Genomic DNA, 56,069 nt, shown 5'->3' on the forward strand with positions numbered 1-56,069 from the left:
GTGATGGTCGTTTCGCGCACATGATCTTTATCAAAATCTTTTCGTTGCTCTAATTTTACGATGCGACGGTCTTTATAGCCGGTCATTTTTTCACTGACCGGCCAACTAATATCGATTATGTTCATTACTTAACCTTCTTCACGTCGTGACCACCAAAACCTTTACGCAGCATGGCAATAACTTTGGTTGCATAATTGCCACCCGATTCACGTGACCAGCGGCGAATTTCAAGCGACTCTTCGATTAATGGCACGGGCACATTAGTTTTGTGAGCATCTTCCACAGTCCATTTGCCCGTGCCGCCTTCAGCGATTTCGCCTGACACATGTGTAAGTTCTTGATCTTCTTTAAACACATCGTGTGCAAGATCAAGCAGCCATGAACGAATAACCGAACCATGCATCCACACATTGGAAATTTTTTCTAAATCTAAATGCGCATCTTTAAAGCTGCCATCTTTAATTAAATGGAATCCTTCGGCATAGCCTTGCAACAATGCATATTCGATGCCGTTATGCACCATTTTAACATAGTGACCCGCTCCCGATGGACCAACTAATGCACAGCCGTTGGGCGCTGCAATAGCACTCAACAAAGGATTAATGGAATCATACGCAGTTTTATCGCCACCAATCATGAGGCAATACCCTTGCGTGCGACCAAGCAATCCGCCTGATGTGCCACAATCTAAATATGAAATAGCATGCGTTGCCAACATCTGTGCGCGACGCATAGAATCGAGATAATTACTATTGCCACCATCAATCAAGATGCTATTTGCTTGCATATGCGGTAACAATTCTTGAATCACTTTGTCAACAATCGGACCTTGCGGAACCATAAGCCACACAACAGGACTCAACGTTGCAACTTCAGCCAGCGAAGCAACAACCTGAACACCCAAAGCGCTCGCTGCATCTTTATTAGTTTGATCTAAATCGAAACCAATAACTTCGTGTCCTGCTTTGAGCACACGCTCTGCAACGCCTGCGCCCATTCTTCCTAAACCAATAATTCCTAATTTCATATTATCGCCACCTCATGCCATGTTTTTTTGCAAATAATTCCGCTGCTTCAGGACCAGAGCTCCCCGGTGTGTAGCTGGATAGCGGCACCTCTTTTTGTTTGGCAGTATCAATAACGCGCCATGCTGCTTCTATTTCATCACAACGTACAGAAACCGATTGTTCCCCACGCATTATTTCTTCAATCAAGGTCTCATACCCAGAAAATTTTTCTGCGCCAAAAATACAGCTGTGACAATATTGCATGCTCATCGGCATTAATTCTTGTGATGTTCCTGGTTTTTTAGCATTGAGCGTAAGAATAAACGATTCATCGGGCGCAAGTCGAATCGTCAAATAATTTGATTCGCTTGGGCAATATTTGGTTAACAAACAATCAACTTGCTTAAATTTAATGTGAATAACCGTCTCTTTTTTATCTAAAAACTTACCCGTCTTGAGATAGAACGGAACACCAGCCCACCGAGGGTTGTCGATCATCAAAAATAACGCTGCAAATGTTTCGGTGGTAGAATCTTTTGGTACCCACTCTTCTTGTGTGTACCCTTCGTATTGCCCAGCAATGGCATCAACAACACGAACCTTTTGTAATGCTTTGACGCGCTCGTTACGGATAAAGTCGCCCGTCAACTTTTCTGGTGCTTCCATTGCTATAATCGCCAACAGTTCAAGCATGTGATTTTGTACCACATCACGCAATGCGCCGTAGGCATCGTAATAGCCACCACGTTTGCCGACGCCAACTGTTTCGCTCAATATAATTTGCACACTGTCGATATAACGATTATTCCACAACGGCTCAAAAACACAGTTGGTAAACCGTATTAACGCAATATTGCTTACTAGTTCTTTGGTTAAATAATGGTCGATGCGATAGGCTTGATGCTCGTATAATGATGCAGCAATGCATTCGTTAATCTCATGTGCCGATTGCGCATCACGACCAAAAGGTTTTTCGTACACAATGCGATGCCACATCGGCTCATTCGTTGCAAGTTTTTTCACGACACCAGAAGCGGCCAATTGTAGTGTCACCTCACAAAAAAATGATGCTGAAACCGCTAAATAAACCAGACGATTGCCCGTCATGCCATGTTTTTTTTCTAAACCTTCTACCACTTTGTCAAGCAGCACAAAGTCAGCCGGAACGGTGACATTCAAGGATTGATAATAACTGTTATCAACTATTTTTTGCCAAATAACAGGGTCAATATCACCCTCGATAAATTCTTTGGCTGAGTCTAATATCTGTCCGATAGTCGTCGCTTCAAGCGCCGCTCCAACAATAATAAATTTTTCTAACTTCTTATGCGTAATCAGGCGATAGATAGCAGGCAACAACTTACGCCGCGTTAAATCTCCTGTCGCGCCTATAATAATAAAGGTACATTCACTCATGGCTTAACCTTTTACGAGTTTCTTGTTTATATAATTCGACATTTGGTTGGTCAAAAGGATTGACGTCAAGGATATATCCAAGATACATGATTTCTAACATTTTACACTGTAAAAATTGCCCTAAAAAAAACGGCGACAATGCCGTCAGTTTAAACGAAACATAGGGTAACGATCCTTTTGTATACGCAATCTGCACACCATCAATAATAGCATCCATAATAGTCGAAAGCGATCGACCTTGAATGTCTTCCACCAATTGATTGTACCCTTGCATATACGGCACCGATAATGATGCAGAACTGCACACGGTCACAAAGGTTGTAACCTTATCTTTTGGCCCACCCAAATAGAGTTGTCCTACCGAATGCAAATCGGTAGAACCAACAGACACCGTCGGCGTCATACCGACACATACACGTTCGCTGTTGCGATTGAATTCTTTGCCAATACTTTCGCCCATTAATTGACGATACCATTTGCCAACAGATTCCAATTGATTAGCAAATAAAAATGTGTCGTGAATATGCAAGCCTTTTTTGTAGTGCGTCGCCAATATCGCAGCACTCAAAGCTGCAGGATTATTGGTGATATCAGTGTCGGTAAATTCCGGCATCATCGACCGTGCTCCCTCAAGCAGCTCTTTAATATCAACACCAAGCATACCTAATGGGAAAAGCCCTACCGCAGAAAATACTGAATAACGGCCGCCGACTTTTTTAGGGATCTCAAGGCAGACAAATTTTTCCTGCTGAGCAACATGCCACAATGCAGAATCTTTGTCGGTCGTTGCTACCACGTAACGAAAATAATCTTCAGGTCTGTGATTTTTGAGAATAGGCAATAAAACCTGAAAGTTAGCTATAGTCTCGGTGGTAGCGCCTGATTTGCTCACCACATTCAAGAGCACTTGACCACCACGTTGCAATTCCTGCTCAAGCAACCCGCACAAAGCGCCAATATAATCAGCATCCACTGAATCTGCCCAATACACTTTGAGTGCGGGATGCTGCTCATTATAGAACTTCCCCTGAATCGCTTCGTGTACCGCCATGGTTCCCAAGTTGGAACCACCAATCCCAATAACCACCAACATCATTGGTTTCAACGCCTTTTTTTCTTGGATTACCGCTTGGACAGTATTAAGCAAATGCGTATCGGTTGAAAGGTTAATGGATGCATAATCAGAGTCATAACCAGTGGTCAATGCCTGCCGCGCCACTTTTATTTCCGGCTCTAATTGTTTGCCTATCGTTTTCAGCTCATCCTGCGACATTAAACAACTATCTTTGTAGTGAAATTCAATTACTTTCATGGAGGGCCTCATAGTACAAGGTTCTATCTTTTTTTACTTGCCTACTATAACAAAGAATTACATAAGGAATAAAAAAACATTTTTTGTTGATTAAAACAGTAAATAAATAGTATAGAAGAGTATGGGGTAAAATAAAAAGTCTTCATCAAAAAATAACTATGTATAAGTCGTAACCATTGTTAATCTCTTACTCAAAGGATGAGTCACATGAAACAAAGAATCTTCAAACTATTTTTTATGATTTCCCTACTGGTATCATTGCCAGCTCTTGCAATGATGTCACAAGAAGAGTCAGCACTCTATGCTCTTAATAAAGAGTTGAACAACTCGCTCGTTTACATCAACAGCCGCACACAAGCAAGTATTCTTGAATTAGAAAATCTATTACCGCATCACCAGTGGTCAACAGAATTTAAAGACTTATGCCAAGACATCAAAGACGAAGGCAACGTGGCACAAGATAAACATGTTGCATACGTAATCAATGAATGTCTTGAAGCATGCAAGAATCTTTCATGCGATCAAGAGCAGATCTTACAAACTACAAACAAAGATTAGAAGATGGCACAGCATATATCAGCAACGAAAAACATGACACTGATGATCAAGCAACAAGAAGAAAAAAAACTAAAAAAATCTGCAAGCTATGTGTTAAATGCTTAAACGTAAACGGTCGCCTTTTTGTTAACGGCCTTGAGTTTAGCAATTTAACCGCTCTTGCCGCAGCATTAAGTGACGTTGGCTTAGTCGGCTCAACCGGCGCAACAGGACCATGCTGCACTGGCGCTACAGGCCCCGTAGGACCTTCAGGCGGCGTTACTGGCGCAACTGGAGAAACGGGTGCAACCGGCCCAGCTGGCGCAACTGGAGCAGCTGGCGCTACCGGCCAAGCAGGCGCAACAGGAGCAGCCGGCACAGGATTCTTGACAACATTTGGTAATTTCTTTGCTCTTATGCCTGGAGATAACTCTGCTACTGTCGCAGCAGGCTCTGCAGTTCAATTTCCTCAAGATGGCCCAATAAGCGGCGTCACTCGCACAAGTGCTTCTCAATTTAATTTGCCAAATATTGGTACCTATGAAGTTACTTGGCAAGTAAGCGTTACTGAAGCAGGACAACTCGTTTTAGGACTTGATTCTGGTGCAGGCGTTTTAGAATTAGCACAAACTGTTGTTGGTCGCGCAACCGGCACCAGCCAAATAGTAGGCAGCACATTGATCACTACTACGGTTATAAATTCTGTACTCAGCGTTCTCAATCCAGCTGGCAGTTCAACAGCGCTTACCATTACCCCACTAGCTGGTGGAATAGATCCTGTTTCTGCAACACTGACTATTAAACAAATCGCTTAATAATTTATCTCGAACAAATCGTTATTAAATCATGGCGTCAGGAATCCCTGGCGCCATGAGCGCTTTTAAATCTTTAGCCATGATGCCTAATGCACATTCAACTTCCTTTAATAAGCCCTGATGTTAAAAACCGTTGACGCGCAAAACAAAAAATTCTACTGTGCTTAGGTTAGTAATGTTGAATGATAAAAAAGGAAAATAATGCACACATCAATCATCAATCAAGACTGGGCGATATTAATTATCCGTTTAATTTTAGGAAGCGTATTTATTCTTCATGGCGGCCAAAAAATGTTTGGCTGGCTTGGCGGATCGGGCCTGCAAGGCTGGTTAGGCTACATGGCTTCATTACAAATTCCCACGCTCATTGCGTACCTTCCTCCCTTCATTGAATTTTTTGGTGGCTTGTGCATATTACTTGGCATTGCAGCAGAAGTTGGTGCTTTTGGATTATTAGCGGTTATGCTTGTTGGCATTTACTTAGTGCATTGGGACAAAGGATATTTTTCTCAGAATGGCGGTTATGAATACGCATTAAATCTAGCCTTGCTCTGCTTGGCAATCATTCTTGCCGGCTCAGGACCATTATCCCTATGGAACTTGAGGTAAAAACCAAACAAGACCCGCTCATTGCTCATTTCAGATTGAAATAATCAAACTGTATTATTTCAAAATATTGTATTTATTTATTAGGCAAACTATAGAATTTATATTATTCTTATGGTGTCTATTAACAACAATCTTATCTTTAAAAATGGGGCCTTTTTTATGATGTCTTTTTTAAAAAAATTATTACTCACCACCACTGCATTTACGCTTATTTTCACTCAAGTCACTCGAGTTTATGCACACGATATTCCAGGAACAATTTCACAAAATATTCATAACACAATGTTGACGACCCGCGTAATACCAACCAAAGAATATGAAAGACGTTTTGGAACAAGATTAGACAGCTCGTTCCTTCGTGGCATTTACATTGTGGAACTCTCTATAAAGAATAATAGTTCCCAATCTTTGGTGTTCTCCGTCAACGACACACTTATTCACAAAGCAACACCACTTTTTACAAAAAAAGCACTCCAAAACCACTTAACATCAAGCCTAGGCATTGGTGTTATGACCATACTGTGTTTCCCTATAGGCTTTTTTATGGCATACCAAAATATAGCAATGGAAACATTAGCTCCACTCATTCACTTATTTGGTCCTGGGCAAGAAGACATTACTATTAAACCATATGACGAATTCAAAACTATGTTGTTTATTGAAGCAGAACAAGAAGAAAAAAAAGGCGCTACTGAAGAAGAAACCGAAAAAGCAGATCCACTTTATTTTGATATGACGATACAACTAAAAGATGCATCAAAATTTGATCTGCCGCTTTATAAAAGATATGCACGAACCTTTGACATACGAATTCCGAACACAAAATAATCAACCACACATGCCTTCAAGCCGCATGTATTCAGCTGCGGCCCTCTTCGCTCTAGGATAAAACTTCGAAGTATAATTAAGCTACGCCGGGCTTGCTTTTCTTGCATGTACAGTAGAACTAATACCGTAAGCATAACTTAACCACATAATCCTTCTAATCTCATATACTCCGCGGCGCCGTATAAACTCACGTTATAGTCGGTAATAACATAAATAGGGATATTTTTTAAAAGATCTTTTTGTTTACCACAATTAATAAACTCATTCAAAAAACTTTCTTGCTGAAACAATTGCAAATTTTTTGCAGCTATGCCACCAGCAATGTAAATGCCGCCACGAGATAATGAATCAAGCGCAAAGTTCTTTGCACAACGAGCATAAAAGTGAGCGTAAAAATCAAAGGTATGCCAGGCATGTTCGTCAATAGTGCGTGAGTTAAAGATTTCATCCGGATGCAAACCGCCTTTTGCCAAAAAATCATTTGGCTTTACCGCGCCATTGTATTGGCAGAAAAACTTATACATATTCTTAATACCAGTGCCCGACAGCACATCTTCCCACGAAATATTACAATCGCAGTTGTTAGTTTTTTTCAAAAAATTAACTAACGCAAACTCAATTTCTGACTGCGCAGCAAAATCGGCATGACCACCTTCAGAAGCCACCGGAACATACATCTTCCGGTCCTTCTCCCAAAACATGATGCATTTGCCAAGGCCGGTACCAGCACCCAAAATTGCTTTATTAGTTTTACCATGAGCAACCGCATGATTAACCGACACTAAATCCTTTGCATTAATACAAGACAAACCATAACCAATGACTTCAAAATCATTGGTTAAAAATACACACGAGAGCCCTGTTTGTTTTACAATCTCTTGAGTGTCGATAATAAAATCTAAATTGGTTGGTTTGCTATAATCACGATCAGCAGAAACAACACCCGCAGCAGCAAAACAGGCATGGTGAACCGTAATGCTGTACCTATCTTTTATATGCAGTAGCACTTGATTGACCAGATCACTAAAGCTTACAATTTCCTGGCTTTTGGCATGCAGGGACAAAAGAAGGCTTAAGCCATCATCAGGATGTTGGAAAATACCAAAGTTACTATTAGTACCCCCAATATCGCCTACCAAAATAGCCCGAACATTGCGCGGAACCTCTTGTACATAAATAACTTCGCGTAATGTAAGCATTCATTTTCTCCTGTTACGATACTCATACTGTATACATATCGTGTGTCCACGTCTTGATTGACAACACGCATTTTCATTATAGTCTGTAGGATATATAAAAACCTTTTTTACACGCAACAATTAATTAAGGAGAAAGAGTCATGAAGAAACTACATGCATTAGCATTAGCTACCACTATCTTACCAATCATACTGATTACACAAGCTGGATTCACCTGCTCGTCAAACAAACCAGCTGAAGAACAAACACCACAACAAAAATCAGTCGAGAGCCAATCTCCTCAAAAATCATCGTCTGAAACCACAAGCAAAACCGGTGGATCGGTATATTCATTAACGCCAGGAGATGATTTTGACCAATTAATAAAACAAGGCAACGTTGTCGTAGATTTTTATGGCACCTGGTGCCCACCTTGCCAACGACTAGCCCCTATTTTAAATCAACTTGCACAAGAATACTCGCATATAACCTTCATCAAAGTTGATACTGATAAATTTGAAGACTTAAGTAGCAAATACAACATTAGAAGCCTCCCAACACTCATATTCTTTAAAGATGGCAAAAAAATACAGCAAGGTGGCAGTCAAACAGACAAAAATGCATACAAAAAAACACTCGATGCATTCTATCCACAACAATAAAATCGACAGGCAGTACATTTTTTAAGGAAGAAAATGAAAAACATAATCATATGCATGGCTTTAGTAAGCCTTGTTAGTTCTATATCAATAAAGTCTATGGCAGAAACAGCCCCCCTAGAAACCACACGAGGAGCACAAGGAGTTCGATCTGTAACATCTAAAAGCCAGCTAGACCAATTAATCAAAGAAGGCTATATTGCCGTTGATTTTTATGCAGATTGGTGCAAACCATGCCAACGCCTTGCTCCTATTATTGCTCAACTTGCACAAGAATATTCCAATGTACAATTTGCTAAAGTAAATGTGAGTACACTCAAAGAAATCAGCGATGCTTATAATATTCAAAGCATTCCCGTAGTTATATTCTTTAAGAATGGCAAACAAGCAGCTAAACTTGGTGGCCTACGAGATAAAAACGAATACAAACGAACACTCGATGCATTATATCCAAAACAATAAGATTGATGAGTAGTACATTTTAAGGAAGAGAATGAAAAAAATAATCGCCTGCATGGCTTTAGTAAGCTTTGCGGGTAGCACTTCAACAAAATCTATGACACCAGGACTCAGTAAGACGTCAACAAAATCCATGACGCCAGAACCAGGAGGAAGTCCTACTCAGTCACCAAAAACACCACAAATGCGTAGATGTGCCGTAGCGATTATTATGCAACGACGCCCCAGCATTACACAAAACACACAACCTTCGTCACCAAAGCTCAATAACAAAAAAACTGCTGCAAAACAAATTGGCCGCTCGCAATCAACACCTTTAAAAGGTTGCTATCTCCTGGCAGGACGCAGCAGTTTTCATACACCGTATAATTCATTACAAAGTCCAGAGATTATCGAAGAACAAAAAAATTAATTAACTTTTTTGTTACGCTATATATCGAAAAAAAGCCGCATAGTTTTTTGCTATGCGGCTTTTTTTATAACCAAAATATTTATCTAAAGTAGGCGTCTACCATTCTACCCTTCGATACAGTTTGTATCACACACGTGATACAAACCACTCAGGGCGATCGGGCAGTATTTGCTCTGTTCCCTTAGTAGGCGTCTACCATTCTAATGAGCCGGCTGTTTGATATTCAATAACCCGTGTCTCAAAGAAATTCTTTTCCTTGTTCAAATCAGTTGCCTGACCCATCCAAGGTAATGGATTCTTCTTGCCATAGACTTTTGGCAAATCAATACGCTCTAAACGACGGTCAGCAATATATTCAACATAGGTGCAGAATTGGTCAGGGTTGATGCCAAGCACGCCTTGTGGACATGCATCAAAAGCATAGGTCTTTTCAAGAATCACTGATTGCTTAATAAGTTCAACAATCTCAGCTTGAAAGCTCTCAGTCCATGCTTCAGGGTTTTCAACCTTGATAGTATTAATCAAATCGCAACCAAATGCTAAATGAATGCTTTCATCGCGCATAATGTAATCAAATTGCTCGCCAATACCAACCATCTTGCCTTGACGCTTTAATGCAAGCATCATGGCAAAACCAGCATAGAAGAAAATGCCTTCCATAATTACATAAAACCCAATAAGGTCATGTAAAAACTTCTGAACATTTTCAATGGTATCAGTTTGGAAGTTCGGATCAAGAATAGATGATGTCAACTTAACAACAAAGTCATCTTTTGCTTTAATCGATGGCACTGTTTCATACATGGTGTAAATGTCATCAGGATTTAATCCTAATGTATCACAACAATAAATAAAGGTGTCAGTATGCACTGCTTCTTCATATGCCTGACGCAATAAATATTGACGGCATTCAGGATTAGTCACGTGCTTATACACCGTGAGAACCAAATTGTTTGCTGTTAATGATTCTGCGGTGGAAAAAAAACCTAGATTCCACAAAATCATACGCCGCTCTGTATCGCTCAAGAATGTTGTTGACTTCCATTGCTCAACATCTTTTTGCATCGAAATTTCTTCTGGAGTCCAGTTATTTGCTACGCCATCTACATAATGTTGGCGCGCCCACAAATAACGCATAGGCAAAATCTTGTTAGGATTAATCGTGGAATTATTTAGAATTCCTTGTACTTGTGACGACATAATCATCCTTCTCTACGTTAAATATTATTGACACACATCACATTCTGGGTCAGCTGAAATAGAACATGCCTTAGGCATTACATCTACAATAGCATCTTCAGTGATTATTTGTTTTTCTGGTGCAGCTACCGCTTGCTCGCCTTCCATCGCTTTATATTCACGCTTTTGGGTATAGCCAAACTTCTTAGCATCCAACGTAGATTTTTCAACCTGAGTTGCCGCAAGAGAGCGTAAGTAATAGAATGTCTTTAACCCGGCTTTCCAACCTGCAATGTACGTATCGCTCAATAATTTGCCCGACACGCCATTGATAAAGACGTTGTGTGATTGACTTTGATCAATCCACTTTCCACGAGCTGCAGTCAATTGAACCAACCAAATAGGATCGATTTCAAATACTTCTTTGTACTTATCTTTAATATTTTGTGGAATAGCTTCAATCTGTTGAACATTGCCATCGAAATATTTCAATTGATCGAGCATATCCTGGCTCCACAAGCCTATCTTTTTCAAATCATTGACAAGATAGCTGTTTACTACGGTAAACTCACCACTCATGTTTGCTTTTACATAGATATTTTTGTAAATCGGTTCAATACAAGGGTAACAACCTGCAATGTTAGAAATGGTTGCTGTTGGTGCCAATGCCATGGTGTTTGAGTTGCGCATGCCGTGAGCTTTGACATGTTCGCGTACCGGAGTCCAATCAAGACGTTCTGTGCGTGAAACGTTAATAGACTCACCGCGCTCTTCTTCTAGCAATGCTAAGGTATCAACAGGAAATAGATTACGATCCCACTTAGAACCTTTAAACGATTTATAAGCACCACGATCTTTTGCAAGCTCAGATGATGCAAGAATTGCATGGTAGGAAATCAATTCCATAACATTGTCAGCAAATTCTAGTGCGCGTGGATCATTGAACGGAATATCAAGATTATATAAAGCATCTTGAAAGCCCATGACGCCCAACCCTATAGGCCTGTGACGCATGTTTGCATTTTGTGCTTCGATGGTTGGATAGAAGTTAATATCAATAACGTTATCAAGCATACGTATTGCAAGCTTAACAGAATTGCCCAACATCACTTCATCAAGTTTACCATTAATAATATGGCGTCCTAAATTCACTGAGCCCAAGTTACATACCGCAGTTTCATCAGCTGAAGTATTCAAGGTAATTTCTGTACACAAGTTTGAACTGTGCACAACGCCAGCGTGATCTTGCGGTGAACGAACGTTGCATGCATCTTTGAAAGTAATCCACGGATGGCCTGTTTCAAAAAGACGACTTAACATCTTACGCCACAGCTGCTTGGCTTCTATAACTTTAAATTTGTTAATTTCGCCGCGCTGAGCCATTAATTCATAGTGCTCATAACGCTGCTCAAATTGCTTGCCATAAATATGGTGTAAATCAGGCACTTCGTCTGGCGAGAACAATGTCCATGGACCGTCTGCCAACATACGCTTCATGAAAAGATCAGGAACCCAATTTGCCGTATTGATGTCATGCGTTCTGCGACGCTCATCACCGGTATTTCTACGCAAATCAAGAAAATCTTCAACATCTAAATGCCATGTTTCAAGATATACACAGGTTGCGCCACGACGTGAGCCACTACGATTAATGGCAGCAGTAACATCGTTAGCAATTTTCAAGAAAGGAACAACGCCCTGACTTTCAGTCTTGATGCTTCCAATATTTGAACCGGTTGCGCGTAAGTTTGTCCAGTCATTTGCAACACCACCAGACCATTTTGACAATTGTGCATTGTCGCCCAAACATTTAAAAATGTGCTTGAGATCATCATTAATCGTGGTCAAGAAACATGAACTCAATTGCGGACGAGTCATACCGCTGTGCAATAATGTTGGTGTACTTGGCACATATGCAAAAGTAGACATAAGATTATAAAACTCAACCACACGCTCATTTGCTTGATCTTCCATTAATGCAAGACCCATCGCAACACGCATCCAAAATGTTTGTGGCAACTCAAGGCGACGACCATTGTGCTTGGTGAAATAACGTTCGTTAAGTGTTTTTAAACCCATGTATTCAAAGTTTGAATCGCGATCCAAACACATATGATTTGCTAAAAAGTCCAAATCATATTGTCCCATTCTTGGATCAATAATACCGTAGGTAATACCTTTTTTAATACTCTCTATGAATGATTGGCGATAGTACACTGCAGCATCAGGGTGAGTGATGGAGCTTTGGGTAACTTCGTTAAACAATTTCTTTAGTAATAATTTTGCTGCCACGTTGCTGTAAGCAGGATCTTTCTCTATAAATGAGCAGGTCGAGAGAACAAGCGCATCTTCAAGCTCATGTGAAGGGATTCCATCAAAAATATTTTTGAGTGTTTCTTCTAAAATTAAATCAACAGAAACAAACTCAGCATAATCGTTTGTTGCCCATGTAATCGCCTGACGCATGCGTACGAGGTCTAACGTCTCCACTGCTCCATCTTTTTTAGTGATAGAGAGCATTGCATTAATTACTGTCTCATTTTTTTGATCGCGTGTTGTATCGCTGTAGCCAAAAGTCTTTCCTGATACCATATTATTTTCCTGATTCATAATATCCTTACGTTCGTTGTATTTTTCTTCTCTATCTCCCTATGCTTATGAGCAGATCCGCCCAATCAATACTTTTTATATGTAAAAACTTTTCTAAGAGAAAAAAACAATCTTTCTTACTTATGATAATGTAACCGTTTAAGTACCTATAATCAAACATTTTTCTTAAATTTTTTCTCAAAAAATATTCTTAATTTTTTGTCGCCGCAAGATTCATTATTAGTCCTTTTTGTCAATAAATAAATCTCGGCAAGAACAAGAAATAGCATGAACCACACTCAATATTTGCTCACTCTGTCACATTAAAAAAATAGACATCAAGTCAATATTAAAAATGATTCAATGACCGTAAAAACCAATCAGGATATTAAGTTCATTGACAAAAGAAACATACCTTATGATACACTCCCTACGTGGTCACAATGATCACAACAGTAAAAGAAAAACCATCAACTATATTTTATCTAAGAGGAGTTTTTATGAAACGTCATACAACTATAACACAATTTTTTGCACCAGTAATGCTTCTGTCAATACTGCTCATCGCACAACCATTGCACGCAGCCGTTGTAAATGTAACAAGCCAAGCACAATTCGATACCATCATAAAAGATGCACGCCCTGCATTAATTAAATTCTCCGCTGGATGGTGTGGTGCATGCACAGGCATTAAAAAGCCATTTGAAGATCTTGCTAAAGATAAAGAATTCAGCAACGTTCAATTCGTGCAAGTCGATATTGATGCTGATGCAAATAAAACAGTCGCTCAAAAATACGGCGTTGTTGGTATTCCTACCGTAATCTATGTAGAAAATGGCGTAGTGAAAAATAAAGAGGTCGGCGTAAAAGATCCTTCAAGCTACAAGGATTCAGTACGAAAAAATCTTCGCACTCATTTTGGATCACTAAAAACAAATATAGATGTGCCTACCGATGTAGATGTGCCAGCAACAACATCTGCTCCTTCAGCCATGCCAACCTCAGCGCCAGCTTCTGCAGCATCGGCTCCGATTGTCGTACCAACAACAGCTCCTGTAGTAGTTCCTACACAAACTCCTGCTCCGGTTATTGTAACCGCTCCAGTTGTTACAGAACCTGTAGTAGTTGCGCCAGCCACTGCTGTACCTGTAGCGCAACCAATGCAGCATGAAGAAGCTGTGTGTTTGCAAAAATTCAAGGCTTCTTTGTCATGGTCTTCACCAAAATCAAAGACGTTGTTATGAGCATTGTAAACTGGATCAAAGGTTTATTCAGCAAATAAAAGTTATTTTTCCAAAACAACATCTCACAAAAAACGGCGGGTTTTTTATCCCGCCGTTTTTTGTTATTTACTTAAATCAAATCTAATACTTAATAACCCTTACCGTACGTGGCACGATAATAGATTCCCACTTATCTTTTTCTTGGAGATACCTATCATGCTGTACAACCATTTCAAAAAGAGCTTTAAGTTTTGGTATTAACGCTTCAATATCGATAAGAACCAACGCTGCGGTTGGGAAAGCATATCCCTTAATCTTTTCAAGACGTCTTTTGGTCTGCCCCATTTTATCAATACATGCGATTAACGCAGTCTTATAACTTATAAAAGGAAAACTCTCAAATTCATTTAGTCCAGAACCCAACCATCGCTCTGCTGACCAACGATGTTTTTTCCATTCACTGTTTTTTTCTATAACCACCATTTTTAATTGCTTGTCTCTTTGTGCATCATCTGGCAAATCAACTAAAGGTAAAACCTGTCCGAAATCTGCCACAGCAATCTTGTAATTATTCTGAGCCCGTGCAATAACCTTAAGTTGCTTATGCTCACTATGCCTACTTTGACGTGCGCAACCGGGCAATACAATAACTATCGACAGCGCAAACATAAAAATTTTATTCATCCGCAACTCCCTATCATTAAAAAATGGTCCAACGCTATCAATAACCATACCAGTATCCTCTAACTATATCTTAGACCACAAGAACTATGATATATACAAGAGTATATAATGCCTGAGCCCAACCAGACAATAATAAGAGGAACTATCATGAAATTTTCCACGGCAACCTTTAATCTAGAAAATCTCATTACAGCAGAAAAGCCCATTTACCATAATACAAGACCACGCTATGAGAAAAACCAATATCAACAAAAAATCAACTGGATTAAGACGCAATTGCTTAAAATGGATGCTGAAATTATAGGATTTCAAGAAGTTTTTGAAGAGCAAGCTCTACGAGATTGTCTTATTGATACCCCCTATGAACAATGGAATCTCGTGATGAATAGGCCAGAAAATGGCAAGCCTGCCAATGCATTGCTCAGCAAGTTCCCTATAATTTCGACACAAACCATAGAAGAAATTCCTTTTGAATTCAGCTTTTTTGATGATAAAAAAAAGACTGCTCAACAAGATGCCATTCACATAGCAATACCTATCAAAAAATTTTCTCGGGCGCTGCTTAAAGCAGAAATTCAAGTCACCGCCACAACTTCAATACTGCTGTATGTTATACACTTAAAATCAAAACGTCCTATTTTACCCGATGGCCTTGATCGCGATCTGGCAAGTTACACAGATCTAGCACAAGGCAATATTCGTTCTTTAATCAGACGCGGCATCGAGTGCGCAGGCATTCGCGCCCTTATATCACGCGACATAGAGACAACACCTACAAAGCCACTTATCCTCGTCGGCGATTTGAATGACACTGACACATCAGTAACTAATCAAATCATACTCGGAGAGGCTCCGTTTCACCGGCTTCCAGAAGATATAAAGAAAAAAAAATGGGAGTACGTATTACAGAACTGTAAAGATATTCAAGCACGCAAAAGCATTGAAAATTTTTATTTTACCTACATTCATAATGGACACTATGAAAGCCTTGATAACATATTTGTCAGCAATCATTTTGCAGAATTGAATCAAAACAGAATTGGGAGAGTTATCGATGTACGCCTTTATAACGATCACGTTATTGATGACACCGTTTCGTTAGATAAAAAACCTATTTTTGTAACCGATCATGGCCAAGTTGTTGCCAACTTTAAACTTTTTACCTAAATAAACAAAAATAGGTAAAAAGTAAGCTCTACTGCATAATCACTTACACAACAGCTCCATAGAACTTCTACGATTTCTTTTCGCTTTACGCGATCTTTACATCGTGTCTGTTTATAGGTGCTTTCTTTCTACCTATTATCAGATTACCACAAATAATATTCAGATTGCAATAATAATTGTATCTTTGTTGATTTAAACCTGTAAACAGGGGTAATAATCTCATTTTTTGGCTTACTATCGCTAGGCTATTTCACACATAGTATCAATAAGACCCTGTAAGTCACCAAGTATTAAAATGAGTGCTCCCGCAAAAATACGATGCCCCAAAATATAATGCATATCATGAAGATCACTGGCAATATCAGTCAAAAAATCCAAATATTTGTTCTCTGAGAAATCTGAATCAACGGTGAATTTTTTAAATAATTTTCCAAGACCTTTGAATGCTGCCCCAAAAAGTTTGAGCTGCTTAATGATATCCGGATCATTTTGTGCAAAAAAATACCCACTCATATAGGGTATCCAACAACGATCAATACCAGTAAGTTCGGCATGTATATATGCCAGCTTGCTCTTAAACGTGTTGCCAAAAACTGACTGGAAAGTAGCCACAAAAGCTGGCAGATCGTTCTCAACCACGCGCTTGATATTCGTATGTGCTAGCAACATCAAACGCTCGTATTCCGGAGCCTCTGAAGACAAAAACTTATCACAATCAGTGATCGCATTGGATGCATCAACATTGAGCAGGTCTTGTGCCCGCACTAGAATATTAACACTCAATAAAAACAGCATAGCCATCAAACAATGTTTCAACGATCTCTCCTTGCAATGTGGTATTATGATCGTGGCCAACGCCAAAAAATACCAAACGATGACCGACCACGTAACATTTGTATGCCATAGCTCATAAGCCACAAAGCAAATAAGGCCACTAACAGGCGTAATAGAAAGGCTCCTGCAATGTATAAAAATAAGGCAGCACCTAGAGTAAGATAAAAGATGCCCCATGGATTTCCGCGATGTGAATACATGTGTAGTTACTCCTGTACTTTTTCAAAACGCAACAGTTCCTTGCCATCAATAGTTACGGTTCCGATAAACATTCCGAGTGGACGAGCCCAAAGAGCATGGTCGCCAAAATCTTCTGAGTCATATAATGCTTGATACATAACAACTTTTTGTAACGTTTCAGTGTGATGACCAATACCAATAATTTTGTAATAGTTGCCTTTGTAATGCCGATAAAGCTGCCCAGTCTCAGGCATTGCACCTTGTTCTATTGCTTGCGCAATTTCAATAAGAGGAATTGATTCGTGGTTCATTGACATGTCGCATACCTTTTATAAACTATTTCCCTTTAATTTTTCTTGATCAGCTTCAATCAACCCCTGTTTATAGGCAGCCAAAGGTTCTATGAGTCCTTTTTGTTTGAAGTATCCATCAAACCATTGCCATGTCATTTTGGCATTATTGAGCTTTTTTTGTTTTGCTTCAAAAGCATCATCAAGCCTATCACACTGCTGAATAATGATAGTGCTTACATAATCAGATCCTGTCATATATTTTAATGTAGTAGCGCGGTTAATAGTAGAATGCTCTGTACTTAAGAAAATAAGTAACTCGGACGGCGAGTATACTAATCGAGGTTCTTGAATTATTTCCTGAAAAGCATTGTTAAAGTAAACATACAAAGCTAAACAGTCATCATCAATATTTTTAATATCATGCGCGCATGCTTTAGATAGTTTAATCTTCGCTGGTGATAGCTCTGACTTTTGCTGGTCCATAGCAACAACAGGCGCCATATACAAACCGATCAATAATATTTTTTTAATCATAACGATTCCCGTATAAAAATATTCCTGTGTTTTTTATACATAAGAATAGCCAAAAAGCCCTACACATGATACTTTTCTATATAAAAAAACCTGAAATAAATTCACAAGGACATTGTATGAAATTATATCTACTGCATACAACGCTTGCACTTTTAACCACAACGAACTTGTACGCAATGAACCTACAACAAAAAGAAGAGTCCAATAAAAAATCATTAATATGCCCAACGATGAATAAAGGCTTTGCCAGAGACTGGACTGTCGCAGAAATGGCTAACGCTGATACATTCTTTGAAAAAGAAGTTCTCAAACAGAAGCTTAAAGACGCCGAACAATTACCAACGTGTCCTCATCTCGGTTTACTCGTGGCGGCAATGAGAAAAATAGAAAAAGTTGAAAGAGATAGAGTTATCGAAAAAAACGAAAAGACTTAAAAACTATAAGGAAAAGCCCCGGGGATTTAAACTCCCGGGGCTTTTTTATTTCTGACACATAAATAGATGAGCTATTTTTTAGCTAACTTATTTAACGTCCGCTGGTAACTCAGAAGCTGCTTCTGGAGCAGGCATTTCTGATGCATCTTGGCAATTAAGATCAGCAGATTTTGAAAGGTCTTGACCCTCAATCTTAGCATCTACTGCATCTACGGCATCTACTACTTGAGTTTCAGTAGCTTGTTCAGAATGACAACATGATCCACAATGAGATCCTTGCGCTCTAGCGGCAGCAGCTTTTCTGAATCCATAGATCGACACTAAAAGTGCAAGTGAAGCAGCGGATATCAACATGATATTTTTTTTCATAAATAATCCCATCGTAATGTAATAATAATAATGTAAATTAAACCAGTATTAATCTATTTCTTTGCTTCATTGCCCTCAGTTTCTTTGACAATATTGCCCAAATAATCAGGCAACTTAACACCAGACATCGCAGCAACATCGTGCAGTGGTGGCAACGATTTAATCATACCACTTAAAAAGTTAGCAGTCGAACTACCATCGCCTTTGCCACTGTCCCACACGGTGATTTTATCAATCTTGATGTTTTTAATTGCTTCAGTTTGAAGCTTGACGATCTCTTCGAGCTTTTCAACCATTAAGAGTGTTGCTGCATCCTGTGCATTAGCCAAACATGCCTCAATGAGCAATTTGTAACCATCTGCTTTTGCTTTAAGTACATTCAAGGTACCTTGCGCTTCAGCATCCTTCATGGCAAGTACGGCAGCCGCTTTTGCATACGCATCGATTTTGTGTTTTTCAGCTTCCGCTTGTGCAGCAATCTCAATTTTTCTTTTTTCAATCTCTTTAGGGACAATCTCTTCAGCTTCAAGACGCTTAATTTCAGCCGCACCTTTTGCGATGTTAATTTCCGCATAAGAATTTTGTTGTGCTGTTTTACTACGTCTATCTGCTTCTGCTTCTTTTTCAATCAGCTCAGCGTTAACGTTTGCAATGCGACCTTTAGCTTCATTTTCACCTTGCACTGCCTCTGCATTGTAAGCAGCAACTTGAATACGCTTTTGTTTGTCGGCTTGCGCTCGACCAATTTCACCATGCTTATCTTGTTCTGCAACATCGATTTTAGCTTGATTAATTGCGGTAGAAACAGACTTTTTACCAATGGTCTCAATATAACCCGATTCATCGGTAATATCAGTAATGTTTACGTTCAACAGCATAAGGCCAATTTTTTTCAGTTCAGGCTCAATATGCTTTCTGATTTCTAATAAAAAGCATTCACGGTCTTGATTGATTTCTTCAATGCGTAATGATGCAACCGTTAAGCGCAATTGACCAACGATAATCTCTGTTGCCATAAGCTCAATATCTTTACGAGACAGGCCAAGCAAACGCACTGAGGCATTGTTCATTGCCTCAAGAGTTGTATCCAAGGCCACGGTAAAAGTACTTGGCACGTTGATACGAATATTTTGTTGCGATAGCGCCGATTTGAGAGGAATGTGAATGGCAATCGGTGTAAGCTCTAGATACTGATAGTCCTGAATTAATGGCCATACAAAAGTACCGCCACCATGGTAACACTTAGACGATTTATCGCCTCTCACGCGACCGTACACAACTAAAATTTTGTTTGAAGGGCAGCGACGATAGCAGCTTGCCAAAAAGACCAGCGTGAAAAATATAAACAGTGCTAAAAGAACAGCACTCAGAAGTATGAAATCGATCATGGTATATCCTTCTTTAAAGTTTTTCTACTTCGACAACTTCATGGTCAATCACCTTGACTACTTTAACCAAGGCAAACGATTCGATAATTTCTTGTGTATGTGATTGCGCTAACAATTCTCGTGTCACACCGTTGACCATCAACTGAATTTTGCCCTGACCCGTGGCAGGAATTCGCTGATAAACCGTTCCAACAAGACCGACTGTTTTGTGCACCATAAACACATCGCCCGACCCTTCAAAGAACAATGCTCCTCGAAAAATCAGTGCAACCAAAAACATAACCGCCACACCAGCGGCAAAAGCAATGACGATTGCTGGTAAATAGGACAAGTCAAATTGATGCGTGCAGGCCAAACCGACCCAACCAAACATCATAAAAAACCCAGACATAGAATGTAAGGTGAACAGTTTTAAAGAAGGGACAGTGTGGTAATGAAAATCATCGCCACCTTCATAGGAATGTATATCAGCATCATCTATTTCCATAGCGCCACTGAAAAATACAGTAATCATTCTTAAAGCAAAGAGGGTCGTTCCTAGGATTCCACTGACCCAAAACATCGTATCATTAGAATTTTCTAAGAAATTTAACAACCAGATATCCATAATCAATTCCTTCCTAAAAACGGCCCTCAAGGCTTTTTTATAATCTACTCAATAAAAGTAATCGCTTGGCCAATTTTATTTGCGCGGCCAGTTCTGCCAATTCTATGGATGTAATCTTCATAGGTTTGTGGCAAATCATAGTTAATAACATGCGTTACATCGTCAATATCAATACCACGAGCAACAACGTCGGTAGCCAACAGAATCTTCACTCTGCCGTCTTTGAATACTAACAAAGCTTTTTGGCGTTGAGCTTGAGTCTTGTCACCATGAATTGAAGCGACTTCAAAGCCACGTTCTCTCAAAGCTTTTGCAAGTTTATCAGTTGCTCTCTTGGTTCTTGAGAATATGATAACGCGTTTGAATTCAGGTTTAATTAACAAATTATGTAAAGCTTCAACCTTACCAGCTTGGTCAACCTTAAGAATATCTTGGTTAACGTTTTCAGCTGATTGACGGGTCTTTACGTTTACTGCAACCGGATTGGTTAAGAAGCGATCCATAATTTCTTTGGTATCTTTAGGCAATGTTGCAGAGAAGAATAATGAATGTCGCTTTTTAGGCAATTTACCAACGATATATTTAATATCGTTAATGAAACCCATATCAAGCATGGTATCAACTTCGTCCAACACAATAGCGTTATAGCGACCAAAAGATAAGTGACCGTTTTCTTCTAAGTCTCTTAATCTTCCCGGGGTACCAATAACAAAGGTAGGATTCTTTTTAAGATGTTGAATTTGAAATCCCATATTCAAACCACCAATGCATAATACTGAAGTTTGACCAGTTTTGATCTTGAATGAATCAAGCTCTACTTGGATTTGTGCCGCTAATTCTCTGGTTGGTGTAATAATTAATACACGCTCAGTTTTCTTTGCAATAACATTGCTCACGAGAGGAAGCAAGAAAGCTGCTGTTTTACCCGTACCGGTGTTAGCAGTTGCAAGAATGTCTTTGCCTTCTAAAATCAAAGGAATAGCTTGATCTTGTACTGGGGTAGGCAACAAGTAGCCCTTGGTTGCGATATTCTCTTTAACTTGTTGTTCAAGCAAAAAGTCATTAAAGGTGTTCTTTGGCACGTAAACAGGAGCAACTACTTGCTCTTCAACTTTTTTAATAAACATTGAAGGGTTAAATTTCTTTACCGGCCCTCTGCCGCGACCAGAATCGCTACGTCCTGAGTTTGGTTTGTTGCCACCAGGTCTGGTGTTGCGTCTTTCAAAACTATTTGGCTTACCGTTACTTTTCTTATTTGATCCGCTATTGCCAGATCCACGATCGTTACTTTTATAAAACATACGTCCCTAAATTAATATGGTATCCATTTTGTCTATCATGATCAGTATATAGTAAAAATCCTTATTTGTAGCTTTTTATCTACACAAGAGCAAAATATATTTTAGGAATTATGCATAATAGAAATAATAGTCTTTGAGATAAGGGTAAAGACCAAAAAATAAACGTAGAAATTTTACTTATTTTTCGACTGCTCAACATAGTTCAAAACCTTGTTGAACTCTTTCCAAGGAAGGTCTGCCAGCTTGGCAATCTTAAATCCTGTAAGAATCTTCACCTTCAAGGCATCATCACCATTAATTTTGGCAGCCAACAAAGCATGTTGTTTGTCACTCAAGCCCTGAGGAGACTTTTGGCCCATGTCAGATGCGGCAGCGCCATCATGGTCGGCAGGGTCTTCTTCCGCAAAAATACCCAGCAAGGCCATAGCGTCGTAGCGACGGTGGTAGGTTATTGAACCACCCCATGCTTGGTCGGAACTTGGCAAGTCAATGTTTGGAGTGAGGAGTGATTGGCATGCTATCCATTGCTGGCTTTTTGGATGACGCAGAATAGATTCAAGAGCAAGCTGACCGTTAACAATACGGGAAGCTTGGGTTAAGATAAGCCCATGTTTGGAACACATTTTATGAATAGATTCAAGCACGCATGGCAGCGAAGCATAGGTACCTTTGTGACCCTTACGGTCTTTATTAATCACCACGCCAAATTCGCTATGAGTATCCATTAAAGCAAGCATTAACTGGTCGATGTCTGGTGATTGAAATTCGTTCATAGCGCGTCCAAAAGTACATGAAGGGTTAAAATATAATCATATACTTAACACTATAACAGATGTTTTCACGCAGTCAAAAAATGAAAATACGCCCTGTGTATACGTACATTTTAGTATACACAAGGCGCTTCAATCTGAATCATTGTGCATTGTCGTGCATGCACTATACATAATGTTTACTAGGTATTTTAGAAGCCTACTTCAAGCGTTACATAAGCACCTGAGAGAGCAAAGTTGCTCAAGGTTCTTTGGAATGCCACATTTGATGGACCTTGCCGACGCATGAATCCGCTTGCTATGGCAATAGGCTCATCGGAAATTTCAACTGATTGGATAGCATTGAGATATTCTTGAGCTTGGTATCCGACTGCCACGCGACCCACATAATCGCTACAAAATTCAAATTCATAAGACAAGCCCAACTTACCCAGGAAAGCTGGCACAACCTGTGTCCTTGCGCACACCTTAATGTTTTGTGTAGTTTCTACTTCAGACACTTCCCGTTCGTATTCAGCAGCATCTTTCATGCGGCCTATCAACAGAGCTGATACACCCTTGCCCTCTAGAGTTAATCCTTTATACAGGCAATAACGGGCCTCAATGCCACCTTGTGGGCCTGCGCCAATAAAGCGAGTTGCAATGCTCGTGGAACGCTCAATAGATTGATCTTCCGAAGTAAACACGTGGCATAGATTTTGCTTCAAGCGCATAAAACTCACGCCACCAAATATATTTGCGCACACGTGGTTGCCAATGCTCAACAGTTGGCCATAATCAAGATTCACTTCATCAAAGTGAAAGCGCACTGATGCATGTGCTTTTTTAAAGTCCGAATCGTTATATCCACTTTGGAAAATTGGTGAAACATAATCTTCACCAGAAACATGTCCCTTGGAAGAACTGCGTGCATTGATATGCTCATAGTTCACCATCAGATTGGTATGCTCATTGTGAAATATTGTCTTAAAACCTAGGTCAAACCCAAAATGATAGCTTGGATGTATTTCATCAACTTTTCGGCACGTTGCATTTTCCGATGGCTGAGTTGTTTCTATGGCATAATGCAAGTTGCTCGTGCTCGGCTTTAGAGCCAGCGCACTGCCATATACTTCAAATCTATGAGCAGGACTTGAGGCCAAAACATGCAAAGGATCGGTACAGCCTTTTTTTATTTCGCAGCATCGACCACCAAACATAGTTGCCACAGGCGCAAAAAACGCTGCCACAAGTAATAATTTTTTATTTTGCATACAAAAACTCCTTATATATTGTTCCTCAATAGAGATATACGACATAAAAACGCTACCGCATTGATATTCAAAAATGCAAGAGTATGGGCTAGAAAATACATGACTCAAGAATTTCTTCTCTGGCAAAACAAAAACGTCTTCTTGAAAAACAATGGCGCTATAAAATAGAATAAGAATAAACAATAAAAAACCCAATACTCAAGGAAACTCGCATGGCTATTAACACAAAAATGATCACTACCGGATTTGATTTACCAAACTATCGTGTCATTGAATCATTGGGCGTTGTGCGCGGCATATCGGTACGCTCCCAAAGTATTTTTGGCAGCTTTGGAACATTTTTTCAATTACTTCGTGGTGGCAACATCGCAAGACTGACTTCGCTGTGCGAAAAAACACGCCAAGAAGCTTTTGAAATTTTAATCAAACATGCAGAAACATTAGGCGCAAATAGCATAATAGGCTTAAGACTTGATGCCAATGAAGTCTTGAACGGCGTCACCGAAGTTTTGGCATATGGCACCGCCGTGATTGTAGAAAAAAAATAGAGCCATGAAATAATACTGTAGACAAATTGCCATCAACTTATGATACAGTAAGCCATAAAACCTTATCGAATTTTAAAAAAAGGAAATTTTATGACACTACTTATCATAAGTTGTCTTGTTTTCATACTCATGACCTGCACATTTATTGTCGCCTATATAAAAAAAGATAATACCATTGTGGATACAGCATGGGGCTTGGGCTTTATTGTTGTCGCATGGTCCTCATTCTTGCTCGGCGCTCATCATCAACCGGCTGGCTATTTAGTCAGCGCACTTGTTACCCTCTGGGGCTTGCGCCTTATACTGCACATTAACCTCCGCAATAAAGGCAAAGGCGAAGATCCTCGCTACAAAGCATTTCGCGAAGAATGGGGCGCATGGGCACCGCTACATAGTTTTTTTAAGATATTTATGCTGCAAGGTTTTTTATTGCTCGTCATTGCATTTCAAATAATTACGGTGAACAATGCAACGTTTGCACCACTTACAACACTCACCTTTATCGGTTTACTTGTATGGATTATTGGCTTCTTATTTGAATCAATAGGCGACTATCAACTCTATGCATTCATGAAAAATCCTGCCAACAAAGGACAACTCATGACTTTAGGCCTTTGGCGCTACACGCGTCATCCAAACTATTTTGGTGAAATTACCATGTGGTGGGGAATCTATTTAATGGCATGCACTGCTCCGTATGGAATCATTGCAATCATCAGCCCAATCACTATAACATCGCTACTTCTCTTTGTATCAGGAATCCCAATGACCGAAAAGATGCTAGAAAAACATCCCGCCTTTGCAGCCTATGCACAAAAAACAAGCGTGCTCATTCCATGGTTTCCAAAAAAATAAATACTGAGCACTATTCTTTTTAATTTTGAAAAAGTATTGAAAAACCATCGCATAATATCACACACTAACAAACGATGGCGGGAAAACTACGAGAAGTAAAAAATAGAGGTGGGGGATATTCATGAAATCTATTATGCATACAACTAAAATAAGCATTGCTGAAAAAAATCGCATTGAATTAGTAGCAATACTCAATACATCGTTGGCTTCCACAGCAGATCTTTATGCGCAATTAAAACAAGCGCACTGGAATGTGAAGGGTCCTAACTTTATTGGATTGCATAAACTCTTGGACGAACTTGCCGAACAAATTGAAGAGCACGTTGATATTATTGCAGAACGCATTACCAGCTTGGGTGGAACAGCTTTGGGCACTATTCAGGCGACACATGAAAATACCGAGCTACGCGTTTATCCGACAAATATATTTTCATGGGAAGATCATATTGAGCATTTAACGCATAATATTGCAATCTTAGGCGAACTATCTCGCACGAATATTGAAAAAACAGAAGAGCTCGAAGATATGGCAACCAGCGACTTCTATATCGCCTTAACTCAAGTTCTTGATAAGTCATTATGGTTTTTAGAAGCTCATCGTCAAAAATAATAGTAGTTCTTTATTATTAAAAACTAAACCGGGGACCAAAAACTACATGAATGGTTTCTATCCCCGGTTATTTATATCTTCGTTATCTTATACTTGTTGCGTAGCAATATATTCTTGTGCTGCTTCAATGCGAACCTCATTGCTTATTCTTCCAAATAACGCTCTTTTATTACGAGCCCTAAAAAGGTGCCTACAACATAGGCTGGATAAAGCTCATATGGCCATGGTATAGTGAGCTTGTACTTTAACAGTATTAAATAGTTTCAGTTTCATAACTGGATGTCTCTACTTTTTCTAAGTCCTTTAATTCTTGCTTAATGAGTCTTGTCTCTTGAATGCAGATTTCATATTTTTTAACTAACCTCATTATAAAATCACGCTCAAAAGCGCATCTTATTAAAAAAAATCTTAATGATTCAAATGATTTAACACCCTCTTCTTGATAGACAAGACCCTCACTTAAAATATTTTCAATGTTCTCGTTACTATCGCATTTCTTACAAAAATCGAACAAAAAATCGTTTACAAAACTTCTCGATTCATCAGCTATTCTTTGTTTTTCTTCTTCTGATAATCCGCCAACACCATTTTTTACTTCTAATTCAGCGGTTTTTCTTTTTATAAGTTCTCTAAGAAGATATTGCGAATCATCATGAAACGAACGGAGAATTTCATCTCTTTTGGCAATCATCTCACCAAGATCTGAAAGCTCCCGCTCTTTTTGAAATTCAACGACTTTAAGTTCTTGTATGCGCGCCTTCACATCATTGCCATAACTAGCAATAGCAAAAGGCAATAGAAATACGGTTAAAGATACGCCTTTATAATTCATAAGGTTCCTTTTGAAGTTTAACTATCTTTTAATAGATTTATTTAAAATTTCTTATTCCACCATTTAGACCAAAATTCTAACTCTTCTCTTCGTCTAATAAAATACTTTTGGAGTAGCAAATGCCATGTTATCGTGAGAAGAGATAATGCTATGAGATTATGGGTGAACTGTGTCATTTTTTATCCTTCTTCCATATGTACCGTTGTTTTATATAATAATGTACATAATACAATGGAACACATGATATAAGCCCCATAAAATATGTTTCATACCAGTACCACATATCTATCCTTTATAGTTCAACCAAATAGGTTACATTAAAAAATCGTCTTTCAATTGCAATAGTAAGCAATGTTTTCTAGGTGCACATTGCCATGAAACAGCGCGCACCTAGAATCCCTTAGCAAATAAATTTATTGAGGTGCATACTTAGTAAAATTGTTCATCGTCTTATCAACTCTTTGGCTACCACCAGCGAGAGCTAATCTACAAGCTAGAGATTGACAAGCCATAGGAACACCAACTGGGTTTCTTTCCGATGTTTGATTTTTAGAAAGGCATCTGCCGAACTCGACTTCCGTAACAAAAGCTTCCTTTTTTTTAGCTTCTTCTTCTGCTGCAATCATCTGTGCTAAAGTAGGATGATAAGATCTGTACACTTTATAAGCCACATAAACGCCTACACCAGCTCCTGTCCCAACTGCTACATAAGGTGCAGCAACAATAGCTGCTGCCTTAACCGCAACAGCACCAGATTTTACTGCACCCACAGTTGCTGTTACGCCTTCACCTATTTTCTCTAAAGCTCCCACACCAAAATAATAGCCAAAGCCCGTCGATGCCGTAACAACTGCTGGTAGGTTCTCTTTTACTCCTTCAATAATTGTTGTTGCTGCCACTTCACCCATAGCCTTAATTGCAAAGATATTTGACTGGACAGTAAGAATTAAAAAAGAATATAATAAGATCATTTTAATATATTTCATGTGTTGACCTATTTTTTAATGCAGTTAATTCTCGACTAAATTTAATTAACTCTTCTACGCATGCCTCATACTTGGCTACAAGCTTTTCCAACAACATGTGCTCAAGAATCGCTCTTGTTAATATAAATCGTGCAGATTCAAAGGACGTTGCAGAATCAATATTCTCTTGATCATAGAGCCCTTTTGTAAGCATGCCCTTAATCTCTTGATTGGCCCCTAGAGCGACTACAAACTGTTTTACAAATTCATTCAGTGAAGCCTGCATAATTATACCAACCTGCTCAAATTCTTCTTCTGATAGGTCCTTTCCATGCTTTCTTGCTATTGCATCAGCTTTCTGTCTCTTAATTGTATCCCAAAGAATTCCTATATTTTGCCTAGCACATCGAAGAATCTCATCTCTTTCGGCAATCATTTTACCAAGGTCAGAAATCTCCAACTCTTTTTCAAAATACTTTTGTTCAAGCTCTTTTATACGCGCCTCAACATCATTGCCATAACTAGTTATCGTAACTGGCAATAGAATAAAACTTAATAACATGCCTTTATAATTCATAATGTTCCTTTAACCATATTCACAGAGAGCACCATATAGTGCTCTCTAGAGTAAAAATATACCATCCAATATTAACTCTTAAACCCATCAAAAAACTTACCCTCAAACCAATAGTTAAAAATTGTACTGGCAACCATATATATTAATGCAATTAATATATATAGATGAGCGTTTTCCCATACAAAAGGAATAAACAAATTCCAATTAAAAAAACGGCCAACGAAATAACCAATAATAGAACCAATTATTAATGCCATTAAGTGATAAAATGGAGTTTTTGCATATTTTAATAGCTGCATTCTTATACCTTAGTTTTATGGACAAAATGGACAAAGAGTTCCTGCAGCCCAGGCAGCCATTGATGCTGCCTCAATACCCGCCACTAATCCAACAGTTCCGGCACCAGTTGCTGCTGCTGTTGCTATTGCTGCTCCAGAAGCGGTCGTAGCTATTGCAGTAGCGGTGGCGGATGTTGCAATAGCTCCAGCTACTGCAGTAGCTCCTAAAGTTGAAGTTGCCGTAGCCGTAATTACAGCGCTACCCGCTGCCCCAATAGCTGCCGCCGCTGCTCCACCACCAGTTGCAACTACAGCGGCCGTAATACCTGCTCCTGCTGCTGCTCCAACTCCACCCCAACATAATGATTTAGTAAGCCAATAAAGCACTGCTCCAGTGATAGGCCCGCCACCATTAAGACGACCATTTTCTTTAACAGAAAATTCACCTTCGCTATTTTTATTAAGCGTTAAATACCCATGAGCAAGAATTTTGCTCAGCCTTGCCGTATCAACATTTCTTATATTTTTATCAACTAAATAATTCGGCACTTCTTTATATTGTCCATCTTCGTTGACTTGGAAACTCTCTCCATCATGAAATAGCGAAGCTCTTTTTGCTTCCCCTAATTTCTGCACTGATGCGCCCGAAATTTGAGTCATCATACCAAATGACGAGCTACTTATAAAAATGGCGGATAACATAACGAGATTAAAATATGACTGCTTACTTTTTAACATGATCACACTTTCTTTTAAAATTGATGGATTGCTACTATTTCTTTTCAGTTGCAGATTTTTGCTGAGTAAAATATTTGTAACCCTGATGAGCAGCTACTGCAGCGCCCGCAACAACAAGAGTACTCGGAAATAAACAACAGCCACCCTTTACTATTGCCGTGGTTGTTGGCCAGGCTACATAAGCAACTGTAGCGGCTGCTGACGCCTTACTAATACCACTTGTTGCTTGTTGTTGATTTTTTGCGCCTTCATTCGGCTTATTTGCTGGAAACATAGCATTAGACAAACCATGTGTAGCTAACATCAAAAAAGCAACTGCAACTATATTTCTTTGTACCATTATTGGCATCCTATCATCATTAAAAGTTAATAATTATTTTTCTATTTTTCTCATTGCGTAAAATGCACGGCATCAAAAAACTCTCAATTTATTGGTAAGAGCCCTTTCGAATAATATGTTAATAATATTTACTTGATTTTTTTACTTCACTAAAATTCAACTGTACTCGCGACAAAACATCAGCATGAATGCGACATAAAGACATCCGTCAAAAGTTTTTAATCTGATTTTATACGTAATGAAATTTGTTTAATCTGTTTGTCTTGATTAAGCATTAAATGCGACAAGCCGCCTGAAAAAGATCGTAGAAAAATTGAACGTGTAAAAAAACTATTGTTGCATACCATGAAAGGTGTCCGATCGTACTTAAAGAGTGATGATAACGTGCCCATATTTTCATGATCGCTTAACATACATGAAACTGTAACATCTAAATCTTAGGATGATTCGTGTTAATTTAGTGTTATATCTATACGGCGCCCTTTCACATGGCAAAGACCGAGAAGTCTTATTGAAAAATGAGGAAATCTTATTTTTAATTATTTGCTGCATATCACGATAGTCGACAACTCAGTTAAAGTCAACAAAGATAGACAAAAGAATAAATTCGGTTAGGTTATGCACAAAGAGTTATTTTTACTAAGGAGAGCCATGGCAAATAGTTTACATGAATTAAAGAACGAACAAGATGCAATGCGATTGCAATTATTTGAATTATACAAATCAGGAAACAAGTCTATTTTAGGCACATCAAAAGACATAAAGATTGCCTATACTTCCTTGCGATCTTTCATGCTGGGTAAAAAACTGAGCTACCTTAATTTGTTGAAAATAAAAGAATGGCTCAAAGATTAGACCGTCATTAAATAGTTTGCTCGCGTCGCACCATCTGGATGGCCAGATGCAACTGCCTGTGGAAGATGAGCAAGAAGTCCCATATGTTCTTTTTTGTATTCATTAGATATCTCCTGACAAGCAGCAAAAAATTGTGCTGCTGCATGAATTTCTTCTGCAGTGCTGTAGCGCGCTGCAAACATATCTGCTTTTTTTTCTTCGTAATAGGTAAATAATGCATTTGAACTATAACTCAAACATACGTCAGTCGTACCTCCGGCAAGCATACCAAGCATAATCGCAGCAATAGGGTATGACATAAGCAAACATGCAACACCAATGCCAACAAATGCTACGCATGCTCCAATGACACCGCAGATGATAATCTTTTTTATAGAATAGTTATGATAAATATGACCAAGTTCATGCCTGAAAATAAATCGTTGTGCATCTTCGGTAAGCATCGTATTAATTTTCTTATGAAGTTCTTTTGTATTCTCAGGAAGGGCCGCGACAACGGGCTCTAATAGTTTATACACACTTTTTACCTGGGCATCATGTTCAATGTTTTTCCACATACGCGGATCAATAATTACGGTATTTAATTGGGCCATGGCGATGCCATCGCCAGCATATGCATACCTAATATCAATGGTATCAGGATTTAATCCACAGGCTGAAATCTCCTTATCAAACGCAACTTGATATTGTTGTGATGGATAATAATGCAAACCTCTTGTCTGGCTCTGAGCTCCTGAATAATTTAGATAACCAACATATCCACCCATTGCTAATGAACAAAGAACAATGGCCGTGCGACTACGAAACATAGTTGGATTACCATAAGCCAAAAAAATCAAAGGAATGGAAAGATTAAAGACACCAAGAGCTTGTTGCAGCAACATCGAACTTATCATGAAAATTATCCCTATAAAATTTGTATTGGCCTGCTCTTATTGCATACAGGCTTTGATTAGGTAGCTACAAAGATCAAAAGAAAAACATTAAAGCGTACCATTAACTATCTTTATAAGTAGTTTCGGCCCCCACTTTTTATATTTTCTGAGCTAATATTTTTACGCTGGTTGCCCATCAAGATATTCTTGTGCCGCTTTAATGCGATCCTCATGACTTGGATGTTCGCCTAATGGTGTATTGTAATAAAACCACTTTAAAATATTATTGTTTGCCTTGACTAAGTAGTAACGTACATTTAACTCCAAGCGATCAAACAAAGCTAACTTTGACTTATTTTCTTCTAACTTAATATAAGTCTCTAAAAAATCAGCTTCTTTATTTTGTTCTTTTTGCTGAAGATCTTCACAGAACTCGATCAATCCTTCTCCCTTACCATTTTCTTTATAGGCAAACTCATCAGCTTCTTTTTCAAATCGCTTATTAATAATTAAAGACACTAAGCCCAATGTAGCAAAATTCTTTATTACATTTTTAAAATAATGGATAATATCGATCTTAGCACGGTACATATTGTCAACATGATAACCCAAAATATCGTACCGATTGGGAGCAATATACTCCACTAATTTATGCATTCCTATAGCAATAGGAATTAAAATAGCTAGCTTCTTATTTACATGATTATACTTTATATGTCCTAACTCATGAGCTAAAACAGCCTCTAAAACTTCGTCCGATGTTTCGAGTAATAATTTTTGATTTATAATAATTGCTCCTGTGCTTGTAAAAAGTTTACAAGCACAAGCATTAAAAAAACCACTATCCGTAGTAAGAAAGATGGTTGGTGTCTTCATATCATTCTGCTTACAAATACTGTCTACATATGAATACATTTTCGGCATCGTAACAGGCGTTACTACAATTCCATGCATTAACATAGTAAACATAAAACGCAAAAGTCGTTGAGACCGAGTAAGCTCTTGATAATTTTCGATCGCCGTTTTAATATTTCGTAGATCCGGATGAGCATCTTCATTAAAAATAATTTTGTAATTTAAGCTATTTTTAAATGCTTTGAGCTCCTGTTTATAAACACTGGTTTTTTGTTCTGCCTGAGCAACTCCCATGCAAAAGATAAAAGCTAATAAACACGTCTGACGAATTAAATACATAAATTTTATCCTGAGCAATGAAATAGTTATTTTGTTGTTTCCATCTAAACGCCACTGCTTCAAAACTATTCATCTCAGATTTCACGCTAGAACTATAGCAAATATAACAATATTCGTCGTTATTTGTGTTGCAGTATAAACAATTAAAAACTATACCCAAGCCCGGCGCCAAAAATGGCTCCACTCACGTTAGCCTTTACTGATTGCAATCCCATTAAACAATCACAATCATTGCTGCCCACTTTTACAAAACTATAATCAACGAACAAATCAATCAAAAAATTACAATCCATACGATAATTTGCGCCTACTTTTGCTATCCCACCAAAGCCCCATTTCGATTGATTTGCAAAAACAAAATCAGAACAGTTTTTTGTGCGAACATTCACTGGTTGAAATCCTAAGCCAACATAAAAGTCAACGCGATCATCACACATGCGCTCAAGATACTTTACCCCAAGAGCCAAAGGAATCAATTTCACGGTTGTCTCATCACAAAGCCCAATGGAGTGTCCTTTTTTGTGAAAATAATTAAAGCCGGCAAAAGCATACCATGGGGTATCTTCGCACACTTGCACCGTAAGCTCCGGGCCATACAAAGCACCGCCCTTGCCATAAATATTTTTAAATTCAGAATCAGTCGGCTTGAAGTAAGCACCCTTGAATTCTAAAATAATGTCTCTTGCCTGCAATGAAAAAACAAAAAATAATGAAACTAAAAAAGAACGTATTGTTTTACCTGTCATCATGATTTTACTTCCTACTTTTTAACAATTTTGTGTAACAGTTATTGCAAGTGGCTCTGAAGTGGTGCCAACAGCGTTAGTGCCCACCACATAATATGTATATACCACATTTGGCGATCTATTGTGGTCTAAAAATTGCAGCGGAGCTGTAGCTGGAACAATGGCAACTAATTCAGTTAATGCAGCATCACGATAAATAGAATAACTCACCGGCAATGATGAACCTGTTGCACTCCAGGTTAATTTATTTATCAAATCTCTTTGGAGCAAAAACACATTGTGCGTTTTGCAACCCTGTCCCGTAATTTGAAACGATTGCAATGCTATAACATCAACGGTATTCGATGTGTAATTAGAAACATACGCGTAGTGACCATTGGGAGATATTGCAATTGCATCAGGAGATTGTCCAACTGGTATTATTGGAGGAATTACGGTATTGGTGGCAATATCAATAATATTCACGGTGCCTTGTCCCGCGGTTAAACCAGTGAATGCAGGGGCGCCGTTGGAATACAGCGTATTATAGTTACTCACATAGGCATAGCGGCCATCGGGCGTAATGGCAATGCCCGAAGGCTGTATGGCAAGATCAATCATTTTAATTATTGTATTACTTGTTAAATCAACTACAGCAACGGTTGTGCCTATTGGTGCAAAATTGTTGCTCCCAAAATTAGTGACATAGGCGTACTTGCCATCGGGTGTTATTGCTATAGCAAATGGTCCAGAGAATCCTGATATCGTACCAACTACTGTATTGTTACTCGTTTGTATAATATTGATAAGGCCAGTACCAGGAAGGCCACCACTGTAGGTAATAACATAAACAAGTCCACCATCAGGTGCTATTGCCAATGAAGCAGGAGCAAGATCCACAATAATTGGTGGTCCCACAATAGTATTGGTATTCAAATCAACAACACGTACCGTGTTTCCATGACCACTGCCAAGGATTGGTCCGCCATAATTATTCACATATGCTGTAGTACCATCAGGTGTTATTACCATGCCGGATGGTCCATCAAAACCCCCAATCAAGCCTGTAACGGTATTAGTCGCTATATCTACAATAGAGATTGTCGCGGCATTGCTATTAGCTACATACGCTTTTGTGCCGGCCGCATTAATAGTCACCGTATACGGCTCACTAAAAGTGGTACTCGTAATAGTTTGCTCAAGAAGATTATCCGTGAGATTTAATACACTCACCGTATCCTCACCAGCAATGCCATAATTATTATTGTTTGCAACATAGGCAAAATGATTATTTGGTGTAACAGCAAGCCCAGCAGGTGTGACACCTGTAGTAATTGTCGCAACCACGGTATTAGGCGCAACTGAATACACGTGCGATGACGTTAATAACAATACAAAGCTTAAAAAATAATGCCTCTGAATTTTTTCTATCATTACAATCCTCTCTAGAAAAATAGTATTACAATGCTCATATGCTGAAATACTATCCTAGAGGTTCTCTCCGCATCGTGTCAACAGATCTCCAGAAACCTAATAAGTGTTTGTTTTTTAATACGAGGTATAGTCAAAAACGAATAACCTGATAACATTCAACAAAAAACATGTCCATAAAAAAGGATACGTATGTTACTCATGAAGCGCTACTCGAGCATGCTCTTGCTGGGAGTTTATTTGCAAAGTCTGGCCACCGTTGACCCAGCTGAAAATAGAGCCCTACGCAATATTAGACAAATCACCAACCCATCAATGGGTTTTGAAAAAGCTGGAGAATCATATTTTTCTCCCGATGGTAAAACGCTTATCTTTCAAGCCGTACCAACGGGTGAAAAACAGTACCAAATTTATTCAATTGATATCGAACAAGGCGCACCACACTTGGTGAGCACGGGCCGCGGCGCCTGCACCTGCGCATTCTTTAGACCTGATGGGCAGAAAATAATTTTTGCTTCCAGCCACGATGCTCCTGCTATGGATGATGAAGCTATGCAGACAGTGCCAGGATATCAACGCGACACTAAAAACTATGTGTGGGAATTTACACCCTACATGAATATTTACCAAGCCAATCCGGACGGCACGGACTTAGTGCCCTTAACCAGTGGGCCTGCGTATTGTGCAGAATGCGCTTATTCGCCCAATGGCAAGCGCATCGTGTATGCAAGCAACGCTTGCGGGTCTATGAATCTTTATACTATGAATGCCGACGGCTCAAACGTGCAGCAAATTACCCACACAACCTCTATCTATAATGGTGGTCCATTTTTTTCACCTGACGGCAATTCAATCGTCTACCGAACCGATCCGGAAAAAAAAGATTACTTACAAATTTACGCTATCTCCCTCAATGACGGCCACACACAACAACTGACTATGAACGGCGCGGTGAACTGGGCGCCATTTTGGCATCCGAATGGTAATATAATAGCTTTCACCACCTCACTGCATGGCCACCATCAATATGAAATTTATTTATTAAATATTCACACACAAACTTTGTATCGACTCACGTACCATACAAGCTTTGATGGGTTGCCCAGTTTTAATAAAGATGGTACTCAAATCACCTGGACTTCCAAAAGAGGTCCGGACCAAACGTGCCAAATTTTTGTAGCTGATTTTGTTATGCCAGAAAATTTTTAAAGGATACTTTATGAAACTATTTCGTGCGCGAAAACACACACAGATTAAAATGAAAGATCGGAGACTTTTGTCGGAGATCTTTCAGGGCAAAAGAATAGTATTAATTACGCTCATCGTTACGCGCTGCCTTGGCTCAGACAACCAAACAGATCTCCTAACGCCGGTACTCGTTGATAAGCCACTTCCTTTTAGCATTTGCGTGAAGCCTTCGAGTATTACCATACCTGGAGGGATACAATCATCTGCAGCAGGACAATGTGAGTCTGAAATTCTTTTGATAGCCGGACGTACCAATGGACTGCATAATTTTAACAACGACAATAACAACTTCCCACCGAGTCAGCAAAACACTACCATATTTGTTGTAAACATGCATACAAAAAAAGTGAGTTCTCAACAGCTCCACAGTACTATCAATCTGATGAAACACTATATATTACCGGTGGTTATGGCGTTGATACAGCTACCGGAAATTTTTCCACTAAAGATACTCTCACGGCCATTGATGTTCCCGGCCTTATGCATTGGGTAAAGCACCCCAATTGCCCCTCGCATGCATCAAAGTATATTCGTCAAATTTCAAATCCTGTTTTTCAAGTAACAGGAGGCGCGATGTATCAAGTAGGCAAAAATCCAACACTGCTTATATTTGGCCAAAATTTTGCAGGTTTTTATAATGGTTCTTCAAATGGCGATTACACACAACAAGTGCGTAGATTTCGTATCGTTGATAATGGTGACTATCTTGGCGTAATTGTGTATCCAGCTACACCACCAAACCCAAATTATCGTCGCAGAGATTTAAATGTTGTCCCTATCGTACAATATAATAAAGATGACAAAAAAGTTCCTGGCTTTGTAGCCCTTTCAGGAGTTTTTACTCTCAATACAGGCATTTGGACCGTGCCCGTTGAGATTACCACTAACGGACAACCTTCAATGGCTGACCCTACCCTATCGGCAACCTTCAAACAAGGAATGAATAATTACGCATGCCCTCATGCTGAACTGTTATCAAAACATGGCAATATGTACACGATATTATTCGGCGGCATTACCTTCGGATTTTTCCAAAATAAAACATTTCAAACCGATTCTGAAATTCCATTTACTAATCAAATGACGATAGTTAAACGAAATCGTTGCGGCTTATATGAACAATATTTACTACCTACCCAATACCCGGTAATTCTTTCAAAAGCATCAAATCCCAATAACCAGCTGCTGTTTGGAGCTGGCGGCATATTCATTCGCGCATGTGATATTCCTACAACCTGCAATAAAGTGATAAACTTAAAAAAAATTAAAAAGCCCACAGTGATTGGTTACATACTCGGCGGCATTCAAAGCACCTTACCTAACACCAATACATCTTCAGACTCGGCTGCATCACCCTATATTTTTAAGGTTATACTCACGCCACATTGCTAGATAAGAGAGAAAAAATGAATACATTAAAATTAATACTACGCTCACTTAATGTAATTGCCTTACTAACCCTTGAATTGTATCCGATTACCTTAACGCCTCCACCAAGCCCACGTGAATGGTTTCAAGCTGCAGACAATAACCAAAAATTGTCGAGCTTTCCTTATATAACGGGCGACACTTTGCGGACACTTGCTTCGTGTTGCATCGATGAATTAAGAATTCCGTTTAATACCAATGACATACATGACGGCGACATTATTTTTGTACGATCAAATTTAATCCCCTATTTTTTTGATGTAGTTCATCCGCTGCTCCAAGCACACTACATTTTGATTTCTCATAATGAAGACAGCCCTGCCATACGTAATTATGAAAACTTTCTTGATGACGAAAAACTCATTGCATGGTTTGCCATGAACGTAGAGATTACTCATCGACATCCCAAATTGCATTTGATTCCCATTGGGATTGCTAACTCCTACTGGCCCTTTGGCAACGTAGAAATATTAGACGAGGTAACAAAAAAATTGCCCAACATCCAAAAACAACATCTGCTGTATATAAATTTTTATTTAGAGGATACACGAGCTTCCCGAATACCGATCTATAAACTGTTTCTTAATAAACCATGGGCATACAGACGATATGGCAGACCTTGGAATGAATACTTAGAAGATCTTGTATCATCGCTGTTCGTTCTCAGCCCCCATGGCAATGGATTAGATTGCTACAGAACATGGGAAGCACTTCTTATGGGAAGCATCCCCGTCGTCAAAACATCATCGTTGGATCCATTATATGATGATCTGCCGGTTGTTATTGTGCAAGAATGGGAAGAAGTAACTGAAGAATTTTTAGTGCAAAAATATCGCGAGATAAGTACTAGAGACTTTAAGATGCAAAAAATATATGCGCAGCATTGGCTGTATTTAATAAAAGAGTGCCAGAAAAACTTCTTACATGCTACGCGTTAAATTTTTTTGACACTTAGAAGTAACGAGTAAAAACCCAGAAGAGCGATAGTCCAAACTGCTTAAAACAAAAAACCCGATTTCACAATCAAATCTCTTTGACGCCTTGCAACCAATCTTTAATTTTCAATAAATTAAGAGAATGCAATTTCTTACCCAACATAAAACTTCGTAGTGACGTATATGGAATATTAATGTCTTTAGAAGTTTTTAGAATAGATTTACTTCTCAATTTGTACAACTCAAATAATTGTAATCGTATTGCATCTTGTTCATTCTTTAATTCATGTAAAGACGTTATCATGGCTCTCCTTAGTTAAAACCTATTTGTGCATAACTTAACCTTTTTTTTTATTTTGTCTATTTTATACAGTATTAACTGAGTTATTGACTTTAGCGTATTTATCTAATATCGTAAGAAACAGTAAGTAGTTTCTCTAAAAAATTTTGCACATATAAAGGCAGTTTATGTACAAGTCTTCTCGCCAAATTCTTTCTCCAAATCTTCATTTATTTATAATAATTTCAGGCAACGCGCTCACAAGTTAATTGAACCAATAGACTCTGTCTCGCTCGTTTTTTGCGCGCATTCAAATAAAGAAAATATGTCTAATTTTTTGTTACTCATTCCAGCTACCAAAGACCATAGATTGGATTAACATCTCAAGCCAAATTTGAGAAATGAAAGGACAAGCATGTAAAATCCTCCGATAAACTTAAAATTATAAACTAAAGGGGATAGCAATTAGCAAAAAATATTCAAAAAAAATCCTTATATTTAACCACAGAAAGAATCCATCATGTTGCAACGTAAGCAGTTGTTTTTCAGCTTATTTTTCCTCACAGCATTCGTAGAAACAAGTTCATTTGCAATGGACAATAATCAAGACAATAATAAAGCTTCTTTGTTAAGAAAAGCAGCCAGTGTTGGTATTGGTTTCGGTGTAGCAAAAGTAGTACTGGCATATACGGCGCCATATATCGGATTGGCGCATGCTGTTACCGCAGCAGGTATTTCTGGCTATCATACTTATAAATCTGTATCGACGCCTCTTAAAGATACCGCTACAAAAACTCCAGCTCCTTCAGAAGAAAAGAAGGATAAATAATGATATTTAAAAAAGCATCAGTAATTCTCTCAATGTTACTCATTTCTTCACAATCATTTGGTATGAATCAATTAACACAACATAAGTTTTCTGAGCTAGATAATCTTGATTTATCAGAAGCTACCTTTTGTATTCCTCAAGAAAGAATGACCTCAACAAGTTGCAATAAACAACTTCTCTATAACAAAGAAGGCTTTCTTGTTGCTGACGGAGAGGAAGTAATACCGGTTAATTCTTATGATACCGATAAACTTTTACGCGGTCGCAAGATTAACGATATCATTAAATATGGCACAGTAGGAAAATTCAAACTAAGCCAATATGATAATGGTGAATATAAAGTAGACGCGGTTGTCGAGCTAAAAGGCGGCGGCATTGGTGGCGCATGGGTTGGATCCACTATTGGTTATGGTCTAGTTACGTTTCTAGGTCATGGAACGATTCAATTAATAGCTGTGTGTACAGGACCTGTTTTTTATACAGCTACTGCTGGAACACTCCACAAAATGATGGCAATACCAATTCATAAAGCTGCTACTGCTGCCGGAATAGCGGGTGGCATAGCTCTTGGCGTAGCAACAGGCCCTGCATAATATGAGAACATGGTTTTTTTATTTTTATTGGTATGAACTAGTTATAGGTGTCTTGTTTACCTGGCTTATACTGTATTATATGAAATGGTATGTTCTAAACGGCGAAGATGAATTCGTCATTATTTCTCGATACTTAAGAAAACGTTTTTTTAAGGAAAAATAAATGCCTATGTTTCTACATACTGTGCTTGGTTGGCTCATTTTAATCATTTTATGGCATATATGGATAAAGCATCATTTTTATACTCAAAAAAACCTCGAAGATATTGAAGATGAGGTTAATGAATGGATTGATAAAATCTAGTCCATTAAGTTACCGCTTTCTCTATTGATCATTAGATTAAGCGTTGAAATAAATGGTGGTCCTTATGTCCTACCATTTATTTCAACGCTTAATATTGGAAGAAGAAATTTAAATCAGAAACAATTATATATCGATAGTTATTCAGAAGGAATATCATGAATTATAAAAGCATATTTTTTAGCATAGCGCTATTACCCTTTACTCTTTCTAGTTATGGAAACAATGTCGCTCGAATACTAGAACTTAAAGAGATGAGGTTTCAAAAAAGGCTTGAGATTGCCGATATTAGTAAAAGAATAAGCGAAAGTGAAACTATTATTAATTCATCAGGATCTCTCTATCAAGAATTATTTGAGTCAGTTCTTGAAAGAGAAAAAGAATTATTTAAACAAAAAAACGACATAAAAAAACTAGACGAAAAAGACGTTGAATTAATTACTAAAGAAATTAACGCTTCTAACGATTCTTTTTTAAAATTATTCGAACAATCTATTGAACAAAATAAGAATATTAAACAGATTCTGATAAAAGGTTTTTTTGATGAAGAAAATCCTAATGAATTTGGTTCATTTCAATCCCTGCGATTTTTATTTGTAAAAGTTATTTTAGAAAGACAATTCATTGAAGAGCTTGTTGCAAGATATGAAGACAAGATCCAAGAGCTTATTAATATTAATCAAGAATTAGAAAAATTACAGCAATAGGAAATATTATGAATTACAATAAAAACATTATGATACGCACGCTTTTGATAAGCATGACACTAACAACAAATTTCCTACAAGCTTCTTTGTATGATACAATTAGGAATTGGTTTTCAGCCCCTAAACCTATGCTTGTAGCCAGTGTAGAAAAAGCGAATGAAGTATTGACAACTCACTTACCTGCTACTAATGAATTATCATCAAATTTTGGATCGAGATTTGGCTATGAAACCGTTGCACTTATTGGTTCTGGTTTAGCAGCTACAGGGGCAAAAGTAAAAGCAGCATGCATAACTGTGGGTGGCACTGCAAAGGCAGGGGCATTGTATGTTGCTGCTGCACCTGCAACTCCTTATATTGTCGGCGGCGTAGTGGGTACTTTGGGTACTTATGGAACATATAAAGCTTATAAATACATTAGCCAAAAGCCAACTTCAGAACAGGAGATTGCAGCAGAAAAAATGTATAAAGAAAAAGAAGCCCTTGTTGCAGAGAGAGAATTTGGTCATTGTCTTTCAAATAATTATACATCCGCAAGGAATTCTCTCGGTGTTCCACTTGTCTGTCAATCGGCGGTATGCAGATTTGCTGTAGCTGCTGGCAGTCAAAAAGTTGAAGAAAAACTAAGCGCCTTTAATAAATACGCTCCTCAATAAGCAGTTCCGAGAAGAAATCAGCGATATCGATACTCGATTAAGCCAGGAGGTCTCTAGCCTGGCTTATGATTTATTTAAAAGTTCGGAACATTACTTTTTTGATGTCTAAGAACGTCTTTTTATTGTCTGAATCATCTCTTCCAATGACTGTAAAAAACAAGAGCGATCCTGCTTTGAAAAAGTAGCGTTATAACTTGAAGCTACGCTTGTTTCACGTAAATGAGCACGTAAATCACGCATTGCTTTTGCAACACCTATAGTATCATTATTAAAAATTCTACCCGTTGGGCTCAGAACGTTTACACACTTTTTCAAGCACCGCTCTGCCAGTAATATATCGAAGGTAACCACAATATCACCAGTCTCTATATGTTCTTCAATCCAATTATCTGCAGCATCTAGATCAGACTCAACCCGTATTTTGTGCACGTTTTTATCAACTATCATATTAAGGCGACTATTACTTACTAAATAAACCTGCAGGTTATGCCGCATAGCCACCCGAAAAATTTCTTCCTTTACAGGACAAGCATCAGCGTCTACGTAGATATTTAACATTCACAACCTTTCAGTATGAATAGACAACCTTATAATTTTTATAGCCAGTTTCAGTCCGTATGTTACCAATTTTTAATGAGTAGATACACGTAATACATGTTAAAGACTACCCTACTACGCATCTGCTTACGCAGCTAGCTACGAAGGGCATACTTTGCTTTGTTCTATCAATATTTATTTTAATGTTTAGTTTATTAAAAATGAGCAACAAAAAAGCATCGTTAAATAAACGATGCTTTTTTAGTATCTTAAAGGACTTGATAGGGAATGCTAGCTCACGTCTACCATAATCTTTTCTTAGCAAATGCCCTACCTGATTGAGACTTCAAATAGTGTTCAAATTGTTTTGCTCTATCCATATCTTTAAACATCATACAAATGACTAACTCCCAAGGCCTATCTTTCCTTGTATGAATAGACCCACCTGAGTTGTGTGTTTCCAACCGTTCCTCAATATTAGTTGTATAACCAACATAAAAAGTTTCTGGAATATTAATAGAACGTATCATGTAAACATAGAAAAACATAAGTGGAATTTTCTTAAAAAAAACTGGAATGAAGAATATCAACTTCTTATTGGGGCCGGTCCGTCTTCGTTCCTCGTAAACTCGGAACTACTTCGGACAGTCTCCGCAACTAACATTTAAAGTAATTTTTTCTTCCATAAGTAATGGCGGAAGCCAGACGAAGCTCTGCGAAGCAGAAGCGAAGACTGGCGTCCCTGAGGGGATTCGAACCCCTGTTTTCGCCGTGAAAGGGCGACGTCCTAGACCGGGCTAGACGACAGGGACATGAATTTCAAAATGATTAAACTGCCAACTCATTAGAAAAGATGGCGTCAGCCAGACGTAGCTTGCCGAGTCAGAAGACCCGGATAAGCGAAGATCTGGTGAGCCGCGTTGGATTCGAACCAACGACCCACAGCTTAAAAGGCTGTTGCTCTACCGACTGAGCTAGCGGCTCGGTATATCAATAAATGATTTCTTCAAAATAAATAAGAATATAATAAAGAAATTACCCTATAAAAACTATATCTCTAGCGGGTTTTTGTCAAGAAATTACTATAAATTCTCAATAAAAACCTTTTAATGAGCTAAAAAGCTTTTAAAATGAGTGTCGTAATGTAGCAATAAATCATAACGCCCACAATATCCATGATCGTTGCCAAAAAAGGTCCGGCAAAAAAAACAGGGTCAACATGAAAGCGACGCAAGGCAAAGGGAATACAGCTACCAAGGGTTACTGACATCACCACGATAACACCAAGAGACAATCCAACGGCAAGACTCTGTAAAACATTGTGCGAAGAATAATAAATACGTATAAAGGCAACGATGCTTAATACTAACGCCAACATGCAGGCCATCAGAAACTCACGACGCAAAAACTTGTACATGTTTGACCCTCTAATGTCACCCGAGGCCATACCTTGAATAGCCATTGCAGAGGTCTGGCTACTGGTGTAACCACCCGCACTCGTAAGCATCGGTATAAAGGATATTAAAAAACACCCTAAAATATCTTCGTATGAACGTATAATGGTGCCCGAAAGAGATTCAAACAAAAGTAACGGAATCAGAATATAGCTCCGTTGAAATAACATCTTAAAAAATGAGGTTTCAAAGTATGGATATTTCAATGGGGTCAATGCCGCCATTTTTTGCACGTCTTCGCTCGCTTCCTCTACCAAGACATCTACCAAGGTCTCACTTGAAATGACGCCCAAAAAGTGATTTCCTTTGCCCACAACAGGGATGGTCATCAAGCTGTAGTGTACCATGTATTTTGCTACCGTTTCTCGATCTTCTTCCGCTTGCGCAACATATTCGTTTTCTTGCATAAAAGATGAAATTAAGCTCTGTGATTGATGAAGCACCAAATCTTCTAATTTAATGTGGCCAACCAAGCGATGTCCCGTATCAGTAACATAAATTTGCTGGTGAATATCGCGACTTGGACTTAATCGCTGCAAAATTTTAATGCTCTTTTCGACCGTAAAATCTTTAACAAGCGTAATGACTTCAATATCCATGATGCCACCAGCAGTCTCTGGATGGAATTTAAGCAATGATAGTACTTTTTCCCGTGCTTTTTTGTGGAGCAATTTATGATAATGCCTGAAATCCTGATCGCTTAGTAATTCTAGCAAGTCAGTTACTCTATCAACCGGCATGTCGTTCAATAAATCAATTTTATCTTGCTCAGACAAAAACGATAAACTTTCTGCCTGAAATCCATCGGAAAAATTTTCAAAAACTTCCAACTTCAAATCCTTGGGCAAAGCCAAAAATAATGCCTGGAAATCATCATGACTAATATCAGCGAAGAAATCTGCAATATCTGCAGGGTGAATTTTTAAAAGTTCTTGCCAAAGATGAACTCCCCAATCGGAATCCTGTTCTATCACGGCCTTAATATTATCTTGAATCTCTTTTAAAATTTGTCGTACATTCATCATGGTTCCCTAAGGTTAGGGGGGTAGGCAAAATCATCGAGCCACCCTCGCACAGATATTAGTCTTATTTTCTCATAAAAACTGAGGTTGCCCTCGACAGATAATGCTATTTTATCTTCAGGGTAAACGATTATACCACCGTTGTCCATTTGACTTTAATTTCAAATGTTTTTACCCTTATAATAAGCGTTTTTAGGTCTATAGAAGCCATTTTTATACGCTCAAAAACCCCTATAAGGATCCCCTCATGGAAAAACATCAGGCAATAGCCCCCAACAGTATCTTTTCGTTCACGGTCACAGACCAAGAACAGGCCATGCGTCTTGACAAGTATCTCGCGCAACAATTGCCTGGGTATTCACGGAGCTTTTTTCAAAACCTGATTGACGATAATCTTGTGTCCATTAATGGCAAGCCCATCAAAAAAACTGGCGTACTGCTCAAAACCAATGACCTGGTAGTCGTGCAGTTCCCTCCCGTAAAAACCATAGAACAAATCGAAAAACCCGACACACCACTTACTGTCACTGTTATCTTTGAACATGAACAGTTTCTTATCATTGATAAGCCCGCAGGCCTGATGGTCCACGAGCCCCATACTGCAAGCACGGTGTTCACCTTAGTAGATTGGCTCCTTGCGCATCATAAAGAAATTTCGGCCATTGGCGACGCAGGAAGACCCGGCATTGTGCACCGTCTTGATAAGGACACTTCTGGTATTATTATTATTCCACGCACAAGCTATGCCCATGCAACTCTTGGTGCTATGTTTGCACAACGAACAATTCATAAGACGTATCTTGCGCTCGTACAAGGTCACCCAGAAAAAACGGGGACGGTAGATCTGCCCATTGGTCGGTGCACGAGAACAAAAACAAAAATGGCAACCTTTGACCCTTCAATCTACAGCAGTGCAAAAAGACGCAATGCTTTGACCAATTATACCGTACTTGAATATTTTGAGGACAGCTCGCTTGTAGAAGTCAAACCAGTCACCGGCCGCACGCATCAAATCCGCGTGCATCTTGCTGCTATTGGCCATCCCATTATTGGCGATACCGTCTACGGAAAACCGTCACTTGCTATCAATCGACAATCATTGCACGCTCATGCAATTTCATTTGTTCTAGATGGGCAATCGTACCAATTCACTGCACCAATCCCCAATGACCTAGCAACAGTGCTGGCATTGTTACGTAAAAAAACATCGTAACAAAAATTACTTGCCTTTTAAAGAAAAGCAGAATAGCATAGTGGCGAGCCAAGAAGGAATTGTAGTAATGAAGCTTTGAAACTTTTTCGCGTTATGCGTGATATTTTATATCCCGTAAAACTGTTCTTGGACACACAAATCTATCAAGCGCGCGCTTCTTCCATATCCTCAAATACTGTTCCACGTTTGCTCAAACTAATCACCGAACTTACTGCCAATTCAGGCTGCTGTTGTTTTGCTTTACGTACTTTTTTGGGCTGATGAGATCGCTCTTTAAGCACCTCAAATTGACGTGCATATTTCTGTATCACCTGCGCATCATCAAGCACAATAACATTCTCCTGATTTTGGCTATGCGCTGATTTGGTAATGTTAAATGACCCTGTCCACACAATTGATTTGTTTAATAAGTTTCTACCAAATATAAGAAATTTATTATGCATAATACTGGCGCTAAAACTTTTTTTGTTATTTTTTTTGTAATCAGGATCATACACAAAAACATTAAACCCTTGTTCTTGTAATAGGGGGATTTTTCCAAATCGACCTGTTACGCATCCCGCATCAGCAATGATATCTATGGCAATGCCGCGATTTTTTGCAGCTATTAATGCTTCTGCCACATCGCCATCGGTAAAAGTAAAAGTGGCAATCCTAATTGATTCTTGTTCCTGTTCAATCAAATGCAGTAATGCTTTTTGCACACTATCGTCAGGAGAAAAAAACACCTGCTTTATGCAACCATCACAAATAAAATTAAAGGGCGTATCGGATGCTACTGGTTCTGGTTTCTTTCGCGTTTCCTTGGTTGATGCATCGGGAGAATACCCGACAATGAAATGCGTTTTTCCAAAATTGAGTGGCACATCTAATTCAAAAGAGAAGAGTAATGGTTCTGATTTTTTTGGAGATTTAGCGTTTGAAGATTTGGCATTGCGAGTTTGCGAGGTTGCTGACGCTGTGAGCATAAGCAAGCTCAAGACATGATATAACATTAAAAATTTATTTTTTTTGCTCATTATGCTTCCTCCAGCAACTGGTACTCTTCTTCTCTATAATACGATCATACTATGATTTTATCGTGGTCTATTCAAGAAAGCTACTATTCCCCGCGCCGTCCTCCCTGACCGCGTCCGTCGTAGCTTGCCGAGCTGAATGCCCGGATAAGCGAAGTCGGAAGGTAGTCCGAATTCATGAGGACAAACTTGAAGGGTCTTTATTTTTACCAAGCTTCCTATCTATCGCGCCTCAAAACACCCTTCAAGTTCGCTCGTTTTACTCGCTACCTTCAGGCAGGACGGCAGGGTATGTGTATTTTTTTTCAAAATTATTTGCATCATTTTTTATGAACCAAACTTCCATCGCATTTCAACTTCACCACCCACGTCACGCCGCTCGTTTCGAATGCCACGTATACTCACATCGTCAGACAACAAATACTCAACCTCAAAACGTGTATCCTCTGAAAGACTAAAATTTTGCTGCGCTACCGCACGTAAACGATCGTTAATATCAATTTCAACAGCCCCCCGCAATCCGCCACGACCTGTTTGATCGCTAAAACTGGGCACCAAATGGATGTTACTGAGTGGCTTCAACCAACTTTGAAAAAAGCTATTCAATCGCGATGGTGATTGCTCAGAATCAAAAAACACGGTTTTTAAATTTTGCATGACCAACGCCGGCATAACAATGCTCAGCGATTCTTCTTGTGAGCCAACCAACAACAACGCAATAATTTGTTCTTCCGTAAGGGATGGCGTTGACTCCAATGCAATGTCGTGGTTGAGCAATGAGCCATTGACATGCAACGATACATTAAATTTTTTAATCTTATTTTTTGCGACAAGCTCTATTATTGGGTCATTGATTTGGTCGGGTAGTAAATAAATATGACCCTTTGTTATAGTCAGTGGCTTATACGGGAATGCTAAGGTGCCAGAAAGAATTTCCACCGACCCAGAAACTTTTGGATCGATAACGGTGTTGCCCACATGCACGGTTGCTTTTGCTTGTGCTTGAAAAAATGCTGTATCGACACGAATTGGATTTCTTGTTTCTATCGTTACATCACACGCCATATCAAAACCTTTTGCTTCAAACATGCCACTCGTGAAAGCAAGCACACTTTTTTGCAATGCATCAGAAAAAATATTTTCTTTAAGCTGCGAGCGATCAATAATCAATCGTCCTGTTAATGCAGACTTGGCTTTGGCGTCATACAACATAGTCATGCCGCCAGAAACTACCGCAAATAAATCCTTCTTGAGATTCAACAAACATGAGTCAAGCATTAAAGGAAGGTACGCATACGTCAGATTGTACGCATCATCAAATAACGCAACGGCCCTTTCTACTGTAGCGTTACCACGATGCAACGTGCTATGCACATGATGCGCCACTACTTTTTTTTTATCAAAATCAACCGTCATGTCTACATCAAAGCCATCGATAAAATTATATGTTTCAGGCAGACGAATGGTGCCTTGCGCCAACTGACCTTTCAAATGCATGAGGTTATCGGCTAATGAACCCTTAAGATTGAGTATCCCTTCTCCTTGAAGATTGTACGACAAAAATTGTTTGACCAATAAACGCAACAATTCAAAACTAATAGGGCCCTGGAAGTTATTGTGGTCATCTTTATCGGTAGTAAGATCAATGAGCGCATTGCCACTGCTATCTTTATAGCTTAATCGCTGCAAGCGCAACGTTGGCTGAAGTACTAAGGCGAGCTCATACACATTGCGATTCAAATGCCCCACAAGAGCTAACAAATCATTTTTGAGCGCCAATGTTCCGCGCAATTCAACCTGAGCATCAAGAAGAGCACTCTGCGCAATACCGCGATATGATCCCGTGATAGTCCGATGCTCATCCAGATCAAATCGCACATTCATGGCATGCTCTGCAAGTGACCATAAGGGAAAATCTGGAACGCTTACAGCGCCAGCATTACTCAGAATGCAATGTCCTTTGCTTTGAGGTATATCCCACTGCCAAGAACCTTCAAGAGCACCCAATAATTGGTGCTGCGCTGACAAGGTGCCTTTTAATATAGTGTCCTCTTTCTTAAACGCAATCATGCTTGTATCGCATAGTGCACGAGCATTATAAGTGAGAGGGCCACTGGTTGATTGTCCCGACAAATCAAAGCGGTCTGCAGAAAATAAACCTTGTAACGCAACTTCACACGAACCATCCAATGGCAGAGAGCCTAATGAAGCGTCAATCACATCAAGCAGATAACGTGCCGGCATGCGTGCGTGTGCATCAAGATGTATGCCATTATCGTAACGCACCTTAATTGCATCAGCATCAAATAATTGATCGGCACTTTTGAGAGTAAATAATCCTTGCCCATTATTCCATGCACCATTCAAAAAACAGGTTTTTTTATTCATGGTAAGTTGCTCGAGCTCAGTTTTACCGTCAAAGGTGAGGTGTGTTTGTAAGCCCGTTGGATGACTTGAAATATCAAGATGCGCAGCACCACTGAGCTTGCTTATCATCGTGCGTTCATACAACGTAAGAGCACCATCGTGCAGATGTATATTTGTTTTAAATATTCCATTCATATTTTTAGATTCGCTGCTCCAATCAAGATCCATAGCCACATGAATATCAGGATAGCGAGCGACAAGATGTGCTTTTTCAAAAGTGAGTGATTTTAAAAATACCGGCGCATCTGATGGACCTTCAATCATGCCACGAATGTGCTGCTCGACAACGGCGATGCGACCTTGCTCAATAATGGTCTGGCCCTGAAGATCTTTAAGATGCACATGCAAACCAACCATGCCATAAAACAACAGAGTAAACCAAGAACAAGATAACGTGAGTGTTTTGGACTCCCAACTCCATGGGGCGGCGTCAGAAAATTGAGCGTTAAAGGACTTGGGATATGCTTTGACCTGCTCTAAAGTCACACTCGGCGAGAATAGGTTGACGCGCTGCACCTTAAACTCGACAGTGCAATTGCCAATGCTCTCAAGGATTATTGCAACTTTTTGAGCGGCGCGGTCATGCACCCACTGATGATTTTGTACAAAAACGACGGTGGCGACAAAGCCAAGCAACACAGCAAAAATAATTTTTTTAATCATGGACGTTCCCCTTATCCCCTAACCTATAACCTCACTTTTTTTATAGCAATCCCCACTTCTTATCATACCGATATTTTCTCAGGAAAGAAACTTGAGCGACAGAAGAACTTAAGCCATACATAGACTTTTTTTGCGTATCAACTAAATAGATCGATCCCGGCTGAATAATGCCATTGGGCTTAAAAATAATCTGATCATCTTTGAAGGTGATTGGCGAGGTAATATCACCGCGGGGGTCTGACGGTGGACCCTTGACCCCCGCTATAAAGCCAAAATCAATAGCATCGGGCAGCCGCTCACAACGCCCATTATAGGTGTATGATTTTGCGGCTTTATCCACGATGATAACCTGCTTTTTATTGGTCAACATAGCACAACGTTGTGCGTACATGCACATGCCGTATAGTTTATCAACTTCGGCGCGCATGAGTGCGCCATCGAGAAACCGTACTTGAGTAAAGGTCAACACTGCAATAACGCTCACGATAGCAACGACTACCATCAACTCAATGAGAGTGAACCCTGAGTGCTTACGCATAACCAACTATACCTCAAGAGTCTCCTGCTCAATAGCTGCAACGGACAATACTTCTTCTATAGTAGTGACGCCTGCTTTAATTTTACGTACGCCATCTTGAATCAAGAGAATCATGCCTTCAGCAAGTGCTTGCTTGCGCAGCAAAGATGTGTCAGCGCGCTGCATAATAAGCTTTGCTATCTCGGGCGATATCGTCATAAGTTCAAATATTGCCAAACGACCTCTGTAGCCAGTCTGCAGGCAGTCTTCACAGCCAACAGGCTTATACAACGTAGAGCCTTTAATTTCTTTTTCTGTCAAGCCGATGCTCAATAACACATCTTTTGATGGCACATAAGCAACCTTACATTTTTCGCACAGTCTACGCACCAGTCGTTGGGCCACAATCAGCACCACAGACGATGCGATTAAAAATGGCTCAACGCCCATATCCAGCAAACGAGTAACCGAAGCGGGTGCGTTGTTAGTGTGCAAAGTGCTCAACACCAAATGGCCTGTTAAAGCTGCTTGAATTGCAATTTGGGCAGTTTCTGAGTCACGGGTTTCACCAATCATCACAATATCAGGATCTTGACGCAAAATAGAACGCAATGCTGCCGCAAAGGTTAACCCTACTTTTTCTCGTACGGCAACCTGACCAACCCCAGCCATTTGATATTCAACCGGGTCTTCGACCGTCACAATGTTAACGTCAGGAGTATTGAGCTCACCCAAAATGCAATAGAGTGTTGATGTTTTACCAGAACCAGTTGGACCAGTCACATAAATAATGCCATTGGGTTTTACAATGTTTTGCATCAACAATGTTAGATCATGCTCACTGAACCCAAGATCCTTGAGTTTGCCAAAGGTTCTTGATTTATCAAGCAGACGCATAACAATACGTTCGCCAAACACCGTTGGCAATACCGACACACGAATATCAATCTGCTTGCCCGCAATTTTAAGATCGATTCTACCATCTTGTGGCAATCGTTTTTCGGCAATGTTCAGATCGGCGATAATTTTAATACGAGAAATTAAGGCTCCTTGAATTCTTTTTGGTGGTGTCATAACCTGATACATAACGCCATCAATACGATAGCGAACCCGTAGTTCTTTTTCAAAAGACTCTATATGAATGTCAGATGCGCCACGTTTTGCCGCTTGAAACAAAATATGATTCACCAGCTTAATAATTGGCGCTTCACTGGCCATCGCCAAAATGTCTTTTTCTTCAATAGACTCAAAATCTACCGCACCAATCTCTTTATCTTCGCCCTCAAGCTCCTCCATCATCTGCTTGGCGCCTTCAAGAGGATAGTAGCGATTGATAGCGTCTAAAATCACTTTTTCAACCGCCACGGCATAGGGGACATTGCCACCCAACAACAGATTAAGCTCATCGATAGGCTGAAATTTAAGAGGATTGTTAATCAAAATGGTTATCTGACCATCAATCATCACCGGCATTACGCTGTTGTCCCGTAAAAACTTTAAAGGCACTTTTGCCAACAGCTCGAGATCAGCCATTTTGTCAGTAATTTTATCTACATAAGCCACAGAAAAATAAGAAGCCAGCGCTTTTGCTATTGCCTCAGGTTGCACGGCATGCTTTTCAATCAAACAATGCTCTAAAGTTTCGCCCGCCTTGCCAGGAGTTTGCTGACAATCACGTAATTGCTCTGGGGTAATCACACCCGCTGCCAATAAAATTTCGCCTATACCATTTGTAATCATCATAGTCTCCTATGCACTGAGCAATTGTTCCCAAAAGCTCCTTAATGTACCATTAAAAACACCCTCAACATATCATAAGTGGTATACAGGGCCTAGAGATACCTTTTCTTTTCACTATAATTATGTATGCTGAAATCTCATAGAAATCACTGTAATTTTACCTTATGATCCTAATGTATACCATATGATTGCCAGAGGATGCCATGATAGTAATACAAAACCTTTTTTTAGTTGTCTGTTGCCTAGCATTATCGTACATGGGCACCATTAAATCTGATGAAATCACCACACAAACTGAAGTAACTTTCGCAGCCGTAGAGCCCAAAGATACCGTGCAACAAACCCCAAAAGCTGTAGAACAAAAGGTACACGATCCAATAAAATTAACACAATCTGATAAACGAAAACGAAAAAGCTCTACAAAAAAAGCAAAGCGCCACACCTTCCGCGATATGACGTATGAAGAATTGGCTACCACTAAAGATCGCAAGGTTAAAGAAGGTGATCTTGAGTTGGCAATTAAATATGCAGAAAAGATGGTGCCTATGTGCAAAGATATGCACGAACTCAAGGATTTGATTCTTGAACTCGCCAATCTTTTATTCAAGGCAGGTGAATTTGAAAAATCAGGAAAACTATACAATGAATTTATAGCGCTCTATCCGGGCAATGAACACATTGAACGAGCTTATTACCAAGCTATATTATGCACATCACAAGGCGTACTCGACGCTGTGCGCGACCAATCAAAAACCAAAGAAACCCTAGAGTTAACCAAAAAATTCTTAGAGCGCGGTGATATTTTCACCACCTATAAGGCACACGTGGAAACCATCCAGAAGCAATATTACCAACGCCTGGCCGAAAGCGAAATTAACATAGCCACCTTTTACAGCAATCGCGGTAGCTTTAAAGCAGCACAACACCGCATGAACAACATAAGAAAAGAATATGCCGATAAGTTACCTGACCTTGAACCGCAACTTCTTGCGCTCGAAATCACCTTCGCACAGACGCAAGGCAATAAAGATCTTATTGCACAAAAAGTGAACGAATTACAGGAAAAATTCCCTACCTATAGCGCCACCATTGCGTTGGCACAAGCTCCTCAAGCAAAGAGCTTTATCCAAAAGTTTTAAGTGAGCGCAATGCACAAAAACACACAGCTTGGGTCTCAAGCCGAAGAATTGGTAGCTCTGCAACTCACCAAAAAAGGGTTTGCCATCATGGAGCTCAACTATAAACAAAAATTTGGCGAGATAGACGTTATCGCCCGCAAAGATTCACTGCTTATTTTTGTTGAAGTCAAAATGAGAACAAATAATCATTTTGACCTTGCGGAAGTTATTACTCACTCAAAACAACAAAAAATTATACGAACCGCATCCCACTATCTTGCATATAATAAGTATGAAGATAGCGAATGTCGCTTTGATGTGGCACTTGTCCAGTTAGAAAATAATATGCCACAGATCACCTACATCCCCAACGCATTCGAGAAAGAATGAAGCATCTAAAGCAAATGACCCAGAGAATTATAACCGGTACTATTCTTGCTTTTCTTTTTTGGGTTATTTTTTTCAAACTACCGGTGATTTGTTTTTCGCTCATACTCGGATGTATTTTGGCAGTTATTCTTATCGTTGAATGGCCACGCTTGCTCAACATAAAACAAGCACCATTTTGGCTTCTTATGCCATTGTATCCTATAATGCCGTTTGTCTGCATGATTCTCATGAACCAAGATAAACTCTATCACGAACTTTTATTCTTTTTATTCATCATCGTACCAATTCACGACACTGGATCCTATTTTGCAGGGTCTTGGTTTGGCAAACACAAAATTGCACCCACAATCAGTCCCGGCAAGACGTGGGAAGGATTTTTTGGTGGATTGCTCATCACCTACTGCAATGTTTTCCTCATTCTCTGGTATCTTGGCCACACCACGAATCCACCATTCATTATAATCTTTACCTTTATCATTTGTGCTCTTAGTTTATGCGGCGATTTGTTTGAATCGTGGCTTAAAAGACGCGCACACATTAAAGACTCCGGCACACTTCTTCCTGGCCACGGCGGACTACTCGATCGCTTTGATGGCATCATGTTTGGCGCACTATTTTTCTTCCTAACAAAAGATTATCTGCTCATCGCATTTGGCATACGATAATAATAAAAATATTGCGTATTATTACGCAGAAGATGCATGATGGCTTCTAAAGTAATATTTTTAAAGAAAATAGGAAGATTATGAAGCCAACGTTCTCCCTCAAAGATCAAATACTATCTCCACTCATATTTTCAGCGCTACTATTTCTACCACAACTAACCTCTGCTATGATGCAGCCAGACGAATATCAAATCCAGCTTAACACCTTTGCCAAATCATTTAATGATGCCACTGATGCCTTACAAAAAAACAATCTGCCCATTACGCAGCAAAATATAGACCAAGCAACTACCGCATTAAATACTATAAAAACAAACTATCCCCTTGATAAAAAATACGATATATTGCGTCAAAAAATTGCCACAGTAAAGGCTACCATTCAAAATAAATCAGTAACCATAACCAACACCTTTGTAGACACTCAAACTAAAGCACTAGATCAATTAAAATCATCGCTTGCAGCAAAACAAGCGGCGCAACCAAAGGCAGCCGCCGCGGTCCCGGCGACCCCCTCACCAGCAGCCACCTCAGCTCCAGCCACAGTACCAACCCCCGCTCCAGCCTCAGTAGCCGCCCCAACACCAGCAACAAAAACTCAAACCGTAACACAGCCCACACAAAGCACAGTCGATACAACAAAAGCTCAAGCTGACTCAAATGCTGCAATTAAAAAAGCACAGGATGATCTTGCTGCCGCCAATGCACAAACAAAACAAGCGCAAGATACCGCAGCAAAACTACAAGCTGATCTGGCCACTGCCAATACGCAAGCAAAACAAGCGCAAGATGCCGCAAGTAAATTACAGGCTGATCTCACCGCTGCCAATGCACAACTAAAACAAGCGCAAGACGCCGCAACAAAAGCTCAAGCTGATTCAGATGCCCCAATTAAAAAAGCACAGGATGACCTTGCTGCCGCCAATGCACAAACAAAACAAGCGCAAGATACCGCAGCCAAACGACAAGTTGATCTGGCCACTGCCAATACGCAAGCAAAACAAGCGCAAGACGCCGCAAGTAAATTACAGGCTGATCTCACCGCTGCCAATGCACAAGCAAAACAAACCCAAGATACTGCAGCAAAACTACAAGCTGATCTGGTCACTGCCAATACGCAACTACAAAAAACTCAAGATACAACAACAAAGGCTCAAGCTGACTCAAATGCTGCAATTAAAAAAGCACAGGATGACCTTGCTGCCGCCAATGCACAAGCAAAACAAGCGCAAGATACTGCAGCAAACGCTCAAGCTGACTCAAACACTGCGATTAAAAAAGCACAGGACGACCTTGCTACCGCCAATGCACAAGTCGCTTCACAAACTCAAACCGCACAAAAAGCTCAAGCCGACCTTGCTGCTGCCAATACACAACTAAAACAAGCGCAAGATACGGCAAACAAGGCGCAAGATGATCTTGCAAACTCTAATACAGGATTAAAACAGGCCCAAGATGTGGCAACAAAAGCTC

Annotated in this window: 63 protein-coding genes and 2 tRNA genes; 28 read left to right on the forward strand and 37 right to left on the reverse strand. The window is 39.3% G+C overall.

Translation table 11 applies throughout. The features are described from left to right. Positions 1 to 124: 124 nt before the first annotated feature. The 3 genes from gnd to NTX86_02550 are packed head-to-tail and all read right to left on the reverse strand — an operon-like array spanning position 125 to position 3,735. Positions 125 to 1,027 carry a decarboxylating 6-phosphogluconate dehydrogenase gene (gene gnd / locus NTX86_02540; protein MCX5922180.1) on the reverse strand — a complete coding sequence of 301 codons (903 nt, stop codon included), beginning with the start codon at positions 1,025 to 1,027 and terminating at the stop codon, positions 125 to 127. 1 nt (position 1,028) lies between these two features. Continuing rightward, positions 1,029 to 2,423: a glucose-6-phosphate dehydrogenase gene (gene zwf, locus NTX86_02545; GenBank protein MCX5922181.1), complete on the reverse strand. Its 1,395-nt coding sequence runs from the start codon at positions 2,421 to 2,423 to the stop codon at positions 1,029 to 1,031. Continuing rightward, positions 2,416 to 3,735, reverse strand: a complete 1,320-nt coding sequence (locus NTX86_02550) for a hypothetical protein (protein ID MCX5922182.1) — start codon at positions 3,733 to 3,735, stop codon at positions 2,416 to 2,418. Before NTX86_02550 ends, zwf begins: the two co-directional genes overlap by 8 nt. A gap of 207 nt (positions 3,736 to 3,942) precedes the next feature. Here NTX86_02550 and NTX86_02555 point away from each other — a divergent pair, with 207 nt between their 5' ends. The 4 genes from NTX86_02555 to NTX86_02570 all read left to right on the forward strand — a co-directional run bounded on the left by NTX86_02555 (position 3,943) and on the right by NTX86_02570 (position 6,524). After that, a complete protein-coding gene (locus NTX86_02555; GenBank protein ID MCX5922183.1) occupies positions 3,943 to 4,293 on the forward strand; it encodes a hypothetical protein in 351 nt (116 codons plus the stop codon). Continuing rightward, positions 4,251 to 5,087 (forward strand): collagen-like protein, encoded by an 837-nt coding sequence (locus NTX86_02560; GenBank protein ID MCX5922184.1) that lies wholly within the window; start codon positions 4,251 to 4,253, stop codon positions 5,085 to 5,087. Before NTX86_02555 ends, NTX86_02560 begins: the two co-directional genes overlap by 43 nt. A gap of 201 nt (positions 5,088 to 5,288) precedes the next feature. Continuing rightward, the gene (locus NTX86_02565; GenBank protein MCX5922185.1) at positions 5,289 to 5,696 is read left to right on the forward strand and encodes a DoxX family protein; all 408 of its coding nucleotides are present in this window, start codon (positions 5,289 to 5,291) and stop codon (positions 5,694 to 5,696) included. Positions 5,697 to 5,855: 159 nt separating this feature from the next. Further along, positions 5,856 to 6,524, forward strand: coding sequence for a hypothetical protein (locus tag NTX86_02570; GenBank protein MCX5922186.1), 669 nt, complete (start codon positions 5,856 to 5,858; stop codon positions 6,522 to 6,524). 137 nt (positions 6,525 to 6,661) lie between these two features. Here NTX86_02570 and NTX86_02575 read toward each other — a convergent pair whose 3' ends face one another. Further along, positions 6,662 to 7,723: a glucokinase gene (locus tag NTX86_02575; GenBank protein MCX5922187.1), complete on the reverse strand. Its 1,062-nt coding sequence runs from the start codon at positions 7,721 to 7,723 to the stop codon at positions 6,662 to 6,664. A gap of 140 nt (positions 7,724 to 7,863) precedes the next feature. Between NTX86_02575 and NTX86_02580 the strand changes: the two genes are divergently transcribed. Genes NTX86_02580 through NTX86_02590 form a run of 3 tightly spaced genes read left to right on the forward strand, consistent with a single transcriptional unit; the run spans position 7,864 to position 9,232 of the window. Continuing rightward, positions 7,864 to 8,364 carry a thioredoxin family protein gene (locus NTX86_02580; GenBank protein MCX5922188.1) on the forward strand — a complete coding sequence of 167 codons (501 nt, stop codon included), beginning with the start codon at positions 7,864 to 7,866 and terminating at the stop codon, positions 8,362 to 8,364. A 33-nt stretch (positions 8,365 to 8,397) separates the two neighbouring features. Further along, the gene (locus NTX86_02585; protein MCX5922189.1) at positions 8,398 to 8,823 is read left to right on the forward strand and encodes a thioredoxin family protein; all 426 of its coding nucleotides are present in this window, start codon (positions 8,398 to 8,400) and stop codon (positions 8,821 to 8,823) included. Between the two features lie 31 nt (positions 8,824 to 8,854). Then, complete coding sequence (locus tag NTX86_02590; protein MCX5922190.1) at positions 8,855 to 9,232, forward strand: hypothetical protein; 378 nt, start codon at positions 8,855 to 8,857, stop codon at positions 9,230 to 9,232. 192 nt (positions 9,233 to 9,424) lie between these two features. Here the strand turns inward: NTX86_02590 and NTX86_02595 are convergent, their stop codons facing one another. Together NTX86_02595 and NTX86_02600 are read right to left on the reverse strand one after the other, a co-directional pair. Then, positions 9,425 to 10,432 (reverse strand): ribonucleotide-diphosphate reductase subunit beta, encoded by a 1,008-nt coding sequence (locus NTX86_02595; protein ID MCX5922191.1) that lies wholly within the window; start codon positions 10,430 to 10,432, stop codon positions 9,425 to 9,427. Between the two features lie 24 nt (positions 10,433 to 10,456). After that, positions 10,457 to 13,021, reverse strand: a complete 2,565-nt coding sequence (locus NTX86_02600) for a ribonucleoside-diphosphate reductase subunit alpha (GenBank protein ID MCX5922192.1) — start codon at positions 13,019 to 13,021, stop codon at positions 10,457 to 10,459. A 479-nt stretch (positions 13,022 to 13,500) separates the two neighbouring features. On the opposite strand from NTX86_02600, the gene NTX86_02605 reads away from it, so the two are divergent. Then, positions 13,501 to 14,244 carry a thioredoxin domain-containing protein gene (locus tag NTX86_02605; protein ID MCX5922193.1) on the forward strand — a complete coding sequence of 248 codons (744 nt, stop codon included), beginning with the start codon at positions 13,501 to 13,503 and terminating at the stop codon, positions 14,242 to 14,244. 120 nt (positions 14,245 to 14,364) lie between these two features. On the opposite strand, the gene NTX86_02610 is transcribed toward NTX86_02605, so the two are convergent. Next, a complete protein-coding gene (locus tag NTX86_02610; protein ID MCX5922194.1) occupies positions 14,365 to 14,907 on the reverse strand; it encodes a hypothetical protein in 543 nt (180 codons plus the stop codon). Positions 14,908 to 15,054: 147 nt separating this feature from the next. Here NTX86_02610 and NTX86_02615 point away from each other — a divergent pair, with 147 nt between their 5' ends. Next, a complete protein-coding gene (locus tag NTX86_02615) occupies positions 15,055 to 16,074 on the forward strand; it encodes an endonuclease/exonuclease/phosphatase family protein (GenBank protein ID MCX5922195.1) in 1,020 nt (339 codons plus the stop codon). 240 nt (positions 16,075 to 16,314) lie between these two features. On the opposite strand, the gene NTX86_02620 is transcribed toward NTX86_02615, so the two are convergent. From NTX86_02620 to NTX86_02635, 4 genes are all read right to left on the reverse strand, one after another. Then, positions 16,315 to 16,890, reverse strand: a complete 576-nt coding sequence (locus NTX86_02620) for a hypothetical protein (protein ID MCX5922196.1) — start codon at positions 16,888 to 16,890, stop codon at positions 16,315 to 16,317. Further along, complete coding sequence (locus NTX86_02625; protein ID MCX5922197.1) at positions 16,847 to 16,978, reverse strand: hypothetical protein; 132 nt, start codon at positions 16,976 to 16,978, stop codon at positions 16,847 to 16,849. The genes NTX86_02620 and NTX86_02625 overlap by 44 nt, the downstream gene beginning before the upstream one ends. 136 nt (positions 16,979 to 17,114) lie before the next feature. Next, complete coding sequence (locus tag NTX86_02630; GenBank protein MCX5922198.1) at positions 17,115 to 17,405, reverse strand: DUF1653 domain-containing protein; 291 nt, start codon at positions 17,403 to 17,405, stop codon at positions 17,115 to 17,117. A 12-nt stretch (positions 17,406 to 17,417) separates the two neighbouring features. Next, positions 17,418 to 17,915: a hypothetical protein gene (locus tag NTX86_02635; GenBank protein MCX5922199.1), complete on the reverse strand. Its 498-nt coding sequence runs from the start codon at positions 17,913 to 17,915 to the stop codon at positions 17,418 to 17,420. Positions 17,916 to 18,031: 116 nt separating this feature from the next. Here NTX86_02635 and NTX86_02640 point away from each other — a divergent pair, with 116 nt between their 5' ends. After that, on the forward strand, positions 18,032 to 18,349 hold the full coding sequence (locus NTX86_02640; GenBank protein MCX5922200.1) for a hypothetical protein: 318 nt from the start codon (positions 18,032 to 18,034) through the stop codon (positions 18,347 to 18,349). 87 nt (positions 18,350 to 18,436) lie between these two features. Here NTX86_02640 and NTX86_02645 read toward each other — a convergent pair whose 3' ends face one another. From NTX86_02645 to NTX86_02670, 6 genes are all read right to left on the reverse strand, one after another. Beyond that, positions 18,437 to 18,718: a hypothetical protein gene (locus NTX86_02645; protein ID MCX5922201.1), complete on the reverse strand. Its 282-nt coding sequence runs from the start codon at positions 18,716 to 18,718 to the stop codon at positions 18,437 to 18,439. Positions 18,719 to 18,771: 53 nt separating this feature from the next. Beyond that, positions 18,772 to 20,106 (reverse strand): SPFH domain-containing protein, encoded by a 1,335-nt coding sequence (locus tag NTX86_02650; protein MCX5922202.1) that lies wholly within the window; start codon positions 20,104 to 20,106, stop codon positions 18,772 to 18,774. A 13-nt stretch (positions 20,107 to 20,119) separates the two neighbouring features. Further along, positions 20,120 to 20,713 (reverse strand): hypothetical protein, encoded by a 594-nt coding sequence (locus tag NTX86_02655; GenBank protein ID MCX5922203.1) that lies wholly within the window; start codon positions 20,711 to 20,713, stop codon positions 20,120 to 20,122. 44 nt (positions 20,714 to 20,757) lie between these two features. Further along, positions 20,758 to 22,014: a DEAD/DEAH box helicase gene (locus tag NTX86_02660; protein ID MCX5922204.1), complete on the reverse strand. Its 1,257-nt coding sequence runs from the start codon at positions 22,012 to 22,014 to the stop codon at positions 20,758 to 20,760. A 173-nt stretch (positions 22,015 to 22,187) separates the two neighbouring features. After that, entirely contained in the window at positions 22,188 to 22,787 is a 600-nt protein-coding gene (locus NTX86_02665; GenBank protein ID MCX5922205.1) for an ERF family protein, read from the reverse strand. A gap of 188 nt (positions 22,788 to 22,975) precedes the next feature. Next, positions 22,976 to 24,037, reverse strand: coding sequence for an Lpg1974 family pore-forming outer membrane protein (locus NTX86_02670; GenBank protein MCX5922206.1), 1,062 nt, complete (start codon positions 24,035 to 24,037; stop codon positions 22,976 to 22,978). A gap of 212 nt (positions 24,038 to 24,249) precedes the next feature. On the opposite strand from NTX86_02670, the gene NTX86_02675 reads away from it, so the two are divergent. From NTX86_02675 to dps, 3 genes are all read left to right on the forward strand, one after another. Then, positions 24,250 to 24,585, forward strand: a complete 336-nt coding sequence (locus tag NTX86_02675) for a YbjQ family protein (GenBank protein MCX5922207.1) — start codon at positions 24,250 to 24,252, stop codon at positions 24,583 to 24,585. A 90-nt stretch (positions 24,586 to 24,675) separates the two neighbouring features. Beyond that, on the forward strand, positions 24,676 to 25,440 hold the full coding sequence (locus NTX86_02680; GenBank protein MCX5922208.1) for a DUF1295 domain-containing protein: 765 nt from the start codon (positions 24,676 to 24,678) through the stop codon (positions 25,438 to 25,440). Positions 25,441 to 25,561: 121 nt separating this feature from the next. Next, positions 25,562 to 26,050 (forward strand): DNA starvation/stationary phase protection protein Dps, encoded by a 489-nt coding sequence (gene dps, locus NTX86_02685; protein ID MCX5922209.1) that lies wholly within the window; start codon positions 25,562 to 25,564, stop codon positions 26,048 to 26,050. A gap of 253 nt (positions 26,051 to 26,303) precedes the next feature. Here dps and NTX86_02690 read toward each other — a convergent pair whose 3' ends face one another. From NTX86_02690 to NTX86_02715, 6 genes are all read right to left on the reverse strand, one after another. Continuing rightward, positions 26,304 to 26,882 (reverse strand): hypothetical protein, encoded by a 579-nt coding sequence (locus tag NTX86_02690; GenBank protein ID MCX5922210.1) that lies wholly within the window; start codon positions 26,880 to 26,882, stop codon positions 26,304 to 26,306. A gap of 413 nt (positions 26,883 to 27,295) precedes the next feature. Beyond that, positions 27,296 to 27,868: a hypothetical protein gene (locus NTX86_02695; protein ID MCX5922211.1), complete on the reverse strand. Its 573-nt coding sequence runs from the start codon at positions 27,866 to 27,868 to the stop codon at positions 27,296 to 27,298. After that, complete coding sequence (locus NTX86_02700) at positions 27,855 to 28,424, reverse strand: hypothetical protein (protein ID MCX5922212.1); 570 nt, start codon at positions 28,422 to 28,424, stop codon at positions 27,855 to 27,857. The genes NTX86_02695 and NTX86_02700 overlap by 14 nt, the downstream gene beginning before the upstream one ends. A gap of 71 nt (positions 28,425 to 28,495) precedes the next feature. Continuing rightward, on the reverse strand, positions 28,496 to 28,723 hold the full coding sequence (locus tag NTX86_02705) for a hypothetical protein (protein MCX5922213.1): 228 nt from the start codon (positions 28,721 to 28,723) through the stop codon (positions 28,496 to 28,498). A gap of 15 nt (positions 28,724 to 28,738) precedes the next feature. Further along, positions 28,739 to 29,440 carry a hypothetical protein gene (locus NTX86_02710; GenBank protein MCX5922214.1) on the reverse strand — a complete coding sequence of 234 codons (702 nt, stop codon included), beginning with the start codon at positions 29,438 to 29,440 and terminating at the stop codon, positions 28,739 to 28,741. A gap of 34 nt (positions 29,441 to 29,474) precedes the next feature. Beyond that, entirely contained in the window at positions 29,475 to 29,780 is a 306-nt protein-coding gene (locus tag NTX86_02715; protein ID MCX5922215.1) for a hypothetical protein, read from the reverse strand. Positions 29,781 to 30,431: 651 nt separating this feature from the next. On the opposite strand from NTX86_02715, the gene NTX86_02720 reads away from it, so the two are divergent. Further along, positions 30,432 to 30,635 (forward strand): hypothetical protein, encoded by a 204-nt coding sequence (locus NTX86_02720; protein MCX5922216.1) that lies wholly within the window; start codon positions 30,432 to 30,434, stop codon positions 30,633 to 30,635. On the opposite strand, the gene NTX86_02725 is transcribed toward NTX86_02720, so the two are convergent. From NTX86_02725 to NTX86_02740, 4 genes are all read right to left on the reverse strand, one after another. Continuing rightward, positions 30,632 to 31,531 carry a M48 family metalloprotease gene (locus NTX86_02725; GenBank protein MCX5922217.1) on the reverse strand — a complete coding sequence of 300 codons (900 nt, stop codon included), beginning with the start codon at positions 31,529 to 31,531 and terminating at the stop codon, positions 30,632 to 30,634. The two genes, NTX86_02720 and NTX86_02725, sit on opposite strands and share 4 nt — an antisense overlap. 159 nt (positions 31,532 to 31,690) lie before the next feature. After that, positions 31,691 to 32,767: a M48 family metalloprotease gene (locus tag NTX86_02730; GenBank protein MCX5922218.1), complete on the reverse strand. Its 1,077-nt coding sequence runs from the start codon at positions 32,765 to 32,767 to the stop codon at positions 31,691 to 31,693. 80 nt (positions 32,768 to 32,847) lie between these two features. Continuing rightward, positions 32,848 to 33,453 carry a hypothetical protein gene (locus NTX86_02735; GenBank protein ID MCX5922219.1) on the reverse strand — a complete coding sequence of 202 codons (606 nt, stop codon included), beginning with the start codon at positions 33,451 to 33,453 and terminating at the stop codon, positions 32,848 to 32,850. 18 nt (positions 33,454 to 33,471) lie between these two features. Continuing rightward, positions 33,472 to 34,863 carry a YncE family protein gene (locus tag NTX86_02740; GenBank protein MCX5922220.1) on the reverse strand — a complete coding sequence of 464 codons (1,392 nt, stop codon included), beginning with the start codon at positions 34,861 to 34,863 and terminating at the stop codon, positions 33,472 to 33,474. A 189-nt stretch (positions 34,864 to 35,052) separates the two neighbouring features. Here NTX86_02740 and NTX86_02745 point away from each other — a divergent pair, with 189 nt between their 5' ends. From NTX86_02745 to NTX86_02760, 4 genes are all read left to right on the forward strand, one after another. Further along, positions 35,053 to 36,069 (forward strand): hypothetical protein, encoded by a 1,017-nt coding sequence (locus NTX86_02745; protein MCX5922221.1) that lies wholly within the window; start codon positions 35,053 to 35,055, stop codon positions 36,067 to 36,069. 10 nt (positions 36,070 to 36,079) lie between these two features. Continuing rightward, on the forward strand, positions 36,080 to 36,601 hold the full coding sequence (locus tag NTX86_02750) for a hypothetical protein (protein ID MCX5922222.1): 522 nt from the start codon (positions 36,080 to 36,082) through the stop codon (positions 36,599 to 36,601). An 80-nt stretch (positions 36,602 to 36,681) separates the two neighbouring features. Further along, positions 36,682 to 37,500 (forward strand): hypothetical protein, encoded by an 819-nt coding sequence (locus NTX86_02755; GenBank protein MCX5922223.1) that lies wholly within the window; start codon positions 36,682 to 36,684, stop codon positions 37,498 to 37,500. Between the two features lie 14 nt (positions 37,501 to 37,514). Further along, positions 37,515 to 38,474 (forward strand): hypothetical protein, encoded by a 960-nt coding sequence (locus tag NTX86_02760; GenBank protein ID MCX5922224.1) that lies wholly within the window; start codon positions 37,515 to 37,517, stop codon positions 38,472 to 38,474. Positions 38,475 to 38,559: 85 nt separating this feature from the next. On the opposite strand, the gene NTX86_02765 is transcribed toward NTX86_02760, so the two are convergent. Continuing rightward, on the reverse strand, positions 38,560 to 38,775 hold the full coding sequence (locus NTX86_02765) for a hypothetical protein (GenBank protein MCX5922225.1): 216 nt from the start codon (positions 38,773 to 38,775) through the stop codon (positions 38,560 to 38,562). 496 nt (positions 38,776 to 39,271) lie between these two features. On the opposite strand from NTX86_02765, the gene NTX86_02770 reads away from it, so the two are divergent. The 5 genes from NTX86_02770 (at position 39,272) to NTX86_02790 (ending at position 41,837) form a co-directional block, all read left to right on the forward strand. Then, positions 39,272 to 39,580: a hypothetical protein gene (locus NTX86_02770; protein MCX5922226.1), complete on the forward strand. Its 309-nt coding sequence runs from the start codon at positions 39,272 to 39,274 to the stop codon at positions 39,578 to 39,580. Beyond that, the gene (locus NTX86_02775) at positions 39,580 to 40,173 is read left to right on the forward strand and encodes a hypothetical protein (protein MCX5922227.1); all 594 of its coding nucleotides are present in this window, start codon (positions 39,580 to 39,582) and stop codon (positions 40,171 to 40,173) included. The genes NTX86_02770 and NTX86_02775 overlap by 1 nt, the downstream gene beginning before the upstream one ends. Positions 40,174 to 40,336: 163 nt before the next feature. Further along, entirely contained in the window at positions 40,337 to 40,477 is a 141-nt protein-coding gene (locus NTX86_02780; GenBank protein MCX5922228.1) for a hypothetical protein, read from the forward strand. 155 nt (positions 40,478 to 40,632) lie between these two features. Then, positions 40,633 to 41,181: a hypothetical protein gene (locus tag NTX86_02785; GenBank protein MCX5922229.1), complete on the forward strand. Its 549-nt coding sequence runs from the start codon at positions 40,633 to 40,635 to the stop codon at positions 41,179 to 41,181. An 8-nt stretch (positions 41,182 to 41,189) separates the two neighbouring features. After that, on the forward strand, positions 41,190 to 41,837 hold the full coding sequence (locus tag NTX86_02790; protein MCX5922230.1) for a hypothetical protein: 648 nt from the start codon (positions 41,190 to 41,192) through the stop codon (positions 41,835 to 41,837). Between the two features lie 105 nt (positions 41,838 to 41,942). On the opposite strand, the gene NTX86_02795 is transcribed toward NTX86_02790, so the two are convergent. The 5 genes from NTX86_02795 to mgtE form a co-directional block, all read right to left on the reverse strand. Further along, positions 41,943 to 42,395 (reverse strand): YaiI/YqxD family protein, encoded by a 453-nt coding sequence (locus NTX86_02795; protein MCX5922231.1) that lies wholly within the window; start codon positions 42,393 to 42,395, stop codon positions 41,943 to 41,945. Between the two features lie 281 nt (positions 42,396 to 42,676). Further along, positions 42,677 to 42,922, reverse strand: coding sequence for a GIY-YIG nuclease family protein (locus NTX86_02800; GenBank protein MCX5922232.1), 246 nt, complete (start codon positions 42,920 to 42,922; stop codon positions 42,677 to 42,679). A gap of 186 nt (positions 42,923 to 43,108) precedes the next feature. Next, positions 43,109 to 43,186: transfer RNA gene (locus tag NTX86_02805), tRNA-Glu, on the reverse strand. Between the two features lie 96 nt (positions 43,187 to 43,282). Then, positions 43,283 to 43,358, reverse strand: a tRNA-Lys gene (locus tag NTX86_02810). A gap of 130 nt (positions 43,359 to 43,488) precedes the next feature. After that, a complete protein-coding gene (gene mgtE, locus NTX86_02815; GenBank protein MCX5922233.1) occupies positions 43,489 to 44,853 on the reverse strand; it encodes a magnesium transporter in 1,365 nt (454 codons plus the stop codon). Positions 44,854 to 45,097: 244 nt separating this feature from the next. Between mgtE and NTX86_02820 the strand changes: the two genes are divergently transcribed. After that, positions 45,098 to 46,063: an RluA family pseudouridine synthase gene (locus tag NTX86_02820; GenBank protein MCX5922234.1), complete on the forward strand. Its 966-nt coding sequence runs from the start codon at positions 45,098 to 45,100 to the stop codon at positions 46,061 to 46,063. A 143-nt stretch (positions 46,064 to 46,206) separates the two neighbouring features. Here NTX86_02820 and NTX86_02825 read toward each other — a convergent pair whose 3' ends face one another. The 4 genes from NTX86_02825 to gspE all read right to left on the reverse strand — a co-directional run bounded on the left by NTX86_02825 (position 46,207) and on the right by gspE (position 52,429). After that, entirely contained in the window at positions 46,207 to 47,082 is an 876-nt protein-coding gene (locus NTX86_02825) for a phospholipase D-like domain-containing protein (protein ID MCX5922235.1), read from the reverse strand. Positions 47,083 to 47,406: 324 nt separating this feature from the next. Continuing rightward, positions 47,407 to 50,169: a translocation/assembly module TamB domain-containing protein gene (locus NTX86_02830; protein MCX5922236.1), complete on the reverse strand. Its 2,763-nt coding sequence runs from the start codon at positions 50,167 to 50,169 to the stop codon at positions 47,407 to 47,409. A 40-nt stretch (positions 50,170 to 50,209) separates the two neighbouring features. Further along, positions 50,210 to 50,707 carry a prepilin-type N-terminal cleavage/methylation domain-containing protein gene (locus tag NTX86_02835; protein MCX5922237.1) on the reverse strand — a complete coding sequence of 166 codons (498 nt, stop codon included), beginning with the start codon at positions 50,705 to 50,707 and terminating at the stop codon, positions 50,210 to 50,212. 6 nt (positions 50,708 to 50,713) lie between these two features. Then, complete coding sequence (gene gspE, locus NTX86_02840; protein MCX5922238.1) at positions 50,714 to 52,429, reverse strand: type II secretion system ATPase GspE; 1,716 nt, start codon at positions 52,427 to 52,429, stop codon at positions 50,714 to 50,716. A 200-nt stretch (positions 52,430 to 52,629) separates the two neighbouring features. Here gspE and bamD point away from each other — a divergent pair, with 200 nt between their 5' ends. The 4 genes from bamD to NTX86_02860 all read left to right on the forward strand — a co-directional run. Beyond that, positions 52,630 to 53,565, forward strand: coding sequence for an outer membrane protein assembly factor BamD (gene bamD, locus NTX86_02845; protein MCX5922239.1), 936 nt, complete (start codon positions 52,630 to 52,632; stop codon positions 53,563 to 53,565). Between the two features lie 9 nt (positions 53,566 to 53,574). Then, entirely contained in the window at positions 53,575 to 53,934 is a 360-nt protein-coding gene (locus NTX86_02850) for a YraN family protein (GenBank protein ID MCX5922240.1), read from the forward strand. Between the two features lie 14 nt (positions 53,935 to 53,948). Continuing rightward, on the forward strand, positions 53,949 to 54,599 hold the full coding sequence (locus tag NTX86_02855) for a phosphatidate cytidylyltransferase (protein ID MCX5922241.1): 651 nt from the start codon (positions 53,949 to 53,951) through the stop codon (positions 54,597 to 54,599). A gap of 80 nt (positions 54,600 to 54,679) precedes the next feature. Then, positions 54,680 to 56,069, forward strand: a 1,390-nt coding sequence (locus NTX86_02860; protein ID MCX5922242.1) for a hypothetical protein, incomplete at its 3' end; no start/stop codon positions are given.

The organism is Candidatus Dependentiae bacterium, assembly GCA_026389015.1.
In the GTDB taxonomy this organism is placed as follows: domain Bacteria; phylum Babelota; class Babeliae; order Babelales; family Vermiphilaceae; genus JAPLIR01.

What these genes read in the sequence shown, in the direction of transcription:
- gnd (MCX5922180.1), bottom strand. Translation starts at nt 1,027, where the DNA reads ATGAAATTAGGAATTATTGGTTTAGGAAGAATGGGCGCAGGCGTTGCA.
- zwf (MCX5922181.1), bottom strand. Translation starts at nt 2,423, where the DNA reads ATGAGTGAATGTACCTTTATTATTATAGGCGCGACAGGAGATTTAACG.
- NTX86_02550 (MCX5922182.1), bottom strand. Translation starts at nt 3,735, where the DNA reads ATGAAAGTAATTGAATTTCACTACAAAGATAGTTGTTTAATGTCGCAG.
- NTX86_02555 (MCX5922183.1), top strand. Translation starts at nt 3,943, where the DNA reads ATGAAACAAAGAATCTTCAAACTATTTTTTATGATTTCCCTACTGGTA.
- NTX86_02560 (MCX5922184.1), top strand. Translation starts at nt 4,251, where the DNA reads ATGCGATCAAGAGCAGATCTTACAAACTACAAACAAAGATTAGAAGAT.
- NTX86_02565 (MCX5922185.1), top strand. Translation starts at nt 5,289, where the DNA reads ATGCACACATCAATCATCAATCAAGACTGGGCGATATTAATTATCCGT.
- NTX86_02570 (MCX5922186.1), top strand. Translation starts at nt 5,856, where the DNA reads ATGATGTCTTTTTTAAAAAAATTATTACTCACCACCACTGCATTTACG.
- NTX86_02575 (MCX5922187.1), bottom strand. Translation starts at nt 7,723, where the DNA reads ATGCTTACATTACGCGAAGTTATTTATGTACAAGAGGTTCCGCGCAAT.
- NTX86_02580 (MCX5922188.1), top strand. Translation starts at nt 7,864, where the DNA reads ATGAAGAAACTACATGCATTAGCATTAGCTACCACTATCTTACCAATC.
- NTX86_02585 (MCX5922189.1), top strand. Translation starts at nt 8,398, where the DNA reads ATGAAAAACATAATCATATGCATGGCTTTAGTAAGCCTTGTTAGTTCT.
- NTX86_02590 (MCX5922190.1), top strand. Translation starts at nt 8,855, where the DNA reads ATGAAAAAAATAATCGCCTGCATGGCTTTAGTAAGCTTTGCGGGTAGC.
- NTX86_02595 (MCX5922191.1), bottom strand. Translation starts at nt 10,432, where the DNA reads ATGTCGTCACAAGTACAAGGAATTCTAAATAATTCCACGATTAATCCT.
- NTX86_02600 (MCX5922192.1), bottom strand. Translation starts at nt 13,021, where the DNA reads ATGAATCAGGAAAATAATATGGTATCAGGAAAGACTTTTGGCTACAGC.
- NTX86_02605 (MCX5922193.1), top strand. Translation starts at nt 13,501, where the DNA reads ATGAAACGTCATACAACTATAACACAATTTTTTGCACCAGTAATGCTT.
- NTX86_02610 (MCX5922194.1), bottom strand. Translation starts at nt 14,907, where the DNA reads ATGAATAAAATTTTTATGTTTGCGCTGTCGATAGTTATTGTATTGCCC.
- NTX86_02615 (MCX5922195.1), top strand. Translation starts at nt 15,055, where the DNA reads ATGAAATTTTCCACGGCAACCTTTAATCTAGAAAATCTCATTACAGCA.
- NTX86_02625 (MCX5922197.1), bottom strand. Translation starts at nt 16,978, where the DNA reads ATGGCATACAAATGTTACGTGGTCGGTCATCGTTTGGTATTTTTTGGC.
- NTX86_02630 (MCX5922198.1), bottom strand. Translation starts at nt 17,405, where the DNA reads ATGTCAATGAACCACGAATCAATTCCTCTTATTGAAATTGCGCAAGCA.
- NTX86_02635 (MCX5922199.1), bottom strand. Translation starts at nt 17,915, where the DNA reads ATGATTAAAAAAATATTATTGATCGGTTTGTATATGGCGCCTGTTGTT.
- NTX86_02640 (MCX5922200.1), top strand. Translation starts at nt 18,032, where the DNA reads ATGAAATTATATCTACTGCATACAACGCTTGCACTTTTAACCACAACG.
- NTX86_02645 (MCX5922201.1), bottom strand. Translation starts at nt 18,718, where the DNA reads ATGAAAAAAAATATCATGTTGATATCCGCTGCTTCACTTGCACTTTTA.
- NTX86_02650 (MCX5922202.1), bottom strand. Translation starts at nt 20,106, where the DNA reads ATGATCGATTTCATACTTCTGAGTGCTGTTCTTTTAGCACTGTTTATA.
- NTX86_02655 (MCX5922203.1), bottom strand. Translation starts at nt 20,713, where the DNA reads ATGGATATCTGGTTGTTAAATTTCTTAGAAAATTCTAATGATACGATG.
- NTX86_02660 (MCX5922204.1), bottom strand. Translation starts at nt 22,014, where the DNA reads ATGTTTTATAAAAGTAACGATCGTGGATCTGGCAATAGCGGATCAAAT.
- NTX86_02665 (MCX5922205.1), bottom strand. Translation starts at nt 22,787, where the DNA reads ATGAACGAATTTCAATCACCAGACATCGACCAGTTAATGCTTGCTTTA.
- NTX86_02670 (MCX5922206.1), bottom strand. Translation starts at nt 24,037, where the DNA reads ATGCAAAATAAAAAATTATTACTTGTGGCAGCGTTTTTTGCGCCTGTG.
- NTX86_02675 (MCX5922207.1), top strand. Translation starts at nt 24,250, where the DNA reads ATGGCTATTAACACAAAAATGATCACTACCGGATTTGATTTACCAAAC.
- NTX86_02680 (MCX5922208.1), top strand. Translation starts at nt 24,676, where the DNA reads ATGACACTACTTATCATAAGTTGTCTTGTTTTCATACTCATGACCTGC.
- dps (MCX5922209.1), top strand. Translation starts at nt 25,562, where the DNA reads ATGAAATCTATTATGCATACAACTAAAATAAGCATTGCTGAAAAAAAT.
- NTX86_02690 (MCX5922210.1), bottom strand. Translation starts at nt 26,882, where the DNA reads ATGAATTATAAAGGCGTATCTTTAACCGTATTTCTATTGCCTTTTGCT.
- NTX86_02695 (MCX5922211.1), bottom strand. Translation starts at nt 27,868, where the DNA reads ATGAAATATATTAAAATGATCTTATTATATTCTTTTTTAATTCTTACT.
- NTX86_02700 (MCX5922212.1), bottom strand. Translation starts at nt 28,424, where the DNA reads ATGAATTATAAAGGCATGTTATTAAGTTTTATTCTATTGCCAGTTACG.
- NTX86_02705 (MCX5922213.1), bottom strand. Translation starts at nt 28,723, where the DNA reads ATGCAGCTATTAAAATATGCAAAAACTCCATTTTATCACTTAATGGCA.
- NTX86_02710 (MCX5922214.1), bottom strand. Translation starts at nt 29,440, where the DNA reads ATGTTAAAAAGTAAGCAGTCATATTTTAATCTCGTTATGTTATCCGCC.
- NTX86_02715 (MCX5922215.1), bottom strand. Translation starts at nt 29,780, where the DNA reads ATGGTACAAAGAAATATAGTTGCAGTTGCTTTTTTGATGTTAGCTACA.
- NTX86_02720 (MCX5922216.1), top strand. Translation starts at nt 30,432, where the DNA reads ATGGCAAATAGTTTACATGAATTAAAGAACGAACAAGATGCAATGCGA.
- NTX86_02725 (MCX5922217.1), bottom strand. Translation starts at nt 31,531, where the DNA reads ATGATAAGTTCGATGTTGCTGCAACAAGCTCTTGGTGTCTTTAATCTT.
- NTX86_02735 (MCX5922219.1), bottom strand. Translation starts at nt 33,453, where the DNA reads ATGATGACAGGTAAAACAATACGTTCTTTTTTAGTTTCATTATTTTTT.
- NTX86_02740 (MCX5922220.1), bottom strand. Translation starts at nt 34,863, where the DNA reads ATGATAGAAAAAATTCAGAGGCATTATTTTTTAAGCTTTGTATTGTTA.
- NTX86_02745 (MCX5922221.1), top strand. Translation starts at nt 35,053, where the DNA reads ATGTTACTCATGAAGCGCTACTCGAGCATGCTCTTGCTGGGAGTTTAT.
- NTX86_02750 (MCX5922222.1), top strand. Translation starts at nt 36,080, where the DNA reads ATGAAACTATTTCGTGCGCGAAAACACACACAGATTAAAATGAAAGAT.
- NTX86_02755 (MCX5922223.1), top strand. Translation starts at nt 36,682, where the DNA reads ATGTATCAAGTAGGCAAAAATCCAACACTGCTTATATTTGGCCAAAAT.
- NTX86_02760 (MCX5922224.1), top strand. Translation starts at nt 37,515, where the DNA reads ATGAATACATTAAAATTAATACTACGCTCACTTAATGTAATTGCCTTA.
- NTX86_02765 (MCX5922225.1), bottom strand. Translation starts at nt 38,775, where the DNA reads ATGATAACGTCTTTACATGAATTAAAGAATGAACAAGATGCAATACGA.
- NTX86_02770 (MCX5922226.1), top strand. Translation starts at nt 39,272, where the DNA reads ATGTTGCAACGTAAGCAGTTGTTTTTCAGCTTATTTTTCCTCACAGCA.
- NTX86_02775 (MCX5922227.1), top strand. Translation starts at nt 39,580, where the DNA reads ATGATATTTAAAAAAGCATCAGTAATTCTCTCAATGTTACTCATTTCT.
- NTX86_02780 (MCX5922228.1), top strand. Translation starts at nt 40,337, where the DNA reads ATGCCTATGTTTCTACATACTGTGCTTGGTTGGCTCATTTTAATCATT.
- NTX86_02785 (MCX5922229.1), top strand. Translation starts at nt 40,633, where the DNA reads ATGAATTATAAAAGCATATTTTTTAGCATAGCGCTATTACCCTTTACT.
- NTX86_02790 (MCX5922230.1), top strand. Translation starts at nt 41,190, where the DNA reads ATGAATTACAATAAAAACATTATGATACGCACGCTTTTGATAAGCATG.
- NTX86_02795 (MCX5922231.1), bottom strand. Translation starts at nt 42,395, where the DNA reads ATGTTAAATATCTACGTAGACGCTGATGCTTGTCCTGTAAAGGAAGAA.
- NTX86_02800 (MCX5922232.1), bottom strand. Translation starts at nt 42,922, where the DNA reads ATGTTTTTCTATGTTTACATGATACGTTCTATTAATATTCCAGAAACT.
- mgtE (MCX5922233.1), bottom strand. Translation starts at nt 44,853, where the DNA reads ATGATGAATGTACGACAAATTTTAAAAGAGATTCAAGATAATATTAAG.
- NTX86_02820 (MCX5922234.1), top strand. Translation starts at nt 45,098, where the DNA reads ATGGAAAAACATCAGGCAATAGCCCCCAACAGTATCTTTTCGTTCACG.
- NTX86_02825 (MCX5922235.1), bottom strand. Translation starts at nt 47,082, where the DNA reads ATGAGCAAAAAAAATAAATTTTTAATGTTATATCATGTCTTGAGCTTG.
- NTX86_02830 (MCX5922236.1), bottom strand. Translation starts at nt 50,169, where the DNA reads ATGATTAAAAAAATTATTTTTGCTGTGTTGCTTGGCTTTGTCGCCACC.
- NTX86_02835 (MCX5922237.1), bottom strand. Translation starts at nt 50,707, where the DNA reads ATGCGTAAGCACTCAGGGTTCACTCTCATTGAGTTGATGGTAGTCGTT.
- gspE (MCX5922238.1), bottom strand. Translation starts at nt 52,429, where the DNA reads ATGATGATTACAAATGGTATAGGCGAAATTTTATTGGCAGCGGGTGTG.
- bamD (MCX5922239.1), top strand. Translation starts at nt 52,630, where the DNA reads ATGATAGTAATACAAAACCTTTTTTTAGTTGTCTGTTGCCTAGCATTA.
- NTX86_02850 (MCX5922240.1), top strand. Translation starts at nt 53,575, where the DNA reads ATGCACAAAAACACACAGCTTGGGTCTCAAGCCGAAGAATTGGTAGCT.
- NTX86_02855 (MCX5922241.1), top strand. Translation starts at nt 53,949, where the DNA reads ATGACCCAGAGAATTATAACCGGTACTATTCTTGCTTTTCTTTTTTGG.